At 41.8% G+C, this 55206-nt stretch carries 42 protein-coding genes; 27 read left to right on the forward strand and 15 right to left on the reverse strand.

The window, feature by feature from the left end:
• Positions 1-205 precede the first annotated feature (205 nt).
• The 7 genes from PSF16_RS04180 (at position 206) to PSF16_RS04210 (ending at position 8516) form a co-directional block, all read left to right on the forward strand.
• Positions 206-2293 carry a peptidase domain-containing ABC transporter gene (locus PSF16_RS04180; RefSeq protein WP_036960352.1) on the forward strand — a complete coding sequence of 696 codons (2088 nt, stop codon included), beginning with the start codon at positions 206-208 and terminating at the stop codon, positions 2291-2293.
• Positions 2294-2310: 17 nt separating this feature from the next.
• The gene (locus PSF16_RS04185; RefSeq protein WP_272688821.1) at positions 2311-3639 is read left to right on the forward strand and encodes an HlyD family type I secretion periplasmic adaptor subunit; all 1329 of its coding nucleotides are present in this window, start codon (positions 2311-2313) and stop codon (positions 3637-3639) included.
• A 3-nt stretch (positions 3640-3642) separates the two neighbouring features.
• On the forward strand, positions 3643-5733 hold the full coding sequence (locus PSF16_RS04190) for a type I secretion system permease/ATPase (RefSeq protein ID WP_224050922.1): 2091 nt from the start codon (positions 3643-3645) through the stop codon (positions 5731-5733).
• A gap of 173 nt (positions 5734-5906) precedes the next feature.
• Positions 5907-6200 carry a LexA regulated protein gene (ybfE, locus tag PSF16_RS04195; RefSeq protein ID WP_006662178.1) on the forward strand — a complete coding sequence of 98 codons (294 nt, stop codon included), beginning with the start codon at positions 5907-5909 and terminating at the stop codon, positions 6198-6200.
• A 153-nt stretch (positions 6201-6353) separates the two neighbouring features.
• Positions 6354-6881 (forward strand): flavodoxin FldA, encoded by a 528-nt coding sequence (fldA, locus tag PSF16_RS04200; protein ID WP_006657796.1) that lies wholly within the window; start codon positions 6354-6356, stop codon positions 6879-6881.
• A 232-nt stretch (positions 6882-7113) separates the two neighbouring features.
• Positions 7114-7560 carry a ferric iron uptake transcriptional regulator gene (gene fur / locus PSF16_RS04205; protein ID WP_006657795.1) on the forward strand — a complete coding sequence of 149 codons (447 nt, stop codon included), beginning with the start codon at positions 7114-7116 and terminating at the stop codon, positions 7558-7560.
• A gap of 434 nt (positions 7561-7994) precedes the next feature.
• Entirely contained in the window at positions 7995-8516 is a 522-nt protein-coding gene (locus PSF16_RS04210) for a bactofilin family protein (protein ID WP_117584501.1), read from the forward strand.
• A gap of 181 nt (positions 8517-8697) precedes the next feature.
• On the opposite strand, the gene ansB is transcribed toward PSF16_RS04210, so the two are convergent.
• Positions 8698-9741, reverse strand: a complete 1044-nt coding sequence (gene ansB, locus PSF16_RS04215; RefSeq protein ID WP_006657793.1) for an L-asparaginase 2 — start codon at positions 9739-9741, stop codon at positions 8698-8700.
• Positions 9742-9976: 235 nt separating this feature from the next.
• On the opposite strand from ansB, the gene ycaO reads away from it, so the two are divergent.
• The 5 genes from ycaO (at position 9977) to PSF16_RS04240 (ending at position 17228) form a co-directional block, all read left to right on the forward strand.
• On the forward strand, positions 9977-11731 hold the full coding sequence (gene ycaO / locus PSF16_RS04220; protein ID WP_036960343.1) for a 30S ribosomal protein S12 methylthiotransferase accessory factor YcaO: 1755 nt from the start codon (positions 9977-9979) through the stop codon (positions 11729-11731).
• A gap of 332 nt (positions 11732-12063) precedes the next feature.
• The gene (gene focA, locus PSF16_RS04225; RefSeq protein ID WP_006662181.1) at positions 12064-12921 is read left to right on the forward strand and encodes a formate transporter FocA; all 858 of its coding nucleotides are present in this window, start codon (positions 12064-12066) and stop codon (positions 12919-12921) included.
• A gap of 88 nt (positions 12922-13009) precedes the next feature.
• On the forward strand, positions 13010-15292 hold the full coding sequence (pflB, locus tag PSF16_RS04230) for a formate C-acetyltransferase (RefSeq protein WP_006662182.1): 2283 nt from the start codon (positions 13010-13012) through the stop codon (positions 15290-15292).
• A gap of 112 nt (positions 15293-15404) precedes the next feature.
• Positions 15405-16199: a pyruvate formate lyase 1-activating protein gene (gene pflA, locus PSF16_RS04235; protein WP_272688822.1), complete on the forward strand. Its 795-nt coding sequence runs from the start codon at positions 15405-15407 to the stop codon at positions 16197-16199.
• A gap of 198 nt (positions 16200-16397) precedes the next feature.
• Entirely contained in the window at positions 16398-17228 is an 831-nt protein-coding gene (locus PSF16_RS04240; protein WP_272688823.1) for a BPSS1780 family membrane protein, read from the forward strand.
• Between the two features lie 161 nt (positions 17229-17389).
• On the opposite strand, the gene serS is transcribed toward PSF16_RS04240, so the two are convergent.
• The 5 genes from serS to lrp all read right to left on the reverse strand — a co-directional run bounded on the left by serS (position 17390) and on the right by lrp (position 25429).
• Positions 17390-18682: a serine--tRNA ligase gene (serS, locus tag PSF16_RS04245; protein ID WP_272688824.1), complete on the reverse strand. Its 1293-nt coding sequence runs from the start codon at positions 18680-18682 to the stop codon at positions 17390-17392.
• 105 nt (positions 18683-18787) lie between these two features.
• Positions 18788-20131: a replication-associated recombination protein A gene (locus PSF16_RS04250; RefSeq protein ID WP_006662184.1), complete on the reverse strand. Its 1344-nt coding sequence runs from the start codon at positions 20129-20131 to the stop codon at positions 18788-18790.
• 24 nt (positions 20132-20155) lie between these two features.
• A complete protein-coding gene (gene lolA, locus PSF16_RS04255; RefSeq protein WP_036974743.1) occupies positions 20156-20776 on the reverse strand; it encodes an outer membrane lipoprotein chaperone LolA in 621 nt (206 codons plus the stop codon).
• 86 nt (positions 20777-20862) lie between these two features.
• Positions 20863-24522, reverse strand: coding sequence for a DNA translocase FtsK 4TM domain-containing protein (locus PSF16_RS04260; RefSeq protein ID WP_272688825.1), 3660 nt, complete (start codon positions 24520-24522; stop codon positions 20863-20865).
• Between the two features lie 412 nt (positions 24523-24934).
• Positions 24935-25429 carry a leucine-responsive transcriptional regulator Lrp gene (gene lrp, locus PSF16_RS04265; protein WP_004918089.1) on the reverse strand — a complete coding sequence of 165 codons (495 nt, stop codon included), beginning with the start codon at positions 25427-25429 and terminating at the stop codon, positions 24935-24937.
• A 536-nt stretch (positions 25430-25965) separates the two neighbouring features.
• On the opposite strand from lrp, the gene trxB reads away from it, so the two are divergent.
• From trxB to infA, 6 genes are all read left to right on the forward strand, one after another.
• Positions 25966-26928, forward strand: coding sequence for a thioredoxin-disulfide reductase (trxB, locus tag PSF16_RS04270; RefSeq protein ID WP_036960839.1), 963 nt, complete (start codon positions 25966-25968; stop codon positions 26926-26928).
• A 190-nt stretch (positions 26929-27118) separates the two neighbouring features.
• Positions 27119-28798 carry a DUF7057 domain-containing protein gene (locus PSF16_RS04275; RefSeq protein ID WP_272688826.1) on the forward strand — a complete coding sequence of 560 codons (1680 nt, stop codon included), beginning with the start codon at positions 27119-27121 and terminating at the stop codon, positions 28796-28798.
• Between the two features lie 319 nt (positions 28799-29117).
• Entirely contained in the window at positions 29118-30884 is a 1767-nt protein-coding gene (cydD, locus tag PSF16_RS04280) for a heme ABC transporter permease/ATP-binding protein CydD (RefSeq protein WP_036965383.1), read from the forward strand.
• Positions 30885-30886: 2 nt separating this feature from the next.
• Positions 30887-32629 carry a heme ABC transporter ATP-binding protein/permease CydC gene (gene cydC / locus PSF16_RS04285; RefSeq protein ID WP_006662189.1) on the forward strand — a complete coding sequence of 581 codons (1743 nt, stop codon included), beginning with the start codon at positions 30887-30889 and terminating at the stop codon, positions 32627-32629.
• An 8-nt stretch (positions 32630-32637) separates the two neighbouring features.
• A complete protein-coding gene (gene aat, locus PSF16_RS04290; protein WP_006657776.1) occupies positions 32638-33360 on the forward strand; it encodes a leucyl/phenylalanyl-tRNA--protein transferase in 723 nt (240 codons plus the stop codon).
• Positions 33361-33499: 139 nt separating this feature from the next.
• Positions 33500-33718 carry a translation initiation factor IF-1 gene (infA, locus tag PSF16_RS04295; RefSeq protein WP_004244560.1) on the forward strand — a complete coding sequence of 73 codons (219 nt, stop codon included), beginning with the start codon at positions 33500-33502 and terminating at the stop codon, positions 33716-33718.
• Positions 33719-33785: 67 nt separating this feature from the next.
• On the opposite strand, the gene clpA is transcribed toward infA, so the two are convergent.
• Together clpA and clpS are read right to left on the reverse strand one after the other, a co-directional pair.
• Entirely contained in the window at positions 33786-36071 is a 2286-nt protein-coding gene (gene clpA / locus PSF16_RS04300; protein ID WP_272688827.1) for an ATP-dependent Clp protease ATP-binding subunit ClpA, read from the reverse strand.
• Between the two features lie 31 nt (positions 36072-36102).
• The gene (gene clpS / locus PSF16_RS04305; protein ID WP_006662191.1) at positions 36103-36423 is read right to left on the reverse strand and encodes an ATP-dependent Clp protease adapter ClpS; all 321 of its coding nucleotides are present in this window, start codon (positions 36421-36423) and stop codon (positions 36103-36105) included.
• Between the two features lie 409 nt (positions 36424-36832).
• Here clpS and cspD point away from each other — a divergent pair, with 409 nt between their 5' ends.
• On the forward strand, positions 36833-37063 hold the full coding sequence (cspD, locus tag PSF16_RS04310; protein ID WP_006657712.1) for a cold shock domain-containing protein CspD: 231 nt from the start codon (positions 36833-36835) through the stop codon (positions 37061-37063).
• Between the two features lie 102 nt (positions 37064-37165).
• Here cspD and PSF16_RS04315 read toward each other — a convergent pair whose 3' ends face one another.
• The 4 genes from PSF16_RS04315 to PSF16_RS04330 all read right to left on the reverse strand — a co-directional run bounded on the left by PSF16_RS04315 (position 37166) and on the right by PSF16_RS04330 (position 41265).
• Complete coding sequence (locus tag PSF16_RS04315) at positions 37166-38101, reverse strand: DUF1177 domain-containing protein (RefSeq protein WP_006657711.1); 936 nt, start codon at positions 38099-38101, stop codon at positions 37166-37168.
• Between the two features lie 230 nt (positions 38102-38331).
• Positions 38332-39078 (reverse strand): IclR family transcriptional regulator, encoded by a 747-nt coding sequence (locus tag PSF16_RS04320; protein ID WP_006657710.1) that lies wholly within the window; start codon positions 39076-39078, stop codon positions 38332-38334.
• Complete coding sequence (locus tag PSF16_RS04325) at positions 39075-39908, reverse strand: nitrilase-related carbon-nitrogen hydrolase (protein WP_272688828.1); 834 nt, start codon at positions 39906-39908, stop codon at positions 39075-39077. Before PSF16_RS04325 ends, PSF16_RS04320 begins: the two co-directional genes overlap by 4 nt.
• Before the next feature lie 10 nt (positions 39909-39918).
• The gene (locus tag PSF16_RS04330) at positions 39919-41265 is read right to left on the reverse strand and encodes a purine-cytosine permease family protein (protein WP_006657708.1); all 1347 of its coding nucleotides are present in this window, start codon (positions 41263-41265) and stop codon (positions 39919-39921) included.
• A gap of 467 nt (positions 41266-41732) precedes the next feature.
• Between PSF16_RS04330 and PSF16_RS04335 the strand changes: the two genes are divergently transcribed.
• Positions 41733-43139, forward strand: a complete 1407-nt coding sequence (locus PSF16_RS04335; protein ID WP_272688829.1) for a hypothetical protein — start codon at positions 41733-41735, stop codon at positions 43137-43139.
• A gap of 61 nt (positions 43140-43200) precedes the next feature.
• Here the strand turns inward: PSF16_RS04335 and macB are convergent, their stop codons facing one another.
• From macB to PSF16_RS04350, 3 genes are all read right to left on the reverse strand, one after another.
• Positions 43201-45144 carry a macrolide ABC transporter ATP-binding protein/permease MacB gene (macB, locus tag PSF16_RS04340; protein ID WP_272688830.1) on the reverse strand — a complete coding sequence of 648 codons (1944 nt, stop codon included), beginning with the start codon at positions 45142-45144 and terminating at the stop codon, positions 43201-43203.
• Positions 45145-45146: 2 nt separating this feature from the next.
• Positions 45147-46256 carry a macrolide transporter subunit MacA gene (gene macA / locus PSF16_RS04345; protein WP_036974662.1) on the reverse strand — a complete coding sequence of 370 codons (1110 nt, stop codon included), beginning with the start codon at positions 46254-46256 and terminating at the stop codon, positions 45147-45149.
• 108 nt (positions 46257-46364) lie between these two features.
• Positions 46365-48029, reverse strand: a complete 1665-nt coding sequence (locus tag PSF16_RS04350) for an ATP-dependent nuclease (RefSeq protein ID WP_272688831.1) — start codon at positions 48027-48029, stop codon at positions 46365-46367.
• Between the two features lie 397 nt (positions 48030-48426).
• Between PSF16_RS04350 and PSF16_RS04355 the strand changes: the two genes are divergently transcribed.
• From PSF16_RS04355 to PSF16_RS04385, 7 genes are all read left to right on the forward strand, one after another.
• Entirely contained in the window at positions 48427-49326 is a 900-nt protein-coding gene (locus tag PSF16_RS04355) for a lysine exporter LysO family protein (RefSeq protein ID WP_272688832.1), read from the forward strand.
• 51 nt (positions 49327-49377) lie between these two features.
• Positions 49378-50859 carry a DUF2867 domain-containing protein gene (locus PSF16_RS04360; protein WP_272688833.1) on the forward strand — a complete coding sequence of 494 codons (1482 nt, stop codon included), beginning with the start codon at positions 49378-49380 and terminating at the stop codon, positions 50857-50859.
• Positions 50860-50957: 98 nt separating this feature from the next.
• The gene (gene artP / locus PSF16_RS04365) at positions 50958-51686 is read left to right on the forward strand and encodes an arginine ABC transporter ATP-binding protein ArtP (RefSeq protein WP_272688834.1); all 729 of its coding nucleotides are present in this window, start codon (positions 50958-50960) and stop codon (positions 51684-51686) included.
• Positions 51687-51704: 18 nt separating this feature from the next.
• Positions 51705-52448, forward strand: a complete 744-nt coding sequence (gene artJ / locus PSF16_RS04370; RefSeq protein ID WP_006657700.1) for an arginine ABC transporter substrate-binding protein — start codon at positions 51705-51707, stop codon at positions 52446-52448.
• A 12-nt stretch (positions 52449-52460) separates the two neighbouring features.
• Positions 52461-53201: an arginine ABC transporter permease ArtQ gene (gene artQ / locus PSF16_RS04375; protein WP_006657699.1), complete on the forward strand. Its 741-nt coding sequence runs from the start codon at positions 52461-52463 to the stop codon at positions 53199-53201.
• On the forward strand, positions 53198-53866 hold the full coding sequence (gene artM, locus PSF16_RS04380; protein ID WP_272688835.1) for an arginine ABC transporter permease ArtM: 669 nt from the start codon (positions 53198-53200) through the stop codon (positions 53864-53866). The genes artQ and artM overlap by 4 nt, the downstream gene beginning before the upstream one ends.
• Positions 53867-54045: 179 nt before the next feature.
• On the forward strand, positions 54046-55167 hold the full coding sequence (locus PSF16_RS04385; protein WP_272688836.1) for a YopT-type cysteine protease domain-containing protein: 1122 nt from the start codon (positions 54046-54048) through the stop codon (positions 55165-55167).
• Positions 55168-55206 lie beyond the last annotated feature (39 nt).

The following is a 55206-nucleotide window of genomic DNA, read 5'->3' on the forward strand; positions in this document are numbered from 1 at the left end:
AATCCTTTGCAGTACTGCCCCCGATATTTAATTTTTAAATATCGGGGGCAAAGGTATATCCTCAATATATTCATATTCAAATAATAAGACGAACTTCAATACACTTGTAATTATGATGACGGTATTATCCATCTCGATTAAATAACTAAATTCTCGAAATTGATACATGAGCATTATTAAAATTATAGGATGATAAAAATACACAATGGAAAGTGTTAAAACACAATCAACGTTATATTTTATTAGCATAATTGCAAAGCTTTCTGGTGAAATCGACTATGACGATTTCAAGCAAGCCACAAAAGATATTCATCATATTGAAAATTACATTAAAGTAATAAAAGATAAATATCAGATTAAATGTAAAAATAAATATCAGCGTGATAAAAAAATAAAGAAACTCCCTTCACCCGCTATTTTATATGATAATAATGGGCATGCATTTCTTCTGGCTAATCATAATCAAGAACAGGTGCTGATTCAGCGTATTGGTCAATCCTCGCCTGAAATATGGAGCCATGAAGAACTCCAAAATAACTGGAGTGGAGATTGGCTTCACGTCAAAGTCAAACAAGGAAAATTCGATATTTCATGGTTCCAAACAGAATTCATGAAGTACCGTAGTATTATTGCATGGGTACTGGTTTTTTCCTTTATTCTACAAATTTTGGCTTTAGCTTCGCCTATTGTCATGCAAGTAATTATGGATAAAGTCCTTATTCATAATAGTTTATCCACCTTGGATGTTTTAATTTTCGGTTTAATTGTTGCTGCTATCATCGAAGTTATATTAAAAGGTCTAAGAGAATATATTTATAACCATACCGTCAATCGTATTGATATGACGCTAGGATTAAAACTCGTTAATCATTTATTGCATCTGCCTATTTCGTTTTTTAAAAATAGACAAATCGGTGCGATTGTCACTCGAGTAAAAGAATTAGAAACCATTCGAGAATTTTTAACGAGTAGCTTTTTCACACTGTGCGTTGATGTACTATTTTTATTTGTCTTCGTCTATGTGATGAACCTGCTATCCACCACACTTACCTTACTTTTCTTATGTTCAATCCCCTGCTATTTGCTGGTCGCATGGTGGCTGACACCAAAGATTGAAGCGGCAGCTCAGCAGCAGTTTGCAAATATTGCTATCAATACCTCATTTTTAACGGAAAGTGTGAATGGGATAGAGACAGCCAAAAGCTTATCCATTGAACCGAGCTTTACCCGTCGCTGGGATACACAAACTGCCGATATGAGCCAAACCAACTTTGTCTCTGGGCAAATCAGTTCTCGCTCAGAGCACATCGTCATGGTGATTGAAAAAGTCACCAGTGCCCTTGTTCTATGGGTGGGTGCGTCCGAAGTTCTCGCGTTGCAATTGACTATTGGGCAATTTATTGCTTTTCACATGATGGTCAACCACGCAAACCAACCGCTGGTGAAACTGGTGAAATTATGGGGAGACTATATTCGAACCAAAGTCGCAATAGAAAAACTGTCGCAAATAATCAACCTTCCGATAGAGCAAAGTAAAAAAGGCAATGACGTTCAACTCATTGGCAATATTCAACTACACAACATTAGCTTCCGTTATCAGCCTAATATGCCTTCTATCCTCGATAACTTTAATCTTTCGATTAAAGCAGGCGAAACCATCGGTATCGTGGGTACCTCAGGTTCAGGGAAAAGCACATTAGCTCGGTTAATATTGCGTTTATATACTCCAGAACAAGGGGCAATTTACCTTGATGGCACGCCAATTTCAGCTATCGAGCTTTCATCGTTAAGGAAACAAATTGGTATTGTTTTACAAGAAAATTTTCTCTTCAACCAATCTGTCTTCAATAATATCGCACAAACGAACCCCAATGCATCAATGGATCAAGTGGTGAATGCCGCAAAAATGGCGGGAGCGCATGATTTTATTCTCAAATTACCCATGGGATATGACACCGTTTTAGCTGAAGGTGGATCATCACTTTCAGGGGGACAACGCCAACGTATCGCCATCGCAAGAACCCTTTTAGCTGACCCTAAAATCATCATTTTCGATGAGGCCACCAGCGCATTAGATGACGAATCCCAAGCTATTATTCAAGAAAATATGCAAGAAATAGCCAAAGGGCGCACTGTTATTACGATTGCCCATCGCCTTTCCACAATCCGTAATCACCAACGCATTATCGTGATGCAACAGGGACAAATTGTTGAGCAAGGCAGCCACCAACAATTAATCGAAAATAATAAATTTTATAGACATTTATGGACGCTTCAGCAGTCTCTTAAATAATGACATGGATGTTAATCATGAAACGAAAATCAAACACTACCCGCTATAACAGCTTTTTACCTGCTCATTTATCTATTTTAAAAACACCACCCTCTTATTTGGCTTTTACAATGGCCATCAGCATTAGCGTCGGTATTTTTATTGCAATTGCATGGTCATATTTTGGCAAATTGGACGTTCAAGCCACTACTCAGGGAAAACTGATTGTCTCGGGAAGAACACAAACTATCCAAGCTTTTGAATTAAGCCGCTTACAACAAATCCACGTTGAAGATGGACAGCAAGTTAAACAAGGCGATCCATTACTCAGCGTCAAAGTCCTGGGTGTTGACCAAGATATTGTTAGCCTTCACTACCAGAAAAACTTTCATGCTAGTGAGGAAATGATCCACCATGCCTTACTCAATCAACAGCAAATCGAGACATCACCACGATACCCTCAGCTTTCATTAACGGAACAAGTCCAAGCAAAACTTAGCTACCAAACCATTAAAAAAGAGTATGAAACATTACTGAACGAGATAGCTAACGAAGTTCAACTTAATCGCGTGAATTACCAAGCAAGAGAACGTGAATTAAAAGATATCAATATATTGATGCATAACATTAAAAAACGACTTGATGCGCACACAGCTCTGAATCAAAAACAATTGATCAGCCAAAAAGAGTTTCTAGAACAAGAACGTGAGTTATTACTCGCTAGAAAAGAGAAAACCGCCAAACAATCTGAACTCTCCATATTGAATAGCCAACACCATGCTTTACGCGAAAAGCAAGATAGGATTAATGCGCAAAAACACCAAGAATGGTATGAGAAATATCAGCAAGCTAAATTCAAATTTGTATCCCTTGAGCAAGAGCTCATTAAAAACCAAGAAAGAAACCAACTAGAAATTATTCGTGCCCCCGTTGACGGAACAGTACAACAAATTGCTATTTATACTCTCGGTGCGGTTTTACAACCAGCACAGCAATTAATGGTTATCGTTCCTAATAATCATGTACAACTCGCGGAAGTCAAAATTCTGAATAAAGATATTGGTTTTATTCAAGAAGGCTTAAAAGCTGATGTAAAAATTGATGCATTCCCTTATACACGCTACGGCACCATTGAAGGTGAACTGCTATCTATTTCCCGTGATAGTACTCAAGATGAAAACTTAGGCTTAGTGTATTTGGCTCAAATTGGTTTAAGCAGTAAACAACTATTGGTTGAAGGAGAACACGTTGAATTAACGCCGGGTTTATCTATTGTTGCCGAAATAAAAACCGATAAACGTCGACTCATTGATTACCTGCTTAGCCCAATTAATGAATATACCTCCACTGCGATGAGAGAGAAGTAATCCATGGAACAGCGCAATAATAATGGCTTGGAAGCCTTAGTCTGGATAGCGAATCACTTTCAAAAAAATATCACTCAAGGGCAATTAATGCATGCTATTGGTATGCAGGGTGATTCACCAACAGATTTAGAACTCAGAGAATGTGCACAAATTATTGGTTATGAAACACAGCATGTGTCCTTGACTCAACAACAAATGCAAAATATTCCATTACCAGCCTTAATATTAATCAACCAACGTTGGCATATTATTACTCAAAACTCACCATTCACCGTCATCACGCCACAAGGTGACAGCGTAGAACCGTGGGATAATTCTGTTGATGTTCATTACTCCGTGATTCTAATTAAAGAACAATTGGAGACAGAACAAAAAAGGGCATTTGGTATTAGCTGGTTTATTCCCTCTATTATTCGCCAGCGTTTTAAACTCAAAAATGTCTTTATCCTAGCGGCAATTGTGCAACTATTTGCATTAATCAGCCCGCTACTATTTCAAAATCTGATTGATAAAGTGCTGGTGGGACGAAGCCTACCTAATTTGCACATTCTTGCGCTTGGCATACTCGCCATTGCAATTGCAGAGCCTATTTATAGCTTTATTCGTAATAAAATCTTCAGCCATACCAGCACACAAATTAGTGCAGAGTTATCCGGTAAACTCTATCGCCATTTAATGGCGTTACCGCTTAATTATTTTAAGTTAAGACCAACAGGAAAAATTATTGCTCGTGTCCGTGAATTAGCGCATATCCGTCAATTTTTGACTGGTTCAACACTTATGCTGTTCATTGACTTTATTTTTGTGATCCTGTTTGTCGCCGTCTTATTTTCGTATAGTGACATAATGACTTGGACTCTCGTCGGTTCTATGGGCGTCTTTTTTATTTTATGGATGATTTTAGGTCCCATTATTCGTCAACAGACAGAAAAATCTTACCAAGCTGATGAAAATGGCCTTACGTTTTTAACTGAATCCATTACGGGGATTGAAACCCTAAAAACTACCGCAACAGAGAAATATTTTTTTAGGCGTTGGCAGAAATTACTCAGTCAACAATTGATGCAAGGCTTTAAAGTATCCATGCGCAGCGTGGTTGCAACGCAATTGATGACATTAGTGAGTAAAATTACTACTGCGATTTTACTGTGGATTGGCGTGAACGAGGTGCTAGCAGGCAACATTACTCCAGGGGAGCTTGTCGCCTTTAATATGCTTAGCGCCCATGTAACTCAACCCATTTTGCGCTTTGCTCAAATTTGGCAAGATTTTCAGCATACGATCATTTCCCTTCGTCGCGTCGGTGATATTCTTGATAAACCTATTGAAAATGAGCGCCAAGGCATTGCTAGCTCCGCCGCTATTCAAGGCGAGATTCAGTTTCAAAACATCCGGTTTCGTTACCAACCAGAAACCCCTGAAGTCCTTAATAATCTCTGTTTATCCATCAAGGCGGGAGAATTTATTGGTATCACGGGTCCTTCTGGCTCGGGGAAAAGCACGCTAACAAAACTATTACAGCGATTATATGTTCCTCAACATGGGCAAGTTATTGTGGATGGAATGGATTTAGCCGTTGCCGATACAGTGGCATTGCGTCGTCGAATGAGTGTCGTGCTACAAGAAAGCACATTGTTTGTCGGAACAATTGCAGAAAATATTCGTTTAAGTTACCCACAAGCAAATGAGCAACAATTAATTCATGCAGCAAAACTTGCAGGTGCGTATGAATTTATTATGTCATTGCCTAATAATTTTAATTATCATTTATCTGAAAAAGGGTTAAATCTTTCAGGCGGGCAGCGTCAGCGCATTGCGTTAGCTCGAGCATTAATTACTGAGCCCGATATTTTAATTCTTGATGAGGCTACATCCGCATTAGATTACGAATCGGAATCTGCCATCATGCAAAACATGCCATTAATTTCACAAGGTAGAACGGTAATTAGCATCGCCCACCGTCTCAATACCATCATGAACGCCGATAAAATTTACGTGATTTGCAATGGGGAAGTGACTGAAACAGAAACCCATGAAAACCTTCTTAAATTGAATGGCATTTATGCAAATTTATGGCAGCAGCAGACTCGTTGACCTGAACAAAAAAGCATCTCCCCCTCGTTGGGTGATGCTTTTTTCTTAAAAGTGCTTTTTTTTTAATCTATTAGATGAATTAGCTGGGTATGCACCTATGGTACTAGGGATTCAGCTAGGGTATCATTGCGCGCTGAAATACTGGCACACCCCTTCCGTTAGCAATAGTAGATATGGCAAAAGAACAAACTGATCGCACGACACTGGATTTGTTCGCAGAAGAACGCAGGCCTGGGCGACCAAAAACTAGCCCGTTGTCGCGGGATGAACAATTAAGAATTAACAAACGAAATCAGCTCAAACGGGATAAAGTCAAAGGACTGCGTCGAGTTGAGCTGAAATTAAATGAAGACGCTGTCGCAGTCTTAAACCAATTAGCTGAAGAGAAAAATATAAGCCGAAGTGAGCTAATTGAAGAAATTTTGATGGCTCAACTTGAGCAGGTTAGTGAGACAATTGACCACTAGCTGTGTCTGAATGAATCACACAAATTTGACAGACTAACACCGTTTTTTTCGCCAAAATAAGGCGCAAATTTTACCTATTTTCGTTCTATTTTTAATTCTAGTAGAATCAATAAGTTAAACTCTCTGCTAGAAAAACAAGAGGTTAATCAATTTATGGCAGTTATAGGCATTTTCTTCGGAAGTGACACAGGTAACACAGAAAATATTGCCAAAATGATCCAAGAAAGATTAGGCAAAGATGTTGCAGAAGTTCACGATATTGCTAAGTGCAGCAAAGAAGATATCGAAGCATTTGATATCCTACTTCTCGGCATCCCGACGTGGTATTACGGTGAAGCTCAATGTGATTGGGATGATTTTTTCCCAACATTAGAAGAAATTGATTTTGACGGTAAACTTGTCGCGCTGTTTGGTTGTGGAGACCAAGAAGACTACGCAGAATATTTCTGTGATGCGATGGGTACCATCCGTGACATCATTGAGCCCCGCGGCGCAGTCATTGTGGGACACTGGCCAACAGAAGGCTACCACTTTGAAGCCTCTAAAGGTATGGCTGATGATACTCACTTTATCGGTCTTGCTATCGATGAAGATCGTCAACCAGAGCTTACCGAAGAGCGTGTTAATGCTTGGGTTAAACAGATCTCTGAAGAGATGTCGCTGGCTGAAATCCTTGGCTAATAATGACATTGATTGTCAATTAAAAGCGAGCACTGTTAGATATGATGGCTCATTCGTCCACCACATTAAGGGACTCGCTTTTAAGCTCGAATCAAAATAATGAGACAATGCATGGTTTCTATTTTTATTTTCCATGCCTATAATTGTAAATCAGTTTAGAAGACAACTGGATTTTTGTTAAAAACGTCTCATTATTGTTAAATTTATGATTTAAAATACAGGACAAGCCCGCATGACAGACAATAATAAAGCATTGAAAAATGCAGGACTCAAAGTCACTCTTCCAAGATTGAAGATTTTGGAAGTACTTCAGGAGCCTGAGTGCCATCACGTCAGTGCGGAAGATCTCTACAAGAAGCTGATTGATATTGGTGAAGAAATCGGATTAGCAACTGTCTATCGCGTATTAAACCAATTTGATGATGCTGGTATTGTGACACGTCACAATTTCGAAGGTGGAAAATCCGTATTTGAATTAACTCAGCAACATCACCATGACCACCTAATTTGTTTAGATTGTGGCAAGGTTATCGAATTTACAGACGAATCAATCGAAAAACGCCAGCATGATATCGCTGCACGTCACGGTATTAAACTGTCTAACCACAGTTTATATCTGTATGGTCACTGCGCTGAAGGTAATTGTCGCGAAAATACTGAAGCACACGAAGCAAAATAATCACATTATCAATCGCTTCTTTCTTTTAAAGGAAGCGATTGAATTAAGACGTGATTTAATGCTGAGAATACCCACTTAATGTTCATTGTGGGTATTTTTATTTAACCCTTCTTAACATCTCCCTATTTCCATTCTATATCTGAAAAATAACGACTATTTTTTAAAAACTCATGCCTTTATTTCTTCAGATAAAACTAAAATCATCCTCTATTCTTTAATTTGTTATGTGTTATTTTAATTTATACTGATGCTTAAATTTATGTGTAAGAGATTAAAAGATGAAAAAAGCCTATCTGTTTTTGAACATAAGTTTTTTCTTCTGGTTTCTTACTTTGATAGCGTGGTTTTTTAGATATACCGTTGTGGCATCTCTTGCCTTTATATCTTCAATCATTTGTTTGGTTCTATACTTCAATTTCAAAAAGGTTAGTCACATGTTCAATAAAAAACAAAACAAACCAGAGCCCACTCCCACTATCAATAAAGAAGAAATCATTCAACAGATCGCTGAGGAAAAAATGCAAGTATCATCACCGACGGTCAGTGAAGAAAAAACCAATACTATCATTGCCAAAGATGTCGTATTTGAAGGCAATGTGACCTCCAATGAGCAAGTGCATATTTATGGTACTGTGATTGGTAATATTACTGGCAAAAATAACACCGTAAAAATTATGCAAAATGGGCATGTTACCGGCAATATTACGAGTAATGAATTGTGGGTAAACGGTAAAGTTGAAGGGGAATGTATTTCGGAAACCATCAGCATTGATACCAATGGCGAAATTTATGGGACTATCCGCTATTCGAATTTATCCATCAAAAAAGGCGGAATATTTTCTGGGCTTGCTGAAGTTAAATCTGCCACACAATCGACAGGAAACGTAACTGCATTTAAAGAAAAAAATAAGCAAGAAAAATCCGATCCTCAAACACCCGAAGTCGGTGCTTTATAATTAATTTTGTTAAATATATGATACATAAATACTCGATAATAAACTTTATTACCTATCTTATAGGAATTTATTATCGAGTTATTTTGATTATTTAAATGTGATTATCAATCAAGAAACACATTCTAGATGTAGTTATAAAAACATAATCAAAGCGACATTTCTGCCGCCTATTCTTAGAGAATTAATATTGCTCAAACATTTCTTGAATCTTTTTCGGATCTTTTGTTTGAGTCAGTGCTAATTGTAATAATACGCGTGATTTTTGTGGATTTAATCTTTCGGAAGCCACAAAGCCATATTCATTGTCATTCACTTCAGCATTACGTGTTGTATAGCCTGTTGGAACTCGGCTAGAACGCACAACAACCACATCTTCTTTTGCCGCATTCGCGAGTGCATCAAAAATGGTCTTATACATATTGCCGTTACCTACCCCCGCACTGACGATACCTTTAACTCCTTCTTCACGTAGCGCTTTTACTGGTGCAGCCGAAGCATTTGCATAGTTATAAACGATACCGACTTCCGGCAATTTATCTAATTTACTCACATCAAAAACAGGCTTGTCACCGCGAGGCTGAGCAGCTTGGTAGTAAGTCACTTTACCATCATGAATATAACCTTCAGCTCCCGCATTCACCGCGTCGAATGCTTGAACTTCCGTTGTACTCATTTTCATCACATTACGACCCTGAATCACTTTGTCATTCATTGCCATCAGCACGCCTCGCTCCCCTGCTGATTTGTCAGATGCCAGTACCACGGCATTGTACAAATTCAATGGACCGTCGGCCCCCAAGGCAGTAGAAGGACGCATCGCACCAACCATTACAATGGGTTTTTTACATGCTGTAGTCAAATCGAGGAAAAAGGCAGTCTCTTCCATGGTGTCAGTACCATGAGTGATGACAAAACCATCGGTTTTATTACAATCTTGGTTGATTTTTTTAGCGAGGGTTAGCCACACTTGATCATTCATATCTTGAGAACCGATGTTCACAAGCTGCTCACCACTAAGATTGGCAATTTTTTTAGTTTCTGGTACCGCATTCAGTAAAGAATCAATCCCCACCTTACCCGCTTGATAGCTCGAGCCAGTTGCTGATTCTCCCCCACCAGCGATCGTCCCGCCTGTTGCCAACACAGTAATATTCGGTTGTGCAAATGCAGATGCAGCAAACAATGAAACCAATGTGGCTAACAGTGCTTTATTACGGTTTTTCATCCTATTTTCCTTTAACTAAAATTGACGAACATGATATTAAAAATAAACTTACGTTATTATGTGGATTTAATCCGAGAGTTTTGTGATCCGCTTAGTCATTTTAGTAAATTCTAATTTTTTGCCTGTTTTCTGTCTTGAATAAAAAACAGGAACTCAGCATAAAAAGCGTGAGCAATCTGGGAAAAATCCGTATCATAGTCGCTATCTGAAACAAGCCATTTACAAGTGACTGACAATGAGCCAAACATTTATTCCCGGCAAAGATGCCGCACTCGAAGTCTCCATTGAAGCATTCCAAACTAAACTGAAAAATCTAGGATTCGATATCGAAGAGGCCTCTTGGCTAAATCCCGTACCGAACGTTTGGTCCGTTCATATCCGTGATAAGGAATGCCCACTGTGCTTTACCAATGGTAAAGGCGCCAGTAAAAAAGCGGCATTAGCTTCTGCACTTGGCGAGTATTTTGAACGTTTATCCACAAACTATTTCTTTGCGGATTTTTATCTGGGTAAATCTATCGCTGAAGGGGACTTCGTCCATTATCCTAATGAGAAATGGTTCCCGCTCACCGAAGACGACAGCCTACCAGAAGGTTTATTAGATGAGCGCTTAGTTGCGTTTTACGATCCTGATAATGCACTCGCTGGCAGCCAACTTATCGACCTGCAATCTGGCAATGAAGAACGTGGTATCTGCGCCCTTCCATTTACACGCCAATCAGATAATCGCACCGTCTATATTCCGATGAATATCGTGGGCAACCTGTATGTATCCAATGGGATGTCCGCAGGAAACACCGCAAATGAAGCGCGAGTTCAAGGGTTATCCGAAGTGTTCGAACGCTTTGTGAAAAACAAAATTATTGCTGAAAGCATTAGCTTACCGACAATTCCTGCCGAAGTGATGGCTCGCTATCCAGGTGTCGTTGCAGCAATTGAAACGTTAGAAAATGAAGGTTTCCCAATCTTCAGCTACGATGCATCTTTAGGTGGGGAATTCCCTGTTATCTGTGTTGTGTTATTTAACCCACAAAACGGAACGTGTTTTGCCTCTTTCGGTGCACACCCTGATTTTGGTGTTGCATTAGAGCGTACCGTAACTGAATTGCTGCAAGGCCGTGGTCTGAAAGACTTAGATGTCTTTAACGCCCCAACCTTTGACGATGAAGAAGTGGGTGAACACACGAACTTAGAAACTCACTTTATCGATTCTAGCGGTTTAATTAGCTGGGATACGTTTAAAGATGATGCGGATTATCCATTCGTAGATTGGAGCTTTAAAGGGACCACGACCGAAGAGTTCGCCACATTAATGGCCATCTTCAATAAGCTTGATGCGGAAGTTTATATTGCCGACTATAGCCATTTAGGCGTATACGCATGCCGTATTTTAGTACCAGGCATGTCCGATATCTATCCTGTCGAAGATTTGCACATTGCTAACAATGCGATGGGGGCTTACCTGCGTGACACCATCATGGCGCTGCCAGATAGCCAATGGGAAAAAGAAGATTACCTCGCGTTAATTGAACAGTTAGATGATGACGGTTTAGATGACTTTACCCGCGTACGCGAGCTGTTAGGTTTAGCCGTTGGCAAAGATAATGGCTGGAGTAACCTGCGCATCGGTGAATTGAAATCAATGCTGGCGCTAGCAGGTGGTGATCTTGAACAAGCACTGGCTTGGGTCGAATGGACACAAGACTTCAACAGTTCAGTATTCACGCCTGAACGTGCCAACTACTATCGTTGCTTGCACACCTTACTGCTGCTTTCTCAAGAAGAAGAGAGAGAACCTACTCAATATTATCAAGCATTTGTTCGTATGTATGGGCAAGAAGCGGTGGATGCAGCATCCGCAGCCATCGCCGGTGAATCGTGTTTCTATGGATTATGGTCAGTAGATGCAGAATTAAAAGCATTACCGGCTCATCAAGGACTACTCGCTGCTTACGAAAAGCTGCAAAGAGCCAAGCGCGCTAACGCGTAATTGACGACAATAAGATAAAGGCCTTCGGGCTTTTATCTTTACTTAAGCAATATTTAATTTCAATCACATAATAATTATCGATATTCGTTAACAATCATCTGTAACATTTTACTTCTGAAGACCGTTTTTCGTGGTTTTATAAAAATTTTTTATAAAATTTAAAAAATATTTTTTATAATTAAATCATAACGTTACCTTTAATTTTGACGATTTTAGACCTATTTCACCCCCGTTCTCTTAACACTTCATGATCCACATCAAATTTATCACCACACCCGTTTGTTACTATAATTGCGTGCTATAATTAATCAACTTTGTAAGAGAGTGTTGGTATGAAAGCTGACAACCCTTTTAATTTATTACCCCCTGCTGTAATGGCTCAAGTCGCTAATGATGTGGGCGTTTATAAAGTCAACAAACACCCCGCCATGACTTACTTGTCAGCATTCACCGCTGGTATCTTTATCTCTATCGCTTTTGTGTTCTATATCACAGCTACTACGGGTACCGCGAGTGCGCCTTATGGCTTCACCAAACTGATTGGGGGCATCTGCTTCTCTCTTGGATTAATGTTGGTAGTGGTCTGTGGAGCCGACTTATTTACATCCACTGTTTTAACCGTTGTTGCTAAAGCCACAGGAAAAATCTCTTGGGGTCAAATGCTCCTCAACTGGTTCCACGTTTATATTGGCAACTTAGTCGGCGCACTGTTTTTTGTCGCGGTTATTTGGTTTGCAGGGCAATATGTTGCCGCAAACGGTCAATGGGGTTTGAACGTACTACAAACCGCCAACTACAAACTACACCACACTTTTGTGGAAGCTGTCTTCCTTGGTATTTTAGCTAACTTAATGGTTTGCTTAGCTGTTTGGATGAGTTATGCCGGTCGTAGCCTAACCGATAAATTTGTCGCCTTGATTCTGCCTGTTGCGATGTTCGTCGCCAGCGGTTTTGAGCACAGTATCGCAAATATGTTTATGATCCCTATGGGTATCATGATTAAAGAATTCGCCCCTGTTGAATTTTGGACTCAAATCAACATGGCACCTGAGCAATTCGCTAACCTAACGGTTGGGAACTTTATCAGTGACAATTTAATACCAGTGACTATCGGAAATATTATTGGCGGCGCAGTGTTAGTCGGCCTAGTTTACTGGTTAATGCATCTGCGTAATAACGAAAAACATTAATCGAAATTTGTTAATATAATTGTTATTACACGTACACAAAGATTTATTAAGATCCCTCAAAGATCCATTGTTAAAAGGTAAAAGTATCATGTCCGAATTAAATGAAAAATTCGCTTTAGCATGGCAAGGTTTTAGCCAAGGTGACTGGCAGAATAACGTCAACGTCCGTGACTTTATTCAGAAAAACTATACTCCGTATGAAGGTGATGAATCTTTCTTAGCAGGCTCAACTCCAGCAACTGATAAGCTGTGGGAAAAAGTCATGGAAGGGATCAAAATCGAAAACCGCACTCACGCACCAGTTGATTTTGATACAGACCTTGCATCAACAATCACTTCCCATGATGCTGGTTACATTAACAAAGAATTAGAAACTATCGTTGGTCTACAAACTGACGCACCTCTGAAACGTGGCCTTATCCCGTTCGGTGGTATCAAAATGGTTGAAGGTTCATGTAAAGCTTATGATCGTACTTTAGATCCTAGCCTGAAAAAAATCTTCACTGAATACCGTAAAACTCACAACCAAGGTGTTTTCGATGTTTATACTCCAGACATCTTAAAATGCCGTAAATCCGGTATCTTAACCGGTTTACCAGATGCCTATGGTCGTGGTCGTATCATCGGTGACTACCGTCGTGTTGCTCTGTACGGTATTGATTTCCTGATGAAAGACAAATTCAACCAATTCACTTCTCTGCAAGAAAGATTAGAGAAAGGTGAAGACCTGCAAATGACTATCCAATTGCGCGAAGAAATTGCGGAGCAACATCGTGCACTGGGTCAAATCAAAGAGATGGCAGCTAAATATGGCTACGACATCTCTGGTCCTGCAACTAACGCACAAGAAGCAGTTCAATGGACTTACTTCGGTTACTTAGCGGCTGTTAAATCTCAAAACGGTGCGGCAATGTCATTTGGTCGTGTATCTACGTTCTTAGACGTGTACATCCAACGTGACTTAGATGCAGGTAAAATCACAGAAGAACAAGCGCAAGAACTGATTGACCACTTAGTCATGAAACTGCGTATGGTTCGTTTCTTACGTACACCTGAATACGATGAGCTGTTCTCTGGTGACCCAATTTGGGCAACAGAATCACTGGCAGGTATGGGTCTTGATGGCCGTACTATGGTGACTAAAAACACCTTCCGTTTCCTGAACACACTGTATACCATGGGCCCATCTCCAGAGCCTAACATGACTATCCTGTGGTCAGAAAAACTGCCAATGAACTTCAAAAAGTTCGCAGCAAAAGTCTCTATCGACACCTCTTCTGTACAGTATGAAAACGACGATTTAATGCGTCCTGACTTCAACAATGATGACTACGCAATCGCATGTTGCGTAAGCCCAATGATTGTTGGTAAACAAATGCAGTTCTTCGGCGCTCGTGCAAACTTAGCGAAAACAATGCTGTACACCATCAATGGTGGTGTGGACGAAAAACTGAAAATGCAAGTGGGTCCTAAACACGCACCTATCATGGATGAAGTTCTCGACTTCGATACCGTGATGGACAAAATGGACCACTTCATGGACTGGTTAGCAACTCAGTACGTTACTGCGCTGAACTGCATCCACTTCATGCATGATAAATACAGCTATGAAGCAGCACTGATGGCGCTTCATGACCGTGATGTTTACCGTACAATGGCATGTGGTATCGCAGGTCTGTCTGTTGCTGCTGACTCACTGTCTGCAATCAAGTACGCAAAAGTTAAACCAATTCGTGATGAAGACGGTATCGCTATCGACTTCGAAATCGAAGGTGAATATCCACAATTTGGTAACAATGACCCACGTGTTGATGATATCGCTTGTGACTTAGTAGAACGTTTCATGAAGAAAATTCAGAAACTGCCTACTTACCGTAACGCGGTTCCAACTCAGTCTGTTCTGACCATTACTTCTAACGTTGTGTATGGTAAGAAAACAGGTAACACCCCAGATGGTCGTCGCGCTGGTGCACCATTCGGACCAGGTGCTAACCCAATGCACGGTCGTGACCAAAAAGGTGCGGTAGCATCTCTGACTTCTGTTGCTAAACTGCCATTTGCTTACGCAAAAGATGGTATCTCTTATACCTTCTCTATCGTGCCAAATGCGTTAGGTAAAGATGACGAAGTGCGTAAAACTAACTTAGCGGGTCTGATGGATGGTTACTTCCATCATGAATCTTCTATCGAAGGCGGTCAGCACTTAAACGTGAACGTGATGAACCGTGAAATGCTGTTAGATGCGATGGAAAACCCAGAGAAATATCCACAACTGACTATCCGTGTATCGGGTTATGCGGTGCGTTTTAACTCTCTGACTAAAGAACAGCAGCAAGACGTTATTACTCGTACTTTCACCAGTACTCTGTAATACTGCGCTAAGATTCTATAACGTAAAATAAATAAAAGGCCCCTCCCATTGGGGCCTTTCTATCTTAGTCAAAGATAAGAGATTATAATTCTACATTCTGTGAGTTCCTGCTATGTCAACAACGCAAAAGACTATTCCAACGACTGAAATTTCGACCACCTCGCCACCCGCGACGTTTGGACGAATTCACTCTTTTGAATCCTGTGGTACCGTCGACGGTCCAGGGATCCGCTTTATCGTTTTCTTCCAAGGCTGCCTAATGCGCTGCCTGTATTGCCATAACCGTGATACGTGGGATACCCATACAGGTAACATGGTTACCGTTGATGAGTTAATGAAAGAAGCGGTCACTTACCGCCATTTTATGAACGCAACCGGCGGTGGTGTCACGGCATCAGGTGGTGAAGCTATTTTACAGGCTGATTTTGTCCGTGATTGGTTCCGTGCCTGCAAAAAAGAGAACATTCATACATGCTTAGACACTAACGGGTTTGTTCGTCGCTATGACCCTGTCATTGATGAGCTAATGGATGTCACTGATCTTGTGATGCTAGATTTGAAACAGCTTGATGACGAAATTCACCAAAAACTAGTCGGGGTTTCCAATCATCGCACTTTAGAATTTGCCCGCTACCTTGCAAAACGTAACCAAAAAACGTGGATCCGTTATGTTGTCGTGCCAGGTTGGAGTGACGATGATCATTCAGTTCATATGCTCGGTGAGTTTGTTAAAGATATGGATAATATCGAGAAAATTGAATTACTCCCTTATCATGAGCTGGGCAAACACAAATGGGAAGCCATGGGTGAAGAGTACAAACTTGATGGCGTGAGACCACCGTCAAAAGAGGTAATGGAAAGAGTCAAAAGTATCCTCGAAAGCTACAGCAAAAAAGTCATGTACTAATTTCTTCATAGGCTCCCTTCTGGGAGCCTATTTCATATAATCTCTTCGCATCCGACCTCTCTTCTCGTTACCAGATTACTCTGCTTTGAACAGGCACGGTTTTTAGGCATAATCCGCACGTTAAATTTAATTTATTAATAGCAACATAACTCTATAATAAATATTGCTAATTCATCACTACTAAATAGGTCACTCACTATGAACAATGAACACGATAATGTTGATAACGACATTTCGCCTATGACACCACCCGAGCCCATCGATAGCTTTGTATTTACACCAGAACCTAATGCCGTTCAAGCAGGAGAAGGCGTTGAATGGATCAGCCAAGCATGGGCACTGGTCAAGGAAAAATTAGGGATGTGGATCCTCATTAACATCGTCTTTTTCCTGATTATTTTTGCCATGGCTTTCTTGCCACTCGTTAGCATGTTCGTCAGCTTTGTTACGCCTGTTTTTGTGGGTGGGATTATTGCCATTTGCGAAAATCAGCGCAAAACCGGTGAAGCGGATATTGGCTTACTTTTCTCTGGATTCCAAAAGAAATTTGGTGAACTGTTTGCTGTCGGCGCCATTAACTTCGCCGCAAATATGGTAGGCATGTTAATTGCGTTCCTCATCGCAGGTTCCGCAATCTTTAGTTTAGTGATGCAAGCCGATCAATATGATGGAATTTCTGATGCTGCATTTTTCGCATCAACGGGGTCATTCGTCGTCGCTGGAATTGTCATGGCATTAGCCAGCTTATTTGGTACCGCATTGACGTGGTTTGCCCCTGCGTTAATCATGAACCATGACTTTAAAATTGGTACTTCTATTTCCGCCAGCTTACAAGCCGTCAAGAAAAACCTATTGCCTGGTTTCCTATTCTTCCTGATTGCCATGGTACTGATGTTTGTCTCTATCATTCCTTTTGGATTAGGTCTGTTTATTTCTATGCCAATTATGTATGCGACATACTACAGCACATACCGCAGTATCTTTTTTACCGAGACTAAACAGTCACAAACCAGCTCATTGATTATGTAATCACAGCTGAGATATCGTGCTCATTTGCTTTGTTGATGGTTTGCAATTTAAAACGACTCAAATCCCCCATTGAGAAACATTTGGGGGATTTTTTATGTGCAAATAAAAAAGGCTGAGCCCAGTTTAAAACTAGACTCAGCCTTTAACGCCTAATATATCAATTAACCGATATATTCTAAGCCATTCATATACGGACGTAATACCTCAGGCACTTCAATACGACCATCCGCTTGCTGGTAATTTTCCAGCACAGCAACCAGAGTACGACCTACCGCTAAACCAGAACCATTCAATGTATGAACCAGTTGGGTTTTCTTATCACTCTTACCACGGAAACGTGCTTGCATACGACGGGCTTGGAAATCCCACATATTTGAGCAAGAAGAGATTTCACGATACGTATTTTGCGCAGGTAACCAGACTTCTAAGTCGTAAGTTTTGCGAGAACCGAAACCAATGTCACCAGTACACAGTAATACTTTACGGTACGGTAAGTTCAATAATTGCAGAACTTTCTCAGCGTGCCCCGTTAACTCTTCCAATGCTGCCATTGATTTTTCTGGATGCACAATTTGCACTAATTCGACTTTATCAAACTGGTGCATACGGATCAGACCGCGCGTATCACGACCATAAGATCCTGCTTCTGAACGGAAGCATGGGGTATGAGCCGTCATTTTCAGAGGAAGTGCGTCTTCATCTAAAATTTCATCACGCACTAAGTTAGTCACAGGCACTTCCGCCGTTGGGATCAACGCATAAGTGCTGCTATCCGCTTCTTCTTCCAATGGTTTAGTGTGGAATAAGTCTTCACCAAATTTAGGTAACTGACCTGTACCATACAGAGTGGCATGGTTGACTAAATAAGGTACATACAGCTCTTGGTAGCCATGTTTTTCTGTGTGCAAGTCCAGCATAAACTGAGCTAATGCACGATGCATACGTGCAATTTGACCTTTCATCACAACAAAACGTGCGCCAGTCAGTTTCACTGCAGCAGGGAAATCTAAACCACCAGCCAGTTCGCCCAAGCTCACATGATCTTTGACTTCAAAATCATATTGGCGCGGTTCACCCCAACGAGAAACTTCCAAGTTTTCTGAATCATCTTTACCATCTGGTACTTCATCATCAGGAATATTCGGGATACTCAATGCAATATCACGGATTTCTTGTTGCAGTTTATCTAACTCTGCTTTAGCAGCATCCAATTTTTCGCCTAATTGGTTCACTTCCAGACGTAATGGCTCAATATCTTCACCACGCGCTTTAGCTGCACCAATAGTTTTCGATCGCGAGTTACGGTCTGCTTGCAGGGTTTCAGTTTCAACTTGTAAAACTTTGCGGCGTTCTTCTAATTCACGCAGCGTTTCCACATCAAGGGTAAAACCCCTGCGAGCCAGTTTTGTAGCAACCGCGTCTAGCTCCGTACGCAGTAAATTTGGATCGAGCATGCTTATCCTGTGATTTTGTTAGTCAATTGTGAGAACGAATATAACGCGCTCCGGCGTTATATTTAAATTATTTTATTGCGTTATAACCTTATCGCATTGACCCGCTTAGCGATAGCGTTTTGTTGCGCTATTTTGATCTTGTTGGGCTAACCAGTCGAGTTTTTCGGCAATTTTGCCTTCTAGCCCACGCGCGGTTGGATAATAGTATTGCGTCGCTTTCATCGGCTCAGGGAAATAGTTTTCACCCGCCGCATACGCGTTAGGCTCATCATGAGCATAACGATACTCTTTGCCAACCCCTAACTCTTTCATTAACTTAGTGGGGGCATTTCTTAAGTGCTCAGGAACATCATAATCTGGCTGCATCTGAGCATCTTTAATCGCGGCTTTATACGCGGTATACACGGCGTTACTTTTCGGGGCACATGCAAGATATACAATGGCTTGAGCAATCGCACGCTCACCTTCTGCAGGCCCTACACGGGTAAAACAATCCCACGCTGAAATAGCGACCTGCATTGCACGAGGATCTGCATTTCCGATATCTTCTGACGCGATTGCTAATAAGCGGCGAGCAACATAGAGTGGGTCACCACCCGCCGTGATAATGCGGGCATACCAATAAAGAGCGGCATCAGGCGCAGAGCCACGAACAGATTTATGAAGTGCTGAAATCAAGTCATAGTAACGGTCGCCTTTATTATCAAAACGAGCCGCTCGTTCGCCACTGACTTCTTTGAGTAACTCCGCCGTTAAAATACGCTGACCTTGATTATCAGCCTCAGCCATATCCGCCATCATTTCTAGCAGATTTAACGAACGTCGCGCATCCCCATTGACTAAGTCAGCAATCATTTTTCTTGTGCTATCGGGGAGAATAATATTTTGCCCGCCTAATCCGCGAACGCTATCCCCGAGAGCTTGAAGTAACACCTCTTCAATTTCGCTACTTTCTAATGATTTTAACAAATAGACTCTCGCACGAGAAAGCAGTGCTGAATTAAGCTCGAATGAAGGGTTTTCCGTTGTCGCGCCAATGAAGGTGATCGTCCCGTCTTCAATGTGGGGTAAAAAAGCATCTTGCTGGCTTTTGTTAAACCGATGAACTTCATCCACAAACAGAATAGTTCTGCGCCCTGCACTAAGATTCTGGCGCGCTTTTTCGATAGACTCACGGATCTCTTTGATCCCCGAAGTCACTGCCGAGATGCGCTCGATATCTGCTTGTGCATAGTGACCAATAACTTCAGCCAATGTGGTTTTACCCGTTCCCGGAGGTCCCCACAAGATCATCGAGTGTAAATGACCTGCCCTAATCGCTCTTGGTAACGGTTTACCTTCGGCAAGTAAATGCTTTTGACCTATATATTGCTCAAGGGTTTCTGGCCGCATACGTGCAGCCAGTGGTTGAAATTCATTTTGTGAAAAATCGAGAGACAAGTTACCCACGAGATCCTCTTTACCCCCTAGAGATTAGTGAGCGCGAGAACGCTGGTCATCCAAAGTGACCCCTTTCGGTACCGTAAATTTAAATTTACTTGGATCAACTGGCCCATTTTTTTGCTGTTTTAGTTGATATGCGCTCGTTTGGCCATCTTGCTCCACCGCAGCAAATTTTTCAATCGTACCTTGTGGGTTAACGGTAATAGAGAAACTTTTTAGCGTGCCATTAGTTTGTTTTGGCTTTAAATCAAACGTATTGCCTTGTTGGACAATAGAATACTGCTTCCAATCCTTCGGATTATTACGCGTTAATAACAGGAATGGCGTATCTTGGGTAGCATCGGCTAAATTTGTCACCGTCACTTGCTCAACAAAAGGGTTATAAAACCACAGATTTTTACCGTCTGATACCAGAACACTTTCATCCGGCGAAGTCATATTCCAGTTAAATAGGTTAGGACGTTCAATCCATAAGTCACCAACACCTTCTTGGATCAAATCACCTTCTGGACTAGTGACTTTTTGTGAGAAGCTTGCTTGGAAGCTATTCACCTTACTCAGGCGGTCTTGAAGGTCTTGACTCGCATCTGCCAATACTTGACCTACGTTTAAACTCAGGGCTAATGCACCTAATAACATCATTTTTTTCATCGAGAAAAGACCTTTAAATTAATACCTCAAGCGGCGTATGTCTTTATACACCCCTTGAATTAAACCAGCAATTAGCACATGAAATATTAATATCCCATTGATGGCGGAGCTAATACCTCTCGGTTACCATTATGTCCAGGTTCACTCACAATTCCTTGATCTTCCATTTGCTCAACAATTCGAGCAGCACGGTTGTAACCGATACGGAATTGACGTTGCACACCAGAGATAGAGACTCTTTGTTTTTCAACAACAAATTCAACTGCTTGATCAAATAATGGGTCAAGATCTTCATCGCCATTATCTGAACTGCCGCCCCCTTCGCTGTCATCGCTGCACGTCGTAATACTGTCGATATATTGCGGTTTGCCACGCGCTTTCCAGTCATTAACGACAGCATGAACTTCTTGGTCACGCACAAATGCGCCATGAACACGTACAGGAATTGATGAGTTAGGTGGCAAGTAAAGCATATCCCCCATACCCAACAATGATTCCGCGCCACCTTGGTCAAGAATAGTTCTAGAGTCGATTTTACTGGATACCGTAAAGGCTATACGGGTTGGAATATTGGCTTTAATTAACCCTGTAATGATGTCAACGGATGGGCGCTGTGTTGCTAATACTAGGTGGATACCCGCAGCTCGCGCTTTTTGCGCTAAGCGAGCAATAAGCTCTTCCACTTTTTTCCCTGCGGTCATCATTAAGTCAGCAAATTCATCAACCATCACCACAATATACGGTTCTTTTTTCAGCATTGGATGTTCTACATCCATGCTGTCACCCGGTTTCCAGAACGGATCAGGAATTGGTCGATTCATCTCTGCCGCAGCTTTGATTTTATCGTTATAGCCAGCAAGGTTACGCACACCCAATGCAGACATGAGTTTATAACGGCGCTCCATCTCGTTAACACACCAACGCAGTGCATTAGCGGCATCCTTCATATCTGTCACGACTTCGGTTAATAAATGTGGGATCCCTTCATAAATAGAGAGTTCTAACATTTTCGGGTCAATCATAATAAAGCGAACATCTTCAGGTTTAGCTTTATATAAAATACTGAGGATCATAGCGTTGACCCCCACAGATTTACCTGACCCTGTGGTACCTGCGACTAATAAATGAGGCATTTTTGCCAAGTCAGCAACAACCGGCTCGCCTTCAATGTCTTTTCCTAGAACTATCGTCAATGGTGATGGATTTTTTCTAAAATCATCACAATCTAAGACTTCACTTAAGTACACCGTTTGACGTTTTTCATTCGGTAATTCGAGACCCACATAAGGTTTGCCCGGAATCACTTCAACGACACGTACTGCTGTCGTCGATAACGAGCGAGCAAGGTCTCTTGATAACGTTGAAATACGAGCGGCTTTCACGCCAGGTGCTAAATCTAACTCAAAACGCGTTATAACAGGACCTGGAGAGAATCCGACAACTTCTGCTTTGACGCGGTAATCATTTAAGCGAGCTTCAATCAGCCTTGCGGTTTGCTCTAATTTGAACATATCCACTGGCTCTTCTTGTTCCGGTGGGCTCGCCAGCAGGTCAAGAGATGGCATTGGCGTCGTCGGTTTTGGTAACGGTTGGTCGTTACGCACTAAGAATGGGTGGAATAAGCTATCCTGCTGTGGCTGCTGTGGCTGCTGTGGCTGCTGTGGCTGCTGTGGCTGCTGTGGCTGCTGTGGCTGCTGTGCTGCAGTTTGAGGCTGCCCCGCCGGATGAGCAACAAATTCATTTCCATTATGCACAGGCGCTATCGGCTGTTCTTGGGTTATCGAATGAGCTTGCACTGGTGGTTCGGTAAATGACGGCATAAACAGCGGCGCTGCTGGCTCATCATCAACTAAATCATCCACCGGCGAGAAACGCTCAAATGCCGATAATGGCGTACTTAAATCAATTTTAGGTTCAAAATCATCCGCATCATTATCCAGCTCATGCTCATCATCGGCATGGGCAGTAAAGCGATGGATATCAGAAGGTGAAGTTTGCTCCGTTGGCACTATTTGTTTTGTAGGTTCAAAAGCTGGCGTAAATGCCGGAGCAGAAGCCCAACGATGTTCAATTTCTGGCTGAGTAAACGTACTCGCAGGCATATAATCCTGCGGAGTTTCTGGCTCTGGTGCAGGAACAGAATCAACCGCAGGCTGGTTAACCTGAAATGCAGTGTCAAACTCCTGCATATCGACTTCAGGCTCACCGTAGCGTTGACGTTGCTGCTCTAAGAATTGAACGCGCAGTAATCTTTCTTGCTCTAGTTCATCGTCAGTTTTTACTTCATTTTCAGGCTCTTCAGCCGCAGACCATTGCTGATAAACCCGCTCACGCTGAGAGGCTTCCTCTTGACGACGCTGAAGCTCCGCATCGCGCTGAGACGGAATACGAATGCCATACAGTTCACGGCGAGTCGGCAAGCGAACCGGATTTGGACGAGGTAATTCTGGCTCCAGATTCTTTTTCACTTGCGCGTGGCGTTCCATCGCTGCAATCGAAATACCCGCAGCGGCTAGCGCGGCAGGATTGGCGACACGGCTAGTTACCGATGATTCACTCACGTCAGGGCTTCCCATATCAATGGTGGGCTCTACAGGCGCAAACTGTGATGATGTAAATGTTGGAGCTGCCGGCTTGGACTCAAAAACAGGTTCTGGAACAAAAGCGGGCTCAGGTGTAAATGTCGGTTCTTGAGGTATAACAGGTGCAGGAGAAAATGCCTGCGTTGGTGCCACTTGAGGCTGATAATCATCAGGCACTTCAAAATGGTAAGTTTGCTGCTCTTTAGTCGCTGAAGGCTCTTCTGTCGCGGAAAATGTCGGTAAAACTGTATTTTCCGTTGGTTGAGCAGTAAAAGTAGGCTGCTCTGCCAAAGAAGCGCTTGGCTGGACTGGCTCAATAACAGTTTGCGCTTCAGAAGCTAACAGAGGATCAGCCATAACCTGTGGTTCAACCGCAGGCTGTACGTCCTCAGAAATGAGCTCAGAGACTGTTGGCGCGGAAAACAGTACATCATCCGCATCAAATTGTTGGTTTTCATCATTTGCTTGATGCTCAGCAATTTGAGCACGCTGTAGCGCCTCTTCGGTTTCTTCAACCTCATAATCGTGGTCATCTAGATCATCACCACGCGCTCGATTTGTCAGTAATGTAATTGGAAGTAGTATCCCTGCCCCAATTTTTTCCGCGATCGTAAGCCAAGACCATCCAGTGAAAAGAGTAAAACTGATAGCCCAGAGGAATAACAGCGCCAAGGTTGCACCCAATGAATTAAACCACGGCATAATTGCAGTACTGAATACACTGCCAATGACCCCGCCAGAAGCGAAGTTTGGTAAATCATCAAAATTGAGGGCAGCTAAACCACAGGATGACAAGATCAGCGCTAACCCGCCAATCAAGCGTAAAGAAAGTGAGAAAAAGTCAATATAACGACGCTGACTTTCATAATGATAAATTGCCCAACACCCGAGCAACAATAACGGAGGAATCGCAAATGCAAGAATACCAAATGCAGAAAATAGGATATCCGCACTCCATGAGCCAATGCTTCCCCCTAAATTTTTGACGGGAGCATCCCAGTTAGTTTGTGACCAACTTGGGTCTGAAGGGTTAAAGCTCCATAATGCGACCATAAGAAAAATCGCGCAGAGGCAGATGACCAACAAAATCACCTCTAATAGCCGTCTGCCGCTACTCAGCTTTTTAAATTTGATGTACTTATCTTCGGTATATTCTTGGCTCATTATTGTTTCTTTACTGACTGATGTTCTTGCTTAATACGTGATTATTCTATGATTATTCTAACACTAATCCCCTAAACGTGCCTGCTTTAAGGAGATTAAGACAAATTATCACACCATAGAGACCATAAGATTCAGTATTTCATCTTACGAATGAGGTTTCAAACTCTATTTAAGGTCAAAATTCTTAATTGTTTATAGCTTTAAAATCAATAAATTGAAATGAAAATTTCTGACTAAATTTGAGGTCTCTTGAGTACAGCAGACAAGATCGTGTTTAAAAAAGAATCATTAAGGGGACAGAGAGAAAAGTGAGTGTTCCTAAAACGGAACAACGCTGAGTAAACTCAGCGTTGAAACAGCAGTGCGACAACAATGCAGATTGCTGTGCAGGAATGATGAATACAAAGTACGATTAGCGAGTTTTAATCACTAAACGGTTGCTTTGTTTCACTTCTTCCATAACTACGTAGGTACGAGTATCGTTTACACCCGGAAGGCGTAATAAGGTTTCACCTAGCAGTTTACGATATGCGGACATATCTGGCACACGCGTTTTCAACAGATAGTCAAAGTCACCAGAAACAAGGTGACATTCTTGAATTTCTTCAAGTTTTTGAACTGCTGTGTTGAATTGTTCAAAGACATCAGGAGCCCCACGGTTTAACGTAATTTCAACGAAAACCAGCAGTGATGCATCTAAATAGTGTGGGTTTAACAGCGCGGTATAGCCAGAAATGAACCCTTGTCTTTCAAGACGACGAACACGCTCTAAACATGGTGTTGGAGATAAACCAACGCGCTTAGATAGTTCAACGTTAGAGATACGCCCGTCTTTTTGCAATTCGTTCAGTATATTCCTGTCAATCCGGTCAAGGTCTTTGCCAGGACGCTTTTTATTGTCAATCATCTCTTATCTCTCTTTCTCTAATTGTTATTTTCATATCTTATAAAACGGCCCCATCTATACGTCAGTCTTCCTAAGCGGACTAGCGGGCGTGGAACCTATTCTATTCGTCATAACTGAAGTTCTCGTAAACCGAATAATTGTTTACAATCGTCGCGACATTGCCTGAATGTGTGACGTAAAGTTAATTTTCCAGTAAGAACAAAAATGCGCCATTTCCATTGACCTGCTAGATAATTAACTCTTAGATAGATGTTTTCGCAAATGCGCAGCCGATTGTCAAAGTAAATGAATAAAAATCAGTACAAGATTTCGGTTTTTTTTTCAGTAAAACGTTTCGCAGACCTAATTCAAGATAATTCCTAAAATTACCATTTCGTGATTAAAGCACTTTCCCTTCTATTTTTTAACTCTTAATTGGTACTACCTATCAGAAAAATTTGTTCTGTCCATATGAATGAACAGTTAAATCACTTTTGTTACCCCCCTATTTCTCCTACAATCGTGTTTATGCTTTTTCGAGACTAAAAGAGGAATTCATGAGCACAACCACACATCGCAAGTTAATCATTTTAGGTTCAGGTCCTGCCGGTTATACCGCAGCCGTTTACGCAGCTCGCGCAAATTTACACCCTGCACTGATTACTGGGGTGGAAAAAGGCGGTCAATTAACCACAACTACCGAAGTTGAAAACTGGCCGGGTGATCCTGAAGGCTTAACAGGTCCAGGACTCATGGAGCGCATGCATGCCCATGCAGAAAAATTCGAAACGGAAATCATCAACGACCACATTACAAAAGTAGACTTCCAACAGCGTCCTTTCCGTTTGTTCGGTGGTGAGACTGAATACACCTGTGATGCATTAATCATCGCAACGGGTGCATCGGCTCGTTATATTGGCTTACCATCTGAAGAAGCATTTAAAGGTCGCGGTGTTTCCGCTTGTGCAACCTGCGATGGTTTCTTCTATCGTAACCAAAAAGTCGCCGTAGTTGGCGGTGGTAATACTGCGGTTGAAGAAGCGCTCTATCTTTCTAATATTGCGTCTGAAGTGCATTTAATTCACCGTCGTGACAGCTTCAGAGCAGAAAAAATCCTAGTCAACCGACTGATGGATAAAGTCGAAAATGGTAATATCGTTCTGCACACTGACAATACTCTAGATGAAGTTCTGGGTGATGACATGGGCGTGACTGGCGTTCGCTTACGTTGCACCAAAACAGATAAAACAGAGGATATCGAGGTAATGGGTGCCTTTATTGCTATTGGTCATAGCCCAAACACCGCGATTTTCGATGGTCAGTTAGCCTTAAATAATGGGTATATAAAAGTGCAGTCCGGTACTAACGGTAACGCGACCCAAACGTCTGTTGAAGGGATCTTTGCCGCGGGCGATGTCATGGACCACATCTATCGTCAAGCCATTACATCTGCGGGAACTGGTTGCATGGCAGCATTAGATGCAGAGCGCTATCTTGATGGATTAGCCGATAAGAAATAATTTTCTAACCCAGCCTTAATTTAAGCCTCATTCTGTCCGTTCATCGAAACGAAATAGAATGGGGCTTTTTATTTATCCATTTCACAAAAATAAGCATCGCACCGCTAAGTGAATTAGGAGCAAGTTTATGTTGTTCTTTTGGCTCCCTATCTATACTCAGCTTCATCATCTTATTCACTAAGGAATTGACATGGAGCCACAAACGCAAAAAGAATCAGTGAGTAAATTGGCATATCTGATTGTTATTTTGTTATCGGTTATTCAAGGGATTATCATCACTGGTACGCTAGATTACTCCATTCGTACCAATGTTGAATTAGATCCTATATGGATCTATTTGCCTATGGTATTCGCCATTTTTGTGCCTTCTGTGATCAGTTTTCTTATTACAAATGCCAAACAACCTGCTTTTTATCTGAATATCATCCTGACCATCATTCTTATCGGTTGGATTAATACTTGGCAGAACTTAGAAACAGGGTCTTCATCCAGTAGTGAACCCTTCCTCGCGGTGAGCACGCTAACCGTCCTGATTTTCTTTTTGCTACCATGGATGCAAAATCGCCAAGCCACGGGTAGATGGAAAGCTCATTACAGCTGCTTAGTCGGGCACTATTTCCGCAATACGCTATTTGGCTTTTTTGCCTGTGCTATTGGTGGCTTATTAGCGTTTATTGTTAAACAAGCCAGTTTCTTATTCGGCATTGTTAATCTGACGACACTCAGTCATTTCCTTAACAATGATTACATCCTTTGGGTCGCTTTTTTACTTGGCTTCAATATCAGCGTGCTGTTTTTGCGCTCTAAATTAGTGATGCAGCTGAACAATATCGCCAAGTATTTTTCACAATTTTTCCTACCTTTACTCAGTTTAATCGCCGTAATTTTCTTAGCCGGATTGACGGTTTCCATATTAACTGGTGTGCATTACACAGCTTCAGAGCTAGGTTCTGGCACCATGCTCTGCTTTGTGATTTTAAATATTATCTTTATTAATGCCCTTTATGGTGATGGCACAACCCAATTCCAATTTAAATCGATTATCAATGGCTTTGTACTGATCAGCATCGTCTTATTAAATGCATTTTCTGCACTTTCTCTGTACGGTATTTTCGTTCGTGTTAGCCAATATAGCTGGAGTGTAAGTAGGCTATATGCATTTACTATTGCACTATTCTTAGCCCTGATTATTTTAGCTTACAGTATCGCAATCATTATAAAACGACACCGCTGGGCATTCGCCCTCGGTGGGATAAATAAGGTCGCCATTCTTGGTTTAATCGCCACTATCTTAATCATTAATAGTCCTATTGGTGACTTCCAACGTATCGCAGTCAATAGCATTATGGCGGCCGTTGAGAAAGGCAAAATTAAAGTTAACTACGATTTGTCTTATAACTTAGAGAAGTTAGGTGTGCGGGGAAAAGAGGCGTTAGCAAAATTGGAGCAAGATCCTGATACGAAAGCACAGCTCAAAGTTGGCGCTTACTCTGATGTCCCTAAACCGCTTAAAGAGGTTCTTATCATTGCCAAAGGCAGTCAACCATTGCCACAAAACTGGTTTGATATGGAAGACGGTATCCGTGACGCATGGAATTGCACCAATTATTACAGCAATTATGAATGCCTTGGATTTATGACCGATGCAAATAACGATGGAACTGACGACGTGGTGATGTGCTACTCCATACCCGAGTCCCTTGATTATGAATGTACTATTTGGCAGTCCGTGGATAACACATGGAAATTAGTCGATACGCAAAGAGAGGTATTCGACGATATGCCATCCAAAAAAACAGCATGGGATAAGCTACTTAACAACCAGTTTATATTGAAACCAAAAACCTGGTTGCAAATTGTTCCTGAATAACTGACTGACTTCCTCTCGCGATTTCAATCTAAAATGTAGGTGGCTTAACAATTATAAATTATGCCACCTTATTTTTTGGTCATAATAACGGTAACATCCTCTGCTCGCTCGAATTTAATTATATGACAATCAATATAATTTACCTTTATAAAACATATTGATAACAAAAATTGTTCTATTCAAATATCTAACTTTTATTATGTAACATCTCCAATGGAAGCTGTTATGATAGGTAAAAATTCGGTTAGATTTGATGACAAAGTCAACTATCTTAACTGCACTCAATAACATGAAAACTACACCTGCTAACTAAATCATTATGGATAAATCAAGACAGACTGAATTGGTGCGTTGGTTAAAACAACACAGCGCTCCTGCCAAGCGTTGGCTCCGAATTTCTATGCTCTTAGGCATAGTCAGTGGTTTATTAATTATTGCGCAAGCTTGGTTAATCGCAGTGATTTTACAAGCCTTGCTGATGGACCATATTCCTCGAGAGCAACTGCTCACCGACTTTACTTTATTGATTAGTGTCTTTATTTTACGAGGCATTGTTCACTATCTGCGCGAACGAGCGGGTTACCATTGTGGGCAAGTCGTTAGGCAGCAAGTCCGTAGTATGGTGTTAGATAAACTACAAGAACTAGGTCCCGTGTGGGTAAAAGGCAAACCTGCTGGCAGCTGGGCAACCATCATTCTTGAGCAAATTGAAGATATGCAAGATTACTACTCTCGCTATCTTCCTCAAATGTATCTCGCCACCATCATCCCAATCATGATCCTGATTGCCATCTTCCCATTTAACTGGGCTGCGGCATTAATTTTATTTGCTACTGCACCATTAATTCCTATTTTCATGGCATTAGTTGGGCTAGGCGCTGCAGATGCTAACCGTCGAAACTTCTTAGCATTGAGCCGTTTGAGTGGTAGCTTCCTTGACCGATTACGAGGATTGGATACTCTTCGTCTATTTTTCCGTGGCAAAGCGGAAGTGACTCAAATTCGTGAATCCACCGAAGATTTTCGCTCTCGGACGATGGAAGTGCTCCGCATGGCGTTTTTATCGTCAGGTGTCTTAGAGTTTTTTGCCTCTATTTCTATTGCCGTCGTTGCCGTTTACTTTGGTTTTTCCTACCTCGGGGAATTGAGCTTCGGTAGCTATGGTCTGCCCGTTACCCTATTTGCGGGTTTCCTTGCTTTAATTTTATCCCCTGAGTTCTTCCAGCCTCTGCGCGATTTAGGGACTTACTACCACGCTAAAGCTCAAGCTGTGGGCGCCGCTGAATCACTTGTAACCCTACTCGAAAGCCAAGCTGATGAAAAATCACCTCAAGGCAACAAGGTCATTGATAATCAACCGATTCGCATTGAAGCCAAACAGCTGGAAATTCTCTCCCACGATGGCGCTATCCTTGCGGGTCCTCTTGATTTTACAGTTGAGCCACAACAACGCATCGCATTAGTTGGGCAAAGTGGTGCGGGTAAAAGCTCCTTATTAAACTTATTACTCGGTTTCCTTCCTTACCGTGGCTCTATCACCATTAATGGTCATGAACTCAATCAGCTATGCTCTGATGAATGGAGAGCGTTGGTCGGCTGGGTAGGACAAAACCCACATTTGCCAGAACAGACGTTGAAAGAAAACATTTGTTTGGGTAAACCTGATGCAACAGAGGCGGAAATTCAATCTGCGATTGAAAAAGCGTATGTTGCAGAATTTCTGCCAAACTTACCTGATGGATTAAACACGCGTTTAGGTGATTTTGCTGCGCGCCTTTCTGTTGGTCAGGCCCAGCGTGTGGCCGTCGCTCGCGTGCTATTAAAGCCGTCACGTTTATTGCTATTAGATGAACCCGCTGCGAGCTTAGATGCCCATAGCGAGCAGCGTGTCATGGAAACATTAAACCAACTCTCCGAGCAGCAAACGACGCTCTTAGTGACCCATTTACTCGAAGAAACGATGGATTACGACCAAATTTGGGTAATGGCAAATGGACAAATTATTCAACGTGGTAATTACCAACAACTGAGCCAGTCTGAAGGTGCCTTTGCCCAGTTGCTTGCTCACCGCCAAGAGGAGCTTTAAAAATGAAAGTATTACTGCCCTTCTTAGCCCTCTATCGCCGCCATTGGTTTTTGATTTCATTAGGGATCATTCTGGCAATTGTCACTCTACTTGCAAGTATTGGGCTGCTTACCCTATCAGGATGGTTCTTAGCGGGTGCTGCTATCGTGGGTGCTCCGGGGATCTATTTCTTTAACTATATGTTGCCAGCCGCAGGTGTCCGTGGTGCTGCCATTTTTCGTACCGCAGGACGCTATGCCGAGCGCTTAGTTAGCCACGATGCCACTTTTAAGGTCTTAGCCCATCTACGCGTTTTCGCTTTCAGTAAAGTGCTACCGCTGTCTCCTGGTGGGATCAGCCGTTTCCGCCAAGGGGATTTATTAAATCGATTGGTTGCCGATGTGGAGACTTTAGACCATCTTTACTTACGAGTTCTGTCTCCAATAGTTAGCGCCTTCTTTGTGACATTTGTGCTAATCATCGGTCTGAGCTTCCTTGACCCTCGCCTTGCATGGACTCTAGGCGGCGTAATGTTGTTTTTACTGTTCACGATGCCGATTGTTTTTTATCGTGCGGGTAAACCTATTGGGCACGAACTCACCGAACTCCGTGGTAATTACCGCACCGTTTTAACTTCTGCATTACAAGGACAAGCTGAATTAGCCTTGTTTGGTGCCACTCAACGTTTTCGCCAAAACTTATCTAACATCGAAAATTCATGGCAAGCGCGTCAACAGCAACAAGCTGCACTCACGGGGCTATCTCAAGCAATTATTCTCTGTGCATCAGGACTGACAGCAACCTTGCTATTATGGATGGCTGCTGAGCATGTGGGGGGAAATACACAACCGGGTGCGTTGATTGCTTTATTCGTTTTCTGTGCATTGGCTGCATTTGAAGCCTTAGGTCCTGTGGCTGTGGCATTCCAACACATGGGACAAGTCATCGCGTCAGCGACTCGAGTGTCCCAATTAATGCATGCGAAGCCAGAAGTGAGCTTTGTTAATCAAAGTCACGAGCTGAAGTCTCTTGAAAGTTTAATGATTGATAATGTGACCTTTACGTATCCAGAGCAACCTTTCGCGGTTATCAAAAAAGTCTCATTATTCGTCAAGCAAGGTCAACATATTGCGTTATTAGGAAAAACCGGCTGTGGAAAATCGACCCTACTTCAATTACTCACTCGTGCTTGGGATGTCGACAGTGGCGTGATTACGATTAACGGTCAGCCAATTCAAGAATACAGTGAAGAAGCGCTGCGTGGAGCAATGTCTGTTGTGCCTCAGCGTGTCCATGTGTTCAGTGATACCTTACGCAACAACTTACTGCTGGCGAATGAACAAGCCTCTGACGAACAACTTTGTGATGTTTTAACCCAAGTCGGCTTAGATAACTTATTGGATACCCAATTAAAATTAAATGCTTGGATGGGTGAAGGTGGTCGTCAATTATCAGGAGGAGAGCAGCGCCGCTTAGGTATCGCTCGTGCACTTTTACATGATGCGCCACTGGTATTAATGGATGAGCCTACCGAAGGGCTAGATGCCCATACTGAGCAACAAATTCTCAGTTTACTCAAACAAAAATGTGCAGATAAAACCCTGATAGTTATCACCCATCGTCTGCAAGGTTTAGAGCAAATGGATACTATCTGTGTGATGGATAATGGCGAAATCATTGAACAAGGCTCCCACCAGCAACTGTTAGCTGAGCAAGGTCGCTATTATCAATTCCATCAGCGTCATTTGGTTCAGCAAACTCGCTGAGGTGTACCATGTACCAGTTAGATGACGACTCTTATCTGTTCCCTCCCGTGTCTGAAGCGATGCGGGAACCTAATGGATTATTAGCGATTGGCGGAGATTTATCATCCCGCCGATTACAATCTGCGTATTATGATGGTATTTTTCCCTGGTTTAACCCTGGAGAAGTACCATTATGGTGGTCTCCTGATCCTCGAGCTGTTTTGATGGTGGGTGATCTGCATATCAGCCGCTCCATGATCAAAACATTAAAAAAATCCCCTTATCGCATTACCATAAATCATGCATTTAAAAATGTGATTGAAGCTTGTGCAGTACGTCAAGAAGGGACTTGGATCCTGCCTTCCGTACAGGCTGGCTATCTCGCTTTACATCAAGAGGGTTTAGCGCACTCGATTGAGGCATGGCATGGCGAGAAATTGGTTGGAGGCTTATACGGCGTGAACATGGGACACCTGTTTTGTGGGGAATCCATGTTCAGTAAAATGAATGATGCATCCAAATGTGCTTTTATTACATTCTATTTTCATTTTTTGCGCTATAATGGGCAACTTTTTGATTGTCAGGTACTTAACCACCACACCGCCTCACTGGGTGCAACGGAGATCTCCCGCAGGGATTTCCTTCATATTCTTTACCGGTGGCGTGATCTGCGAATTGACCCAGCATGCTGGTTACCACAGTCAATTGATTTACCACAATCATTTGAAAAATCACCACTTTTTAAGAAATAAAAAGTGACAATACAGTAATTTTATCCCCAACTGTGCGAAAGAAAGATCGCTTTAAAATGCGACACTTCTTTACTTAGTGTGGGTTTTTGGGCATTATCTTGCCCGTAAAAAATCACGGTTATTAGACTTAGAGGATTAGATGGCCAAAGAAGATAATATTGAAATGCAGGGAACGGTTTTGGATACCCTGCCAAATACAATGTTCCGCGTTGAACTGGAAAATGGTCACGTCGTGACTGCACACATCTCTGGTAAAATGCGTAAAAACTACATCCGCATTCTGACAGGCGACAAGGTAACTGTAGAGTTAACTCCTTATGACCTGAGCAAAGGTCGTATCATTTTCCGTAGCCGCTGATTTTCGATTTTCAGGCAAGGCCTGACAAGACCACAGGTGCCCAAGACACCTGTGGTACTAGCTATTGTCAGATTACAGCATCCTCTGGAGAGGCCTTGTGTACGCTACTGAAGCTGTATGTCAGTGTGTGACTATTTTCATCAAGTCCGATACTCACCGAGCCACCATTCGTTAACGAACCAAATAACAGTTCATTCGCTAATGGTTTCTTCAGGTTATCCTGAATGACACGCGCCATAGGTCGGGCACCCATTGTTTTGTCATACCCTTTTTCACATAACCAACGGCGAGCTGCTTGGCTAACCTCAATCGAAACGCCCTTCTCATCCAGCTGAGCTTGCAGCTCGACAATGAACTTATCAACCACCTGTGTGATGATATCCATCGACAGTGAATTAAACCAAATGATGCCATCAAGACGGTTACGGAACTCCGGTGAAAATGTCTTTTTGATTTCTGACATTGCATCCGTACTATTGTCTTGCTCTGCAAAGCCAATCGAACGACGCTGAGTTTCTTGTACTCCTGCGTTTGTTGTCATCACAACAATCACATTGCGGAAATCCGCTTTACGACCGTTATTATCAGTTAACGTACCGTGATCCATCACTTGCAGAAGGATATTGAACACATCGGGGTGCGCTTTTTCAATTTCATCCAATAACACCACGGAATGTGGGTGCTTGATAACCGCATCGGTTAACAAACCGCCTTGGTCAAAGCCCACATACCCTGGAGGCGCACCAATCAACCGACTAACCGTATGGCGTTCCATATATTCGGACATATCAAAGCGCAATAGTTTCACATCCAATGCTTTCGCTAATTGGACCGTCACCTCGGTTTTACCCACCCCTGTTGGTCCTGCAAATAAGAAGGAGCCTACGGGTTTATGCTCTAGCCCTAAACCAGCGCGATTCATCTTAATCGCTTCAGAAAGCGCTTCAATCGCATTGTCTTGCCCGAAAACTAACATTTTCAAGCGAGAGTCTAAGGTTCTTAAGCGGTCTTTGTCGCTGGATGAAACCGTTTTTTCTGGAATACGCGCAATACGTGCCACCACGGTTTCAATTTCAGGTACACCAATCGTTTTCTTCCGCTTACTTGGAGCAACTAAACGAGTTCTTGCACCTGCTTCATCAATGACATCAATTGCTTTATCTGGCAGATGGCGGTCAGTAATGTATTTCACAGACAAGTCCACCGCTGCTTGAATCGCTTTTGCGGTGTAACGAACATCATGATGGGACTCATATTTTGGCTTCAAGCCATTAATAATACGCACCGTCTCTTCAGGGGACGGCTCCACAATATCAATTTTTTGGAAACGGCGAGCTAATGCCCTATCTTTCTCAAAAATATTACTGAACTCTTGATATGTGGTGGAACCAATCACTCGAATACGCCCACTCGATAAAAGTGGCTTAATCAAGTTTGCGGCATCGACTTGCCCACCCGATGCGGCTCCCGCCCCAATAATGGTGTGAATTTCATCGATAAACAGGATGCTTTTCGGATCTTTTTCCAGCATTTTTAGCAACGCTTTGAAACGTTTCTCAAAGTCGCCACGATATTTTGTTCCTGCTAGCAACGAACCAATGTCCAAGGAATAAATAGTGCAATCCTTCATCACTTCAGGGACATCGTTTTGTTCAATGCGCCATGCTAAGCCTTCTGCAATCGCTGTTTTACCCACGCCGGATTCCCCAACTAATAATGGGTTATTCTTACGGCGACGGCATAGTACTTGAATAGTACGCTCTAATTCAGCTTGACGTCCCACCAGCGGGTCAATATTCCCTTTCTTAGCCTGCTGGTTAAGATTCGTGGTGAAGTTGTCCATATGGTCTTCTGAGACTGGCTGCTCTTCGCTTGACGGAGCATTGTTAGAAGCATCCTCTTCTGAGGAGGATGAATCCTCACCTTTGATGGTTCCGTGAGAAATGTAATTAACCACATCAAGGCGGCTAACATCATGCTTATGTAATAGATAGGCGGCTTGTGATTCTTGTTCACTAAAAATCGCCACCAGCACATTAGCGCCAGTCACTTCATTACGCCCTGATGATTGAACATGAAAAACAGCACGTTGCAGCACGCGCTGGAAACTCAATGTCGGCTGAGTATCTCGTGTATCATTTTCAGGTAATAACGGTGTAGTTTGGGCAATAAAATGTTCAAGCTCTTGTCTAAGGGCAACCAAATCAACCTTACAAGCCTCTAATGCTTCACGCGCAGAGATATTACTCAACAACGCCAGCAATAGGTGCTCCACAGTCATAAATTCATGGCGATTGTCTTTCGCTCTGGTAAAAGCGACATTTAGACTAAGCTCCAGTTCTTGATTGAGCATAAGCACCTCCCAAAATTGATATTAAGACTCTTCAGACTTTCTCTATAGTACACAATAAAGGATATTCATGTTCCCTTGCAAAAGCATTGACTTGAGCGGCTTTCGTTTCTGCAACTTCAGCAGTATAAACACCGCAAACACCTTTACCTTGAAAATGCACATCTAACATTATCTGTGTAGCGCGTTCTTCATCAAAAGAAAAGTATTTTTGTAACACTTCAACAACAAAATCCATCGGCGTGTAATCATCATTATTTAACAAAACCTTATACATTGATGGTGGTTGCAGCGCCTTTTCAACTTCATCTTTAAAAATTGTGTCAGTTTTAAATGTGCCCAGAAAATCACTCATTACTTTCTTGCTCAGTCGTGTTGCTCAGTGTGGAAATTCAATTTAAGCATAGCCTTTATTATCAATGATATCTATCCGTTAAATAGCACTTCAATAAAGCTAGGTCATTAAAAATATTTTGTCTTCATTTTGATACTAAATACTCAATTTACGTCAGTGTACCATGGGCTGATAGCAGACTTGTAGATCCTAAATTTTGTGATCCATATCAAATAATTTAAAAATTCGCGAAAAACGCTCATCGGATTATTTTCAGTTTACTCAAAAAGCCAAAATCCGACTCTTGACCAAATATCCCTATCCAATACAGTATGAAATGCGAGCGATAAACCTCGTATTTATACCTAGTTTGCATGTGTATTTTATGCATGTATATAAACAGTAAGTAGCAAACTGAAAGGACAGAAATATGAATACAGGTACGGTGAAGTGGTTCAATAATGCGAAAGGTTTTGGTTTTATCTGCCCAACAGATGGCGGAGATGATGTATTTGCACATTACTCCACAATCCAAATGGACGGTTACCGAACACTGAAAGCGGGCCAGAAGGTTAACTATAGTGTTGGTGCTGGTCCTAAAGGCTCTCATGCTGACGTCATTATCCCAATTACTGAAAGCGGTGAAGAGAAAGCAGAATAAATTAGGGTAATAGAGCACAGTTAATTATTTTTAAGGGGTAAATAATTAACTGTGGCTATTTAAATTAAAACAGTTCCAAATTAAGAAAGCATGCAATAAATATTATTGTTCTTCCGTGGCTTGTAGATGACGCATATCTCCATACAGTTCAGTTAATAACTGATATTGCTCTTCGTCATAAAAAGCGCACTTGCCTTCACCGAATTCTTTTGCCACTTCAATCATAAATTTTACGGTCGTTGCAATATCCACTTCATGACTCGCCCCCGTTGAACAACCCGGTACAACAGTTTCCGTACAAATTGCAACACCAACAACAGGTACTGTCGTCGAAACCGCTGGCTGCATGATACTGTTTAAATGATGAAGCCCATTACCATAAGGAGTGATATCTTGGATTGCTAGTGGGAAAGTGACCGCATTCTGTCCACTACTCCACTCCATTAAACGCAGCAAATCCTCAGAAACAGGCAGGATATATCCTGATTTAACCGTAGGTGATAGTGCGTACCCTTTATGGTTAATCAGGCGATTTCCTTTAGTCGTATCCACCGATAAAATCGCATCTGCTTCAGGAATGCTTTCGTGGAGATTCATCGTCACATCTTCCAACGGGGAATCCATAAAATCGACTGGAGTATGTGGACGAGTAGGTGCATTTGGGCAGATATGCGTGGTAATGATCACATCGCCTAATAACGTGTCACCTCGCTGCTGCATTTGCGCCAGTTTTAATCCTGTTGTGATGGCGGCGATTGCACCATCAGCATCAGAGACAACGCCAATGCGTGAAGGTCTTGCACCGAGTCCACCTAAACGCCCAATAATGCCGAGGGTTGGCGCATTTTTACCTTGAGACTTACCTTGTTGACCGGGGATCGTAATTCTGACGAAATCACTTTGACCTTTTTGATCGACGACAGTCGTTGAAATGACTTGAACCTCGGGGAAATCTTGAAACAACTGAACGACATCATGCCCACTTACATTCGCACAATCGAGTAGCTCATAAACGCACAAAGTTTGCTTTAGAGTCATTGTACTTCCTTTAATTCTAATTATTTTTTTCGAGTTTTAGAGCGAACGAGCACCAAAAGGGCACCCGTTCGCTCTGAATACCCCTTAACTAAAGACAAAGGGTATATTTCCTGATGAAGGCGTATTCACGCACTTTGAATGGTATTTAATTATTATTTACTGCGACTACTCATTACTGCTTACTGAACTTTTACGACTATTTTTACTGCTTTATATCACAAGGCTTTTGACTACTTGGCACTACGCTCTAGCCAATAAGGATCGCCTACCATGCAACCTAGATAAGACGCCTTACGGCAAAGGTCTTGAGACAGCTGTGTCATTATCTCATCGGTCATTTGCGACTCTGGAAGACTTAAACACAACGCATACAATGTATTTTGTGAAGGGTCGTACACCGTACTGGATACGGAAGCGACACCTGCAACTGACTCATTGACTGAAAACTCCCAACCGCGTTGTGTGATCGCGTCAATACGCTCTTTTAAACGGGACCGCGTGTCTTCAGGTTCTAAATTAATTAAGTTTGTCCGTTCATTGACGGGTAATCGTGCTAATAACGCACGTCCAGTTGAGGTTCCGCCAATCGGTAAACGAGTTCCTGGCTGCGTAATGACTTGCAGCATACTGTTACCAAATCGTGCATGTACGACACGCACTTTATCTTCGTCTAATGCGGAAACATAACTGGTAAACCCAGTATCTTTCGTCAAACTGTCTAATACTTCCAACGCCATATCGATTAAATGGTTCATGCCTCGAGCCCGATGGGCAATTTCCATAATCAATAACCCAGGACGATAAATCGGTGCGTTATTTTTCTTTTCGAGCAACCCCAGTTCTGCCATCTGCTTTAACAGACGTGAAGCAGAACTTTTAGGCATGGACAACTCATTTACCAATGTAGTCACCGTGAGCTCATCACCTGAACGTAAAAACAGGCGAAACACATCGACAACACTTGTTAAAATACTCATACCTGCATTTCCTGCGCCAGTAAGCCATAATTTAGAGGCTTTCTGTCTCTTAAATAAGGCACATTTAATCGCGTATGTGCTTGAAGGCGAAAATCAATTTCACCGACTAATAGCGCTTCACTTTCACAAGATGCCTCGCATAGCACTTGCCCTCGTGGACCGACAATTTTACTACCACCAAACAGGTGTAAATCTTCTTCATGTCCCCAGCGATTAACCGCCAGAAGATGAGTCCCATTTTCTAATGCACGACATGCCGTATTGATATCCCACATATCTCGGTCTTGAATACACCACGCTGAAGGCGCAATCAATAACTCCGCACCTTGTAACGTGAGGATCCGAGCGACTTCAGGGAATCCCATGTCATAACAAATCATCACACCTATCTTACCGATGGGTGTCTCAAACACGGGGAAGCTATCCCCGCTTTTGAACCATTGTTTTTCAATACCAAACGCATGAACTTTACGAAATACACCACTGATATTTTCACAGCCTGGATTCCATACACCCACCGAGTTGTAAACTTCTCCAAGACGCTCACCACGCTCAGCAAACCCTGACACAATCGTGATACCTAAGCGGGAAGCCAACTGGCTAAATAGGCAGTCAGTTTCACTGCCTTCAAAATCGCTTACATCCCATAATTTTGTGGATAATAGATCGCCCCGATAACCCGTTGTCGCCAACTCTGGGAAACAGATTAATTTAGCGCCTTGAGATGCCGCCTGCTCGCACAGTTGCGCCATACGCTGCAAATTACCTGTTTTATTTCCGAGCTCAGAATTAAATTGAGCCAAAGCCACTTTTACTCGGTTATCGGTCATCTATCTGCCCTCAATCTAAATGAGAAACTTGGCGGAAATGGGTTCCTTTCTCGCCTCGGAATGCGGCTAATAGTCGCATACCAATCCAATAAGCCACCGCACCAACCAGCAAGGAGTTCAATGCTGGAACACCAATATCTGCATTAAATGGACCCAGAGCAGACGTTCCCCAACCCACGATAACAGCACAACACCACGCAACTAATGTTACTGGGTTATATGCTTCACAGCGTGTCGGTAAAATGCCTTGTTCCCGGGTAATATCCAGTTCTTTTCTGTCACGTTTTAAAAGGTAGTAATCTACAACCATAATGCCCGCGACAGGCGGAATCGAAATACCGAGATAAATTAAGAAGCTAATAAAGTTATCTAAGATGCCTAACATAGAAGCAACAGTACCAAAAATACCAATTACCCATGTTAAATAACGGCGATCAAAGCGCTTATTAAAGATGGCGTTCAACAATGTTGAAAAGCCCAGTGACGAAGAATAAAGATTGATATCATTCATTTTAATTGTTGAGAAGATAACAATCGATGCACCTAGCAATCCAGTCAACGCCATCATCAAATCAAAAACTTGGCTTGTACGTAACGCTAAAGCCATTAAAACTGCAATCATGTTGACGAAAAGCTCGCCACAGAACGTACCAATTAAGGTCATCCAGAACACATCTTTCGGCTTATGCATAAAGCGGCTGATGTCTGGTGTTGTCACAGCAGAGATGATAAATCCACCAGCAACCATGGTAATTGCCGCTGGCATAGTCATTAACGGTCCGGCAGGTTCAGTGGCATTGATTAACGAACCAATATCCTGTCCTGATAATAAATTATAAGTTGCCCAACCGAGTGCGAATAAAAAGAGCGGTGTTGAAATATTCGCGGTAATAGATAAAAAGCGATATCCATATACCGTAATAATTGTCACCGCAATACCTGTAATAAGCGACCAGGTCCCTGGTGTTAGCACGTTAGTCGCTTTATACATACCATCAGCGAAGAAACCATTTTGGACGCCGAACCAACCCATTAAGGAGATAGCAATCGCTCCTCCAATTAATGCGGATCCTAGCTTTCCAAAACCAGCCCACCGAGACAGTAGACTGATTGACATTCCTTCGCGACAAGCAGCTGCTCCAAGCCCCCAGCTGACGACCTGTAAAATTACAGAGCCGAGCATCGTTGCCCAAAACGCCTGCCAAAACGTTAATCCATACCCAAGAGCTGCACCTAGCATCACTTGCGAAACGCAAGCGAGTGAACCGATACGGAGGATCAACACTTCATAAAACGGTCGACGAGCACTTTGCGGTACCCGCGCCAGAGAATAATCTTCACCTGCTTTATTTGCCATTTTTCATGCCTGCTGTGTATGAGTCTTTACTTGGGATTTATTGGCTTTTCGCTAAAGTTCCATTTAATGGAACTAGGTTTCATTTATTCTACAAGACGAATGATATCCACGATCAGTACCAAACCGCAAGTAGAATTTACCTTTTTGATAGCTTTTTTATTATCGGTTATTTAAATAAGAGGAGATATAGGAGGAGATAAAAACAAAATAAGCTGTAAATTAATGGGTTAAAAACTCCACATTTGATTAGAGAAATTTCATAAAAAGAGTTATCCCCAATAGATAATTCTAATTTCGACACGCCAATTTAGAGTAGTTTCTCTTTTCATTGCGCTTAATCTCACAAAATATTCGGCCTAAACAGACATTTTTCCTTTTTCCTGACATGTCATATTCATTTATACAAGAAAATGAGGACAGAAGTTGTTAGTTTTCTGATAATCCATTTTCAAGCATAGAATATCAATATGTACCCTATCCATTTTAGTACCATCTTTAACCAAAATAATCTGCTGAAATATATTCATAGTGATAAAAAAAATATCAAACATATCATTGATAAACTAAACCACATATCGAATATCAATAATTCCTTAAACGGTATATGCCAAGGGCTAACCCACCAATATATCGCTTATGAAAACAATCATCAGGGCTCTCAATTTATACAACAGCTAAATAGCGTGATTAATCTCGCAAAATTGGATGTTCCTAGTGATGATCCTCTACAGGATGCTAATAATCAGGCATGGAAGCAATTATCGGCACATGTTGCTCAACAGCACGCCATCGATGCGATACGATTACAAGCTAACCATGAACAATCGCACTACTACTATAGTCAGCAAACAAGGCTAAAAAGAGCCTATTTAGCGCCCAAATATCCCAGTGAAACTAATTGGCAATACATTGAATGTTGCTTAACAGCACTCAAAAATGATATAGATATGCAAAAATATTATGGCATCTCTGCGGCTCAAGAATGCAATTTAATTCGGGCGCTTTATCATAAAATTAAATGTGGTGAAAAAATAATCTTACCCGAATTCAATCTACTCACTCCAGAAATCAATAAAAAAATTAAACAGGGTGATAGCCTAACGGAAACAGAAGTTAAATTATTTTTGCAGGATGCTTACAAATATTGTGCCCTCGTTTGCGAATTTGATAGCACCCTGTTTAATGTCAAATCTGGATTAAAATACAATAAAACCGAATCTGATTTCAGCTATAAAAATACTCAACAGAGTATCGTTACGGCAACTGTACAAGACATTGAAATATTCATTAATGCTATCATTCAAAACCAGCAAAATTGTTCAATATCTTATTCCGCACATCACCATGCAACGGCGATAACAATAAGATATGACCCACAAAATAAGCGTCATTCATTGAGTTATTTTGACCCTAATGAAGGTGTTATAAATCTCACAAGTAAACAGCACCTACTCGATACCCTCCGCATACTCCCCAAAAATACCCATATCAAAAATGACGGCAAAATAATAGAAACCGCAGATATTGGGAAGTTTATTCCTATAGCGGATCCTTCTAATAAGCTAAAACTCCCCGATCTAGAGAAAGAAGTGGAAAAGCTAACCAAACAATTATTGGTCGGCAAAAAAACAACGCTAACCTTGTCTAACAAAAACAGGCTTTCTTTCATCGAATATGACAAGAAGAACGACTTTCTCTTTTTGGAGTTAAAAATGGAAAAAGAGTGTTATCAAATTATTAGTGAATACCGCAGCCTCAATGACACCATAAAACTTATCGAATCAACTAAATCAGAATATCAATGTTACCAAAACAAAAATATCTATATTGATTGGAAAGGAAGGATAGCTAATAGAATTGCATTCAATTTATGATATTGAAACCACGCTGCTCTTCCTCTCGAAGAGAAAAGAAGAGCAGCATTTTGTATTTAAATCACTCTCTCGCTAATGCATCAATTGGATTTAATTTGGCCGCGTTTTTGGCGGGTAGGAAACCAAAAATAACCCCAATTGCAGTGGAGCAGGCAAATGCGCTGATTAGCGCGATAGGATCAAATTCAAATGTCCAACCTGGTAGCGCCATTTGGGCAATTAAGCTCACGCCATAAGATAACCCAATCCCCATTAAGCCACCGATAAGGCACACTAACACCGCTTCAATTAAAAATTGCTGCATAACATCCGAAGTTCGTGCTCCTACCGCCATCCGAATCCCAATTTCACGGGTTCTTTCCGTTACGGATACCAACATAATGTTCATCACACCAATGCCCCCGACCACTAAAGAAATTACGGCGACGAGGGTTAAAAAGAGCTGCATCGTTTGTGTGGTTTTTTCAGCCGTTTTAACCAATGTATCAATGTTATAAGTAAAAATATCCTTCTTACCATGACGCAGCGTAAGCAAACGCACCAGTTGTTGCTCAGCCACTTTGGCATCAACACCTTCATTTACTCTCACCACAATGCTGTCATAGTAAGAACGGTTAATGAGCTTACTGTTAATGGTGGTATCTGGTAAAAACACCTCTAAACTTTTACTGGAGCCAAAAATTGACTTTTGCTCCCCCAATACTCCGATAATCGTAGCGGGCATATTGCCAATAAGTAATGTTTCACCCACCACATTCTGTTTGTTCGGGAAAAAACGTCGTTTCGTATTTCTATCAATGACAACTACAGGCGCACGCCGAGTTAGCATATCCTGAGTGAATCCCATCCCTTCAGAAAAATGGCTTCCATAAACTTGGAAATAATCGGTTCCTACCCCAGACACCCGAGCCACCGCATCCAAATTACCTTTACGTAACCGCGCGGATGTTTCAATAGAGCCCGTCACTGACTGTACATAAGGCTGCTGAGCAATTGCTGAAATGTCCGAGGCTTTCAATACTTGGCGGTTTTCAGGGTCATCACTACCAAAATCTTTGCCGGGATACACCGAGATCGTATTGGTCCCAATCGATTTAATATCATTCAATACCATCCCTTTAGCCGCATCACCAATCACCATAATGGAGACCACCGATGCAATACCAATCACAATCCCCAACATGGTCAGTAAGGTGCGCATTTTATTCACGACCATCGCTCGCCATGCCATCAGCAGCGCTTCACTGAATCGGCTAACCCACTGACCTAATGGATTTTTCCGTATGACGGCTTTGGCTGGAAATTCAGCGACTTTTACCGCAAGTGCACCAGAATCATTAATGATTTCGCCATCTTTGATTTCAACAATCCGTTCTGCTTGTTGCGCTACTTTTGGGTCATGGGTGACGATAATCACCGTGTGTCCTTGGGCACAAAGATCTTTTAAAATCTTCATCACCTCTTCCCCTGAATGGCTATCTAGCGCCCCAGTAGGCTCATCCGCTAAAATAACCTGACCACCATTCATGAGTGCCCGAGCAATACTGACTCGCTGCTGTTGCCCTCCAGACAGCTGGCTAGGACGATAATTGACGCGCTCCCCTAAGCCTAAACGTTGCAGCAATTTTCCTGCTCGTTCCTGTCGTTGCGCCTTACCAGCTCCCGCATAAATAGCAGGAATTTCAACGTTCTGCTCTGCACTCAAATGGCTTAACAAATGATAGCGTTGAAAAATAAAACCAAAATGTTCACGACGTAATTGCGCCAGCTGATCATTATCTAACTCTGCGATATTTTGCCCTGCAACATAGTACTCGCCTGAGGATGGTTTATCTAAACACCCAAGGATATTCATCAACGTCGATTTTCCTGAGCCTGATGCTCCGATAATCGCCACCATCTCCCCTGAATGTATTTTCAGCGAAACCTTTTTTAGTACCGTGATTTCCTGCTCACCCGCAGGGTATCGCCGTGTAATGTTATGCAGCTCAAGTAAGGTTGCCATGATTACAATTCCGTATCACTACTGCGATTAGTAATGACTTTATCCCCTTCTTGCAGCCCTTTAATAATCTCAACGGAGACATCATTGCGGCTACCAATTTCAACGGTTCTCTTTTGTGGTACACCGCCATTCAACACCTCCACTTCATAAACCTGTGGAGAAACTTCATTTCCTAAAGCGAGCAACGGAAGCAATAACACATTTTTATGAGATTCAAGTTCAATCACCACTTGCGCAGTCATTTGCAACTTTAATAAATGCTGGGGATTTGGTACTTCAAAGCGTGCGTAGTAAAAAATCGCATCATTGATTTTTTCAGGCGTAGGAAGGATATCTTTCAGTTTTCCCGCAAATTTTTTATCTGGTGCACCCAACACGGTAAAAGACGCACTTTGCCCTGGTTCAAGATAGATAACATCGGCTTCAGACACTTCAGCTTTTACCAACATTGTATCCAGATCCGCCAACGTCAAAATCGTCGGTGCTTCTTGAGCTGCGATCACAGTTTGCCCCTGCAACGTTTTGATAAACGTTACAATGCCATCCATCGGTGCAGTAATTTGGGTATACTTCAAATTAGTTTTTGCCGTATCTAAAGAGGCGCGATTGCGTTTAATTTGTGACTGATACGTGGCAACTTTGGCTTTATTCACCTCGACGTCAGTCCTGGCTTTATCCAGTTCTTGGCGAGACACCGCTTGCACTTTTGATAAGCTTAAATGACGCTGATAGGTCACTTGCGCCAATTTTAATTCGGCTTGAGCCAGTGCCAAATTCGACTCTAATTCATGAATGGTTTCTTGGGATTCGGTGACCTCGTTTTGCGCCTTTTGTGGATCAATCACCGCCAGCAGGTCGCCTTTTTTGACCGTATCACCTTCTTTTACATATAACGTTTGTAATTGACCACTGACTTGCGCACCAACATCAACTTTCCGCACAGCATCTAACTTCCCTGTTGCGAGAACCTGCTTATCTAAATCACCACGGGTTACATCAACCGTTTGGTAACTTTCTGGTTTCTGATTACCAAGAAAATACCACGCAATCATGCTCCCCATAAGCAAGGCTAAAATACCATAAATCCATTTTTTTCTTGATGTTGCCTTCATTACTCACGTTCCTATTTTCAATAAGAGGGCCGCCCCTCCCTTGAAAATAAGATAGCTGAATAATTATCTATCTTCACTAAACAGATTTAAGATTAACTGCAATTTATATCAATACGCCTTACCACGCGCGAGCCATGCAACGCGAGAGAACATGTTTCTTAACACTAATGGCACTGCGTCTGGACCCAATTCAGCTGCACGATTCACTGTCGCAAGTGCTAAGTCGGGCTTCGAGGTTCGTGCAATCGCTTTTAAGATAACCCGACGGGTTGAAACCCTCGCATTTTCAGGGATTTCCGCAATTTCATGGTACAAGCCTTGAAACCCTTCACGATAGAGAAAATGCTCCATATCGGGTGCAGGTAACATCGTTAAACGGTCTCGGTCTGAAGAATTAATTTTATTCGCGTAATGGATGGCAGTTGCGGCATATTTCCTTCCTGCCTCATCCCCATCCGTTAATACATGCCACTCAATCCCCATTTTATTGGCAAATTTTAATAATGGTTTCAAACCACTCTGCGCAAAAGCAATGACTTTAATGCCTTCCGTTTCGAAGAAATAATTACACTGCCTCGCAAATTCACTCATTAACCAAATCTCTGTTTCACCTTCGACCAATAACCAACAACGGGCAAATAATGCAGATGGTCGATTAAAACGAATATGGAATGATATTTTGCGTAGCTCTTCCGCACTTAAATCTTGGGGGCTAAGACGATATGCCGATACCTTATTGGTATCACGCACAAGGCGACATAAACTGTCAATTGGCGCCTGAGAAAGTAAATCGCCAGAGTTGGTCGTTGTGATCCGCTGCAATGAGAATAAGCTAAATAGCCCCCAAGCAATAGATAACATAATAGGATGTAGCCGCGTCTCAGGGTCTTCCACAATAATAATTGGGCGAGCATGTTTATCGAGCTCGATATTCCCTTTAGATTGCAATAATGATGAAAACATCCCTAAGATAATTAGGCGAATATTACGTTGATTAGGTTTTGCAATCAGCCGGTTAATATTATCCAATGCTTGCCAGCCGCGTTTCCGAGGTTCTAAGCTAATGATTGAATTATCCGCTTTCACCATATGACCGCTTTTTCCTGAAAAATAATGGCTCAGCAATTGCTGCATTGCGTCCACACCATCTTCAAGGTCATTATCACTTAATCGTTCAGGGTTATTCACCAACGCCATGGTTAGCTCTTTAATCTGGTGATTAAAGTTTTCACGAAAATGGTTATCCCCACCCTGGATAGTATTCGGATTAATGGTGTTTAAAAAGCGGGCATCTCGTAAGCGGATCGCGGGATATAAACGAATAATTTCCTTAATGTACTTTCCGACATTATCAAGAGATAGCTTGTTCCCTCCTGAATTTAGGAAACACTTATCCACTACAACACTATTATCGTCTTTTAATTCGGCGCTCACTCGGTACAAAATATGTTTTAGATCGTCCCCATTATCAACCCAGACAGAGGCTAGATTTTGAAAACGATAAGACTGATGTCGACCTGGGCGGCTTTCACAGAACTTTAGGACTATCTGCAAAGTACGAAAACGCGTTTCATCATCCCCTGTTGGATGGTGAAAATCATTAGCATTAAACTGGTATTCACGATGATCGGGAGAGAGCAAAATATCCAAGGCATCAAGTAGACTCGATTTACCCCACGAGTTTTCACCAATCAAGACAGTATTATTGTTAAGCTCTAAAGAAAGCCGGTTGATCCCTCTAAATCCATATATTTCCACACGTTCCAGATACATATCTCTCCCCTTACTGTCAAAACTGAGTTCGATTGTAACATCCCAACCATTCAGGAATCCGTGAAACAACCTGAACTATCACAAATAAAAGCTTACTTATTTAGCTAACTAATTACTAGACGAGTCAAAATAGTACAAAAAAACACGTTACGATACATGTTCCTGTATTGAGCTTATTTAATTGGTGATATAGGATGTTTATGCTTTATTTTCCAGCATTTTTCTCCTATTTTTAGTGAGTCAGCCATTGAAAAATATCTGTCACCTACATGATATTTAGCATCACAGGCTAAATTTATTACTGTTTCGATAGCAATACCCCTGAAAGTTTAAATATAATCTTTTGTTTATATTGATATAATTTATGTGTAGTTAATGAAATAAAAAGGGCACCGACATGTATTCTGGCTTGCTGATTATTCTTTTACCTCTGGTTCTTGGTTACTTGATACCTATAAAAAATAAAAATGTTCTTCATCGAGTTCATCAATCTTTAAACTCGATGGTGTACGTGATTTTATTTTTAATGGGTATTACCCTCGCGTTGCTTGAAAACCTCAGTGCCCATTTAGTGTCCATTTTAGTTTATGCCCTAACCTTCTTCGGCTGCATTTTTGGCTTAAATGCACTCTCATTAATCCTTCTCGATAAACTTGATCCGTGGAAAGTTCCGCAACACAAGCAAGAAAAACCCCCTTCTCGCATCAAAATGGTCTTTGAATCCTTGCAACTGTGCGGTGTATTACTGGTGGGTTTTCTGGTGGGCTTAACGGGGTTTAAATTTCTACATTATGCGGATAAAGGTAGCCAAGTCGCCCTCATGTTGCTGCTCTTACTCGTCGGGGTTCAACTGCGTAATAGCGGAATGCATATTCGACAAATTTTAATCAACCGCCGAGGAACAACTATCGCCTTAGTCATGGGGGGCAGCGCCCTTATAGGTGGCGCAGCCGCCGCCTTTTTCCTTGGACTTCCTATCAAAATGGGGTTGGCGATTGCCTCTGGATTTGGTTGGTATTCCCTCACAGGGATCTTAATTACCGATGCCTATGGTCCTGTTATGGGCAGCGCTGCATTCTTTAATGACTTATTGCGCGAATTAACGGCGATTATGCTGATCCCGCTGATCATTAACCGCTATCGCTCAACCGCTTTAGGTATCTGCGGCTCAACATCGATGGACTTTACTTTACCGGTATTGCAACGCAGTGGCGGTGTTTCAATTGTCCCTGCCGCCATCGTTCATGGGTTCGTTTTAAGTCTTATTACGCCAATTCTTATGGCATTCTTTACATAAGTAGAATTTCAGTCACAATAGCCGTTAATTTAGGTATCACAGGAAATTAACATGACGGGAAAACAACGAGTTTTAGTACTAGGCGCCAGCGGCTATATTGGGCAAAATTTAATTCCTAAATTATTGGAAGAAGGTCATCAAGTCACTGCGGCTGCCCGACGTGTAGAGTGGATGCTATCCCAAGGTTGGTCCGATACTCGTTGTATCTATGTGGATTTACATCAACCCGAAACCCTAAAAAATATCATGGATGAAGTGGATATAGTCTACTTCCTCGTTCACAGTATGGCAGATCAAGCTAACCTCGTTGAGCGTGAACGTGAGGCGGCTCGTAATGTGCAAACCGCATTACAGAACTCCAACGTTAAACAGGTGATATACCTCAGTGCCCTGCAACACGGTCATACTTATTCGCCGCATTTAATTGCAAGGCGCTTAACGGGAGAAATCCTGCGTGAAAGTGGAATTCCCGTGACTGAAATTCGCGCATCCATTATTGTTGGGTCCGGTTCCGCTGCCTTCGAAATAATGCGTGATATGGTGTATAACCTCGCCATTTTAACACCACCTCGCTGGGTTCGTTCGAAGTCATCCCCTATCGCCCTTGAAAATATCCTATACTACCTGACTCAATTGGCTCAGCTACCTGTGACTGAAAGCCGAGTTTTGGATGCCGGTGGTCCTGAATACATAAGCTATCAGGAGCTCTTCAAACGATTTATTAAAGTCTCCGGAAAACGCCGTTTATTAATTCCAATTCCTATTCCTATCAGCATGATTTCCGTACACTTTATCAGCCTGATCACATCGGTGCCCCCATCTATCGCAAAAGAGCTGATCCAAGGTTTGCAACATGACTTACCTGCAGATGACAAACTCATTCGAGAGCTGATCCCACAGACACTGATTTCATTTGATGATGCTGTCAGAACAACGCTAGCAGAAGAAGCCAGTGCTATCGATAACTCGGATTGGGGGTACGACCCTGAAGTGAGAAAACGCTGGCGACCAGGTTACGGCTACTACCCTAAACAAGCCGGCTTCACCTTCAGCACAACCGCATCCACTGAGTCACTTTGGCATACCGTCCAACAAATCGGCGGAAAGGAAGGCTATTTTTACGCCAACATCCTTTGGAAAACCCGCGCCATGATGGATGATATGATGCTGAATAAAGTTAAATATGGCAGACCTGATCGTGACACCTTACAAGTTGGTGATGAAGTTGATGGCTGGCGAGTCATTAATATGGAGCCAAACAAGCAACTAAGCTTGCTTTTTGGTATGAAAGCGCCAGGTTTAGGCCGGTTAACTTTCACCATTCATGATAGTGGAAACCTACGCTCAATTGATGTTCGTGCATGGTGGCACCCTGCGGGCTTCTGTGGGTTACTCTATTGGTTTGCAATGATGCCAGCGCATTTGTTCATCTTTAAAGGCATGGCTAAGCGTATTAGTGAATTAGCGGTTCAACGGGACAAACAGCTTGTGACAGAGCAGATAGCGGAACATCGCTCCAATAAGCCAGAATAAATTTAGCGTAAAAACCAAATTTTTATGCATAAAACATTGCATAAATATGCTCACAGGATTAATATCGCTGATAGTTAATTTAGATATTATTGGTAAGCATGAGCATTCAATTAAAAAACATAAACTGTTTCTACGGCAACCATCAGGCACTCTTTGATATTAACTTAGAGTGTACTGCTGGTGAGACAATGGTATTACTTGGGCCCAGTGGTGCAGGCAAGAGTTCTTTACTGCGTGTACTGAATCTTTTAGAGATGCCGCGTTCAGGTCAGCTAAATATTGCCAACCATCACTTTGATTTTTCCACTGCACCTGATGCGAAAGCGATTCGTGATCTGTGCCAAAATGTGGGAATGGTTTTCCAGCAATATAATTTATGGCCTCACTTAAGTGTCATGGATAACCTGATCGAAGCGCCGTGCCGTGTCTTGAAATTGACCAAGCAACAAGCTCAAGATAAGGCGGCTAAACTGTTAGAGCGTTTACGTTTATCTCAATTTGCCAATCGCTACCCACTGCATTTATCGGGCGGTCAACAACAACGTGTCGCGATTGCTCGCGCCCTAATGATGGAACCTCAAGTTCTATTATTTGATGAGCCAACCGCCGCGCTTGACCCAGAAATCACCGCCCAAGTGGTAGACATTATTCGTGAACTTTCAGCAACAGGGATCACACAAGTTATCGTGACCCATGAAGTTGAAATTGCCCGTAAAACTGCGAGCCGTGTGGTTTATATGGAAAACGGTCATATTGTAGAGCAAGGAGATGCTAGCCATTTTACTTCTCCTCAAACTGCAGCATTTGCAAATTATCTGTCCCACTAATAGATATAGGATTAAGCAATGAAAAAATTATTATTAGCTACATTATTAGGCGCTGTAACCCTATCTGCGACTGCGGCGGAAAAAGAGACGATCCGTTTTGCAACCGAAGCCACTTATGCCCCGTTTGAAATGTTTGATAAAAACAACCAAATTGTTGGTTTTGATGTGGATCTGGCAAATGCAATGTGTGCAAAAATGAATGCAACATGCACATTCACACACCAATCTTTTGATAGCTTAATCCCAAGCCTGAAATTCCGTCGTTTTGAAGCGTTAATGGCGGGCATCGATATTACCCCTGAGCGTCAACAACAAGTGGATTTTACTGAAACTTACTACCCTAACTCAGCCGAGTTTATCGCGGTAAAAGATAAAATTACGGCAGTTGACCAGCTAAAAGGCAAAAAAATTGGGGTACAAAACGGGACCACACACCAAAAATATATTATGGAACAACATAAAGACATGACTGTTGTTCCCTATGATAACTACCAATCTGCGATTTTAGATCTGCAAAATGGTCGTATCAACGCTGTGTTCGGTGACACCGCAGTTGCTGATGAGTGGCTAAAAGCGAAAGGCAATGAAAACTTAGCGCCAGTCGGCGATAAAGTGACAGACCCACAATACTTCGGCATCGGCTTAGGTATCGCCGTTCGTAAAGGTAACAAAGAATTGTTAGATAAGATGAACAAAGCCTTATCTGAAGTTAAAGCAGATGGCACATACGATGCTATCCATAAAAAATGGTTTCAACAGTAGTCGATATAATTAATGAATGACTTTCTCTTTTTAGCAAGTGCCGCCGGTATTACCGTCGGCCTTGCCGTTTCAGCCCTGATTCTTGGATTAGTTCTCGCGATGCTATTTACGGCGTGGGAATCCGTTCGATTCAAACCTCTCGCCTTTTTAGGGACATGCTGGGTCACACTGATCCGTGGTTTGCCCGAATTGCTGGTAGTGCTGTTTGTCTATTTTGGAACGCTCCAGCTAATCAATTTGTTAGGGGATGGTATCGCCATTAACTTGGGTTTCTGGCAAGGTACTTTCCAAATTGACCCGAGTATTTTCTTTGCTGATAGCGGCGAGTTTGATTACACTCCATTTTTCTGTGGTGTCATTGCCCTTGCGCTGTTATACGCCTCTTACGCCTCACAAACCCTACGAGGTGCATTAAAAGCTGTACCTTATGGTCAATGGGAAGCCGGATTGGCACTTGGATTAAGCAAAAGAACCATTTTCTTTCGCTATATCATGCCGCAGATGTGGCGCCATGCCTTACCAGGCTTAGGCAACCAATGGTTGGTGTTACTCAAAGATACCGCGTTAGTCTCCTTAATTAGCGTTAATGACTTAATGCTACAGACTAAAACTATTGTAAACCGCACCCATGAACCATTTACTTGGTACGCCATTGTGGGACTGATTTACCTCGCCATCACGCTATTAAGCCAGTTGGTACTCAAACGCATTGAACTGCGCACCACCCGTTTTGAACGGAGTGACGCGAAATGATTGATTTAATTCTGCAAATTTTACCGGGATTACCGACCAGCTTGTCACTGACCTTCAGTGCGTTGTTCGTTGCTTTCATTTTAGCTATCTTCTTTACGCTGATCTTATCCCTCAAAACGCCCGTCGTTTCACAAGCGGTTAAGGTCTATATCACCTTATTTACCGGAACGCCGTTATTAGTCCAATTCTTCTTGATTTATAATGGTCCAAGCCAGTTTAAATCCCTGCAAGACTATCCTATGTTGTGGGAGTTTATTTCGACCCCATGGATATGTGCGATGATTGCGCTGGCATTGAATAGTGCAGCGTATTCCACATTGCTATTCCACGGTGCGGTAAAAGCGATTCCGTCGGGTCAATGGCAGTCTTGCCAAGCATTAGGGATGAATAAACTGCAAACCATGCGAATTATTCTCCCCTATGCATTTAAACGTTCACTCTCATCCTATTCCAACGAAGTGGTATTGATTTTCAAAAGTACTTCTCTCGCCAGTACCATTACGATGCTAGATATTATGGGCTACAGTAGCCAAGTATTTGGTCAGACATGGGATGTGATGGCATTTGTCGCTGCGGGAATTATTTACCTCGTCGTGAATGCTATTCTGACGTTAATTATGCGTCTGATTGAGCGCAAAGCACTGGCATTTGAACAACGAAGTTAGCGGTAGTGTGTTGTTGTATTAAAAACAGAAAAAGCTTGGTAATCCACCAAGCTTTTTTTATGCCTGAAAAATCATTCATAGCTAATTATTTTCACACTAATTGTTTTTTGAAAGACTCTGTTTTATCAAAAAAACCATACTATATTATGGTCGATTCATTTCAGAGGGAATAGAAAATAATGATTACCAATGATTTTAATATTAATTTTTCACAAGGTTATTTTATTAAATTTTTAAAAGAACAAAAAACAAACCAATTTAAAAATAAAATTCTTAACGTTTGCAATCAACATAATGTTCTGAATGGCTATTGCTTTGGCTTTTCTAATCTTTATCTACAGTCAGTCGCAAAGAATAAAGAAAAACAATTTATTGATGCCTTTAATAATATCCCATCAGATATACTAAGTATAAACCATCATAGAAATTCTCCAGAAAATAAAGAAGCTTTGATAACAAAAGCGAAAAAGAAAGCAGATTTTGAAAATTTAAGTAGCCTTGTTATAAACACCCAAACTTTCAACATAAATGATGCATTCATTGTAAGATTAAAAAAATTAATAAAAACAATAACTAAAAGCAAGAATACACATGGAGAAATCACATTTAAGGAACATTTAAATACAATTATAGAAATTTTAATTAATAAAAATATCCATAATAAAACGTTTTCACTCGATGAACGTAAACTTTATATTAAGACTCTTCAAGAAATTCACATAATCGCAAATGAACTATATCGGCACGCACTTCCAAATAAAAAATCATTTCTTTTTTTTAAAAACAAAAAAAATAACCCACTAGAAAACAAGAGTGTTCACTTCAAAGAAATAATTCAAAAAATAAAAGACAATTGCAAAATAAAAAATGGAGAGTTCACGAATCAAGATATAGGAAAAATCCTTACTTATTCATGTCTGTATTACAATACATCTATTCATCAAAACTGGTTAGAGCAAAACGATATATTCAGTGAGCTACGTAGCAATAAAGAGTTATCATTTTACCGAATGCAATTATCTGATTTCCTTAATGATGAGTTCATACCAAATCAAGAACGTTATTATTTAATATTAAGTCAAAAACACGCTTGTGCGGCAACAATCACAAAACAAATAAATGGAAAGTATGAATATACTTTTTTCGACCCTAATCAAGGTATTAAATATTTTAATAATAAAAAAGATTTTGATCATTTCATATATAATTTCACTAAGGAAAATGCTGATTACTATAATTTTATCAAAAGTGAAAAAGGGCGGATTCAAGTCCGAAGTGCAACGCTAAGCCGCCTTTCTTAGCTCCGCAAACACCACCGAAGGTTGTCTGAACCCCAGACA

The organism is Providencia sp. PROV033 (assembly GCF_028484855.1).
In the GTDB taxonomy this organism is placed as follows: domain Bacteria; phylum Pseudomonadota; class Gammaproteobacteria; order Enterobacterales; family Enterobacteriaceae; genus Providencia; species Providencia alcalifaciens.

Excerpts from the sequence above, each read along its gene's own strand:
- PSF16_RS04180 (WP_036960352.1), top strand. The coding sequence starts at position 206 with ATGGAAAGTGTTAAAACACAATCAACGTTATATTTTATTAGCATAATT.
- PSF16_RS04185 (WP_272688821.1), top strand. The coding sequence starts at position 2,311 with ATGAAACGAAAATCAAACACTACCCGCTATAACAGCTTTTTACCTGCT.
- PSF16_RS04190 (WP_224050922.1), top strand. The coding sequence starts at position 3,643 with ATGGAACAGCGCAATAATAATGGCTTGGAAGCCTTAGTCTGGATAGCG.
- ybfE (WP_006662178.1), top strand. The coding sequence starts at position 5,907 with ATGGCAAAAGAACAAACTGATCGCACGACACTGGATTTGTTCGCAGAA.
- fldA (WP_006657796.1), top strand. The coding sequence starts at position 6,354 with ATGGCAGTTATAGGCATTTTCTTCGGAAGTGACACAGGTAACACAGAA.
- fur (WP_006657795.1), top strand. The coding sequence starts at position 7,114 with ATGACAGACAATAATAAAGCATTGAAAAATGCAGGACTCAAAGTCACT.
- PSF16_RS04210 (WP_117584501.1), top strand. The coding sequence starts at position 7,995 with ATGTTCAATAAAAAACAAAACAAACCAGAGCCCACTCCCACTATCAAT.
- ansB (WP_006657793.1), bottom strand. The coding sequence starts at position 9,741 with ATGAAAAACCGTAATAAAGCACTGTTAGCCACATTGGTTTCATTGTTT.
- ycaO (WP_036960343.1), top strand. The coding sequence starts at position 9,977 with ATGAGCCAAACATTTATTCCCGGCAAAGATGCCGCACTCGAAGTCTCC.
- focA (WP_006662181.1), top strand. The coding sequence starts at position 12,064 with ATGAAAGCTGACAACCCTTTTAATTTATTACCCCCTGCTGTAATGGCT.
- pflB (WP_006662182.1), top strand. The coding sequence starts at position 13,010 with ATGTCCGAATTAAATGAAAAATTCGCTTTAGCATGGCAAGGTTTTAGC.
- pflA (WP_272688822.1), top strand. The coding sequence starts at position 15,405 with ATGTCAACAACGCAAAAGACTATTCCAACGACTGAAATTTCGACCACC.
- PSF16_RS04240 (WP_272688823.1), top strand. The coding sequence starts at position 16,398 with ATGAACAATGAACACGATAATGTTGATAACGACATTTCGCCTATGACA.
- serS (WP_272688824.1), bottom strand. The coding sequence starts at position 18,682 with ATGCTCGATCCAAATTTACTGCGTACGGAGCTAGACGCGGTTGCTACA.
- lolA (WP_036974743.1), bottom strand. The coding sequence starts at position 20,776 with ATGAAAAAAATGATGTTATTAGGTGCATTAGCCCTGAGTTTAAACGTA.
- PSF16_RS04260 (WP_272688825.1), bottom strand. The coding sequence starts at position 24,522 with ATGAGCCAAGAATATACCGAAGATAAGTACATCAAATTTAAAAAGCTG.
- lrp (WP_004918089.1), bottom strand. The coding sequence starts at position 25,429 with ATGATTGACAATAAAAAGCGTCCTGGCAAAGACCTTGACCGGATTGAC.
- trxB (WP_036960839.1), top strand. The coding sequence starts at position 25,966 with ATGAGCACAACCACACATCGCAAGTTAATCATTTTAGGTTCAGGTCCT.
- PSF16_RS04275 (WP_272688826.1), top strand. The coding sequence starts at position 27,119 with ATGGAGCCACAAACGCAAAAAGAATCAGTGAGTAAATTGGCATATCTG.
- cydD (WP_036965383.1), top strand. The coding sequence starts at position 29,118 with ATGGATAAATCAAGACAGACTGAATTGGTGCGTTGGTTAAAACAACAC.
- cydC (WP_006662189.1), top strand. The coding sequence starts at position 30,887 with ATGAAAGTATTACTGCCCTTCTTAGCCCTCTATCGCCGCCATTGGTTT.
- aat (WP_006657776.1), top strand. The coding sequence starts at position 32,638 with ATGTACCAGTTAGATGACGACTCTTATCTGTTCCCTCCCGTGTCTGAA.
- infA (WP_004244560.1), top strand. The coding sequence starts at position 33,500 with ATGGCCAAAGAAGATAATATTGAAATGCAGGGAACGGTTTTGGATACC.
- clpA (WP_272688827.1), bottom strand. The coding sequence starts at position 36,071 with ATGCTCAATCAAGAACTGGAGCTTAGTCTAAATGTCGCTTTTACCAGA.
- clpS (WP_006662191.1), bottom strand. The coding sequence starts at position 36,423 with ATGAGTGATTTTCTGGGCACATTTAAAACTGACACAATTTTTAAAGAT.
- cspD (WP_006657712.1), top strand. The coding sequence starts at position 36,833 with ATGAATACAGGTACGGTGAAGTGGTTCAATAATGCGAAAGGTTTTGGT.
- PSF16_RS04315 (WP_006657711.1), bottom strand. The coding sequence starts at position 38,101 with ATGACTCTAAAGCAAACTTTGTGCGTTTATGAGCTACTCGATTGTGCG.
- PSF16_RS04320 (WP_006657710.1), bottom strand. The coding sequence starts at position 39,078 with ATGAGTATTTTAACAAGTGTTGTCGATGTGTTTCGCCTGTTTTTACGT.
- PSF16_RS04325 (WP_272688828.1), bottom strand. The coding sequence starts at position 39,908 with ATGACCGATAACCGAGTAAAAGTGGCTTTGGCTCAATTTAATTCTGAG.
- PSF16_RS04330 (WP_006657708.1), bottom strand. The coding sequence starts at position 41,265 with ATGGCAAATAAAGCAGGTGAAGATTATTCTCTGGCGCGGGTACCGCAA.
- PSF16_RS04335 (WP_272688829.1), top strand. The coding sequence starts at position 41,733 with ATGTACCCTATCCATTTTAGTACCATCTTTAACCAAAATAATCTGCTG.
- macB (WP_272688830.1), bottom strand. The coding sequence starts at position 45,144 with ATGGCAACCTTACTTGAGCTGCATAACATTACACGGCGATACCCTGCG.
- macA (WP_036974662.1), bottom strand. The coding sequence starts at position 46,256 with ATGAAGGCAACATCAAGAAAAAAATGGATTTATGGTATTTTAGCCTTG.
- PSF16_RS04350 (WP_272688831.1), bottom strand. The coding sequence starts at position 48,029 with ATGTATCTGGAACGTGTGGAAATATATGGATTTAGAGGGATCAACCGG.
- PSF16_RS04355 (WP_272688832.1), top strand. The coding sequence starts at position 48,427 with ATGTATTCTGGCTTGCTGATTATTCTTTTACCTCTGGTTCTTGGTTAC.
- PSF16_RS04360 (WP_272688833.1), top strand. The coding sequence starts at position 49,378 with ATGACGGGAAAACAACGAGTTTTAGTACTAGGCGCCAGCGGCTATATT.
- artP (WP_272688834.1), top strand. The coding sequence starts at position 50,958 with ATGAGCATTCAATTAAAAAACATAAACTGTTTCTACGGCAACCATCAG.
- artJ (WP_006657700.1), top strand. The coding sequence starts at position 51,705 with ATGAAAAAATTATTATTAGCTACATTATTAGGCGCTGTAACCCTATCT.
- artQ (WP_006657699.1), top strand. The coding sequence starts at position 52,461 with ATGAATGACTTTCTCTTTTTAGCAAGTGCCGCCGGTATTACCGTCGGC.
- artM (WP_272688835.1), top strand. The coding sequence starts at position 53,198 with ATGATTGATTTAATTCTGCAAATTTTACCGGGATTACCGACCAGCTTG.
- PSF16_RS04385 (WP_272688836.1), top strand. The coding sequence starts at position 54,046 with ATGATTACCAATGATTTTAATATTAATTTTTCACAAGGTTATTTTATT.